This window comes from Verrucosispora sp. ts21, assembly GCF_002879555.1.
Classification (GTDB): Bacteria; Actinomycetota; Actinomycetes; order Mycobacteriales; family Micromonosporaceae; genus Micromonospora; species Micromonospora gifhornensis.
Map to the genome: position 1 here is coordinate 1 of NZ_PNOZ01000034.1, position 57671 is coordinate 57671.

General features: G+C 71.7%; 43 protein-coding genes, 1 tRNA gene and 1 pseudogene (1 of these 45 running past the window's edge). 18 read left to right on the forward strand and 27 right to left on the reverse strand.

Going from position 1 to position 57671, the window contains the following annotated elements:
* Positions 1–161: 161 nt before the first annotated feature.
* The 4 genes from C1A38_RS16300 (at position 162) to C1A38_RS16315 (ending at position 4539) form a co-directional block, all read left to right on the forward strand.
* A complete protein-coding gene (locus C1A38_RS16300) occupies positions 162–2195 on the forward strand; it encodes a putative T7SS-secreted protein (protein ID WP_233196859.1) in 2034 nt (677 codons plus the stop codon).
* 99 nt (positions 2196–2294) lie between these two features.
* Positions 2295–2834, forward strand: a complete 540-nt coding sequence (locus tag C1A38_RS16305; RefSeq protein WP_158244906.1) for a type VII secretion system-associated protein — start codon at positions 2295–2297, stop codon at positions 2832–2834.
* Positions 2831–3985 (forward strand): hypothetical protein, encoded by a 1155-nt coding sequence (locus tag C1A38_RS16310; RefSeq protein ID WP_102658680.1) that lies wholly within the window; start codon positions 2831–2833, stop codon positions 3983–3985. Before C1A38_RS16305 ends, C1A38_RS16310 begins: the two co-directional genes overlap by 4 nt.
* A gap of 41 nt (positions 3986–4026) precedes the next feature.
* Entirely contained in the window at positions 4027–4539 is a 513-nt protein-coding gene (locus tag C1A38_RS16315) for a hypothetical protein (RefSeq protein WP_102658681.1), read from the forward strand.
* A gap of 94 nt (positions 4540–4633) precedes the next feature.
* Here C1A38_RS16315 and C1A38_RS16320 read toward each other — a convergent pair whose 3' ends face one another.
* The 13 genes from C1A38_RS16320 to C1A38_RS16380 all read right to left on the reverse strand — a co-directional run bounded on the left by C1A38_RS16320 (position 4634) and on the right by C1A38_RS16380 (position 18061).
* The gene (locus C1A38_RS16320) at positions 4634–5527 is read right to left on the reverse strand and encodes a hypothetical protein (protein WP_233196860.1); all 894 of its coding nucleotides are present in this window, start codon (positions 5525–5527) and stop codon (positions 4634–4636) included.
* Between the two features lie 287 nt (positions 5528–5814).
* Positions 5815–6525, reverse strand: a complete 711-nt coding sequence (gene deoC, locus C1A38_RS16325; RefSeq protein WP_102658683.1) for a deoxyribose-phosphate aldolase — start codon at positions 6523–6525, stop codon at positions 5815–5817.
* 129 nt (positions 6526–6654) lie between these two features.
* Complete coding sequence (locus C1A38_RS16330; RefSeq protein ID WP_102658684.1) at positions 6655–7704, reverse strand: zinc-binding dehydrogenase; 1050 nt, start codon at positions 7702–7704, stop codon at positions 6655–6657.
* A gap of 26 nt (positions 7705–7730) precedes the next feature.
* Positions 7731–9212: a xylulokinase gene (locus tag C1A38_RS16335; protein ID WP_102658685.1), complete on the reverse strand. Its 1482-nt coding sequence runs from the start codon at positions 9210–9212 to the stop codon at positions 7731–7733.
* Complete coding sequence (locus C1A38_RS16340; RefSeq protein ID WP_146017561.1) at positions 9209–10033, reverse strand: carbohydrate ABC transporter permease; 825 nt, start codon at positions 10031–10033, stop codon at positions 9209–9211. The genes C1A38_RS16335 and C1A38_RS16340 overlap by 4 nt, the downstream gene beginning before the upstream one ends.
* On the reverse strand, positions 10033–11001 hold the full coding sequence (locus C1A38_RS16345; RefSeq protein ID WP_146017562.1) for a carbohydrate ABC transporter permease: 969 nt from the start codon (positions 10999–11001) through the stop codon (positions 10033–10035). The genes C1A38_RS16340 and C1A38_RS16345 overlap by 1 nt, the downstream gene beginning before the upstream one ends.
* A 55-nt stretch (positions 11002–11056) precedes the next feature.
* Positions 11057–12433 (reverse strand): ABC transporter substrate-binding protein, encoded by a 1377-nt coding sequence (locus C1A38_RS16350; RefSeq protein ID WP_102658688.1) that lies wholly within the window; start codon positions 12431–12433, stop codon positions 11057–11059.
* Positions 12434–12537: 104 nt separating this feature from the next.
* Entirely contained in the window at positions 12538–13320 is a 783-nt protein-coding gene (locus C1A38_RS16355; RefSeq protein WP_013734077.1) for a GntR family transcriptional regulator, read from the reverse strand.
* Positions 13321–13501: 181 nt separating this feature from the next.
* Entirely contained in the window at positions 13502–15778 is a 2277-nt protein-coding gene (locus C1A38_RS16360) for a hypothetical protein (RefSeq protein ID WP_102658689.1), read from the reverse strand.
* Position 15779: 1 nt separating this feature from the next.
* Positions 15780–15851 (reverse strand) — tRNA-Ala (locus tag C1A38_RS16365).
* 51 nt (positions 15852–15902) lie between these two features.
* A complete protein-coding gene (locus C1A38_RS16370; RefSeq protein WP_199180224.1) occupies positions 15903–16208 on the reverse strand; it encodes a GNAT family N-acetyltransferase in 306 nt (101 codons plus the stop codon).
* A gap of 96 nt (positions 16209–16304) precedes the next feature.
* Entirely contained in the window at positions 16305–16907 is a 603-nt protein-coding gene (locus tag C1A38_RS16375; RefSeq protein ID WP_102658691.1) for a response regulator transcription factor, read from the reverse strand.
* The gene (locus C1A38_RS16380) at positions 16904–18061 is read right to left on the reverse strand and encodes a sensor histidine kinase (RefSeq protein WP_102658692.1); all 1158 of its coding nucleotides are present in this window, start codon (positions 18059–18061) and stop codon (positions 16904–16906) included. The genes C1A38_RS16375 and C1A38_RS16380 overlap by 4 nt, the downstream gene beginning before the upstream one ends.
* 107 nt (positions 18062–18168) lie before the next feature.
* On the opposite strand from C1A38_RS16380, the gene C1A38_RS16385 reads away from it, so the two are divergent.
* From C1A38_RS16385 to C1A38_RS16395, 3 genes are all read left to right on the forward strand, one after another.
* Positions 18169–19068, forward strand: a complete 900-nt coding sequence (locus C1A38_RS16385) for an ABC transporter ATP-binding protein (protein ID WP_102658693.1) — start codon at positions 18169–18171, stop codon at positions 19066–19068.
* Positions 19069–19089: 21 nt separating this feature from the next.
* Positions 19090–19809 carry an ABC transporter permease gene (locus C1A38_RS16390; protein ID WP_102658694.1) on the forward strand — a complete coding sequence of 240 codons (720 nt, stop codon included), beginning with the start codon at positions 19090–19092 and terminating at the stop codon, positions 19807–19809.
* A 226-nt stretch (positions 19810–20035) separates the two neighbouring features.
* Positions 20036–20722, forward strand: a complete 687-nt coding sequence (locus tag C1A38_RS16395) for an extracellular catalytic domain type 1 short-chain-length polyhydroxyalkanoate depolymerase (protein WP_102658695.1) — start codon at positions 20036–20038, stop codon at positions 20720–20722.
* A gap of 338 nt (positions 20723–21060) precedes the next feature.
* Here the strand turns inward: C1A38_RS16395 and C1A38_RS16400 are convergent, their stop codons facing one another.
* The 3 genes from C1A38_RS16400 to C1A38_RS16410 all read right to left on the reverse strand — a co-directional run bounded on the left by C1A38_RS16400 (position 21061) and on the right by C1A38_RS16410 (position 23896).
* Complete coding sequence (locus C1A38_RS16400; RefSeq protein ID WP_146017563.1) at positions 21061–22188, reverse strand: hypothetical protein; 1128 nt, start codon at positions 22186–22188, stop codon at positions 21061–21063.
* Positions 22189–22325: 137 nt separating this feature from the next.
* Positions 22326–23342: a hypothetical protein gene (locus tag C1A38_RS16405; protein ID WP_102658697.1), complete on the reverse strand. Its 1017-nt coding sequence runs from the start codon at positions 23340–23342 to the stop codon at positions 22326–22328.
* Complete coding sequence (locus C1A38_RS16410; RefSeq protein WP_233196861.1) at positions 23339–23896, reverse strand: RNA polymerase sigma factor; 558 nt, start codon at positions 23894–23896, stop codon at positions 23339–23341. The genes C1A38_RS16405 and C1A38_RS16410 overlap by 4 nt, the downstream gene beginning before the upstream one ends.
* A 752-nt stretch (positions 23897–24648) precedes the next feature.
* Between C1A38_RS16410 and C1A38_RS16420 the strand changes: the two genes are divergently transcribed.
* From C1A38_RS16420 to C1A38_RS16440, 6 genes are read left to right on the forward strand one after another with little or no spacing between them, the layout of a single operon-like run.
* Positions 24649–28257, forward strand: coding sequence for a DUF6603 domain-containing protein (locus tag C1A38_RS16420; RefSeq protein WP_102658699.1), 3609 nt, complete (start codon positions 24649–24651; stop codon positions 28255–28257).
* A gap of 2 nt (positions 28258–28259) precedes the next feature.
* A complete protein-coding gene (locus tag C1A38_RS16425; protein ID WP_146017564.1) occupies positions 28260–30473 on the forward strand; it encodes a hypothetical protein in 2214 nt (737 codons plus the stop codon).
* Positions 30474–30492: 19 nt separating this feature from the next.
* Positions 30493–35472: a hypothetical protein gene (locus C1A38_RS32200; protein ID WP_102658701.1), complete on the forward strand. Its 4980-nt coding sequence runs from the start codon at positions 30493–30495 to the stop codon at positions 35470–35472.
* Positions 35473–35485: 13 nt separating this feature from the next.
* The gene (locus C1A38_RS30870; protein ID WP_146017565.1) at positions 35486–37357 is read left to right on the forward strand and encodes a hypothetical protein; all 1872 of its coding nucleotides are present in this window, start codon (positions 35486–35488) and stop codon (positions 37355–37357) included.
* A complete protein-coding gene (locus C1A38_RS16435) occupies positions 37354–40467 on the forward strand; it encodes a peptidoglycan-binding protein (protein WP_146017566.1) in 3114 nt (1037 codons plus the stop codon). The genes C1A38_RS30870 and C1A38_RS16435 overlap by 4 nt, the downstream gene beginning before the upstream one ends.
* 58 nt (positions 40468–40525) lie before the next feature.
* Positions 40526–43312 (forward strand): peptidoglycan-binding domain-containing protein, encoded by a 2787-nt coding sequence (locus C1A38_RS16440; RefSeq protein WP_102658703.1) that lies wholly within the window; start codon positions 40526–40528, stop codon positions 43310–43312.
* A 109-nt stretch (positions 43313–43421) separates the two neighbouring features.
* Here C1A38_RS16440 and C1A38_RS16445 read toward each other — a convergent pair whose 3' ends face one another.
* From C1A38_RS16445 to C1A38_RS16455, 3 genes are all read right to left on the reverse strand, one after another.
* Positions 43422–44081, reverse strand: a complete 660-nt coding sequence (locus C1A38_RS16445) for a response regulator transcription factor (RefSeq protein ID WP_102658704.1) — start codon at positions 44079–44081, stop codon at positions 43422–43424.
* Complete coding sequence (locus tag C1A38_RS16450) at positions 44078–46255, reverse strand: sensor histidine kinase (RefSeq protein ID WP_102658705.1); 2178 nt, start codon at positions 46253–46255, stop codon at positions 44078–44080. Before C1A38_RS16450 ends, C1A38_RS16445 begins: the two co-directional genes overlap by 4 nt.
* A 132-nt stretch (positions 46256–46387) precedes the next feature.
* Positions 46388–47398 (reverse strand): peptidoglycan-binding domain-containing protein, encoded by a 1011-nt coding sequence (locus tag C1A38_RS16455; protein WP_102658706.1) that lies wholly within the window; start codon positions 47396–47398, stop codon positions 46388–46390.
* A gap of 167 nt (positions 47399–47565) precedes the next feature.
* Here C1A38_RS16455 and C1A38_RS16460 point away from each other — a divergent pair, with 167 nt between their 5' ends.
* Positions 47566–48633, forward strand: a complete 1068-nt coding sequence (locus C1A38_RS16460; RefSeq protein WP_102658707.1) for a DUF2855 family protein — start codon at positions 47566–47568, stop codon at positions 48631–48633.
* 46 nt (positions 48634–48679) lie between these two features.
* The gene (locus C1A38_RS16465) at positions 48680–49171 is read left to right on the forward strand and encodes a DinB family protein (RefSeq protein WP_199180225.1); all 492 of its coding nucleotides are present in this window, start codon (positions 48680–48682) and stop codon (positions 49169–49171) included.
* Between the two features lie 15 nt (positions 49172–49186).
* Here C1A38_RS16465 and C1A38_RS16470 read toward each other — a convergent pair whose 3' ends face one another.
* The 5 genes and pseudogenes from C1A38_RS16470 to C1A38_RS16490 form a co-directional block, all read right to left on the reverse strand.
* Positions 49187–50758: a nucleotidyl transferase AbiEii/AbiGii toxin family protein gene (locus tag C1A38_RS16470; RefSeq protein ID WP_102658708.1), complete on the reverse strand. Its 1572-nt coding sequence runs from the start codon at positions 50756–50758 to the stop codon at positions 49187–49189.
* A gap of 34 nt (positions 50759–50792) precedes the next feature.
* Positions 50793–51473: a hypothetical protein gene (locus C1A38_RS16475; protein WP_102658709.1), complete on the reverse strand. Its 681-nt coding sequence runs from the start codon at positions 51471–51473 to the stop codon at positions 50793–50795.
* An 81-nt stretch (positions 51474–51554) separates the two neighbouring features.
* Positions 51555–51896: pseudogene (locus C1A38_RS16480) on the reverse strand (bleomycin resistance protein); the annotation flags it as partial.
* A 91-nt stretch (positions 51897–51987) separates the two neighbouring features.
* Entirely contained in the window at positions 51988–52665 is a 678-nt protein-coding gene (locus C1A38_RS16485) for a hypothetical protein (protein ID WP_102658711.1), read from the reverse strand.
* Between the two features lie 22 nt (positions 52666–52687).
* Complete coding sequence (locus tag C1A38_RS16490; protein WP_102658712.1) at positions 52688–53365, reverse strand: hypothetical protein; 678 nt, start codon at positions 53363–53365, stop codon at positions 52688–52690.
* 113 nt (positions 53366–53478) lie between these two features.
* On the opposite strand from C1A38_RS16490, the gene C1A38_RS16495 reads away from it, so the two are divergent.
* The 3 genes from C1A38_RS16495 to C1A38_RS16505 are packed head-to-tail and all read left to right on the forward strand — an operon-like array spanning position 53479 to position 55065.
* Positions 53479–53982: a MarR family winged helix-turn-helix transcriptional regulator gene (locus tag C1A38_RS16495; protein WP_102658713.1), complete on the forward strand. Its 504-nt coding sequence runs from the start codon at positions 53479–53481 to the stop codon at positions 53980–53982.
* Positions 53983–54031: 49 nt separating this feature from the next.
* Positions 54032–54484 carry an Rrf2 family transcriptional regulator gene (locus C1A38_RS16500; RefSeq protein ID WP_233196862.1) on the forward strand — a complete coding sequence of 151 codons (453 nt, stop codon included), beginning with the start codon at positions 54032–54034 and terminating at the stop codon, positions 54482–54484.
* Positions 54481–55065, forward strand: a complete 585-nt coding sequence (locus C1A38_RS16505; protein WP_102658715.1) for an NIPSNAP family protein — start codon at positions 54481–54483, stop codon at positions 55063–55065. The genes C1A38_RS16500 and C1A38_RS16505 overlap by 4 nt, the downstream gene beginning before the upstream one ends.
* An 11-nt stretch (positions 55066–55076) precedes the next feature.
* On the opposite strand, the gene C1A38_RS16510 is transcribed toward C1A38_RS16505, so the two are convergent.
* The 3 genes from C1A38_RS16510 to C1A38_RS16520 all read right to left on the reverse strand — a co-directional run.
* The gene (locus tag C1A38_RS16510; RefSeq protein WP_102658716.1) at positions 55077–56273 is read right to left on the reverse strand and encodes a low temperature requirement protein A; all 1197 of its coding nucleotides are present in this window, start codon (positions 56271–56273) and stop codon (positions 55077–55079) included.
* Positions 56274–56384: 111 nt separating this feature from the next.
* Entirely contained in the window at positions 56385–57419 is a 1035-nt protein-coding gene (locus C1A38_RS16515) for a methyltransferase (RefSeq protein ID WP_102658717.1), read from the reverse strand.
* A protein-coding gene (locus C1A38_RS16520; RefSeq protein WP_233196863.1) for an aminotransferase class V-fold PLP-dependent enzyme crosses the window boundary here: on the reverse strand, positions 57416–57671 show its 3' end. The gene runs 905 nt beyond the window's last position; 256 of the gene's 1161 nt are visible here — the last part of the coding sequence; the start codon falls outside the window, past its right edge; it ends in the stop codon at positions 57416–57418. Before C1A38_RS16520 ends, C1A38_RS16515 begins: the two co-directional genes overlap by 4 nt.

Below are 57671 nucleotides of genomic sequence, written 5' to 3' on the forward strand. Positions count from 1 at the left end.
AACTCGACGGGGAACAGGCGTGGCCCCCCGGCGGACAACTCGCCGTCGGCTCGTCGCGGCCGATGACGTATCGGCTGTCACCCCACCGCTTCTCGAACTCGCGGGCGGCATCCTCCAACTCGCGCTGTCCCAGCGTGTCGACGACCGCGCCCATCGACCTGATGGACGTGCTGTCCTCATGTCCTCCCGGCCGGTCAACCACTCCGCGCCTTACACGCACGGCCGGCCGGATCGGTTCAGCCCGGCTGAACCGATCCGGCGTCCGCTACGTGTGCGAGTCGGCCTCCGGCATCGACCGGAGTGCGACGCCGGTCTACGCAACGGGGAGGTTGGGCATGCCGCGTCCAGGGGACGCCGAGTGGTCGGTGTTGCAACTCGACTCCGACCCGGTGCCGGGTGATCCCGAATCCTTTGCGGAGATCACTCGGGCCTACCAGGAACTGTCCAGGGCCACCCGGGAGGCGCATGATCTGCTCGCCTCCGGCGGCCGGATCGACGTCGGCCAGGGCAAGGCGATGGAGGCCTTCCGCGACCTGATCGGAAAGCTGCCGGGGCGCCTGGACCGGATGGCGCATTCCTACTCAGCCGCCGCGGAGGCGTACCTGCGTTACCTGCCCTCGCTGGAGGAGGCGCAGACGATGTCGCTGCGGGCTCTCGACCAGGCACGGCAGGCCGCCGGCGACCAGGGCGCGACACAGGCAGCGCTCTTCTCGGCGCAGGCGACGCTCACCGCGCTCGGTCTGGACCCGGAAGCCGAGCAGGCCGCCAAGGAGCAGGTGACCGACGACGTCACCGTTGCGCAGAACCGCGCCGACGACGCCCAGCAAGCCATCGACCAGGCGAAGGCGCTGCTGGGTCAGGCGACCGCGCTGCGCGACCAGGCGGCACGGACTGCGGCCGAGACGCTGCGGCAGCTGGCGAAGGATGCCCCACAGCGGTCGCTGTGGGAGAAGATCGTCGAGGCTTTCCAAGCCTTCATCGAGTTCCTGCGCAGCACCGTCATCGAGTGGATCACCACCATTCTGGACGTGATCGCGACCATCGCGTCGTTCATCTTTCCGCCGCTCGGTGCGGCCATCGGGATGCTCTCCGCCCTGATCGACCTGGGTGCCACGGCGGCCTCCGGAGACCCCGCCGCGATCGGTCTGGCCGCCGGCGGCCTGCTCCTCGGGTTGGTGCCGGGCGGGCGGCTCGTCGGCCGGGTGGCCAAGGTTGCCGGGAAAGGCGCGATCAAGGGTGGAGTCAAGGCGAGCAGCACGCAACTCAGCAGGGTGAAAACCCCCACCGCCACGAGCTACGGTCCCGGCAAGGTCATCAAGGGCGCATTTCGGACCGCCGGGCAAAACCTGAGCGACGTGCGGGCCGTCGTGACGGCGGGGCTCAGGTCACGGAAACCAGTGGACAAGAACACCATCGTCGGCCGAAACACCTGGGGCGTCGAAACGCGTTTCAACGTGGGGGACGTTCAGGCCCGACCAATTCTCAACCACAAAGGTCAGCAGATCGGCGTGAGTTTTCCGAGGAGCGAGGCCGACAACAGGAGCCGCCAGATGTGGGCGGACGCCCGGCACAATCTCTCCACCGGCGACCACGACGGAAAGCTTTTCACCGATGGCCCTCGGTACCAGCGAGTATCGGCGGAGATGCCGGAGGAAGCAAAAGGTGTGCCGCTTGGCCAGACACGGAAAAGCTTCGATTTCAGCACACTGGAACCCGCGCCGTGGCAGAAGGACCCGCTGCTGGTGATGACGCACAGCAACCCCGAAATCGTCGCTCTCTCACTCACGAACGGCAAAGTGGTCCACGTTCCAGGCGGTGAATTCGCCAAGATTCTGCACCACGACGCGAACTTCAGGAAGGTTCTGAACGCCAAACCCGACAGCTCGATCGTCATGATCGCCTGCAGCTTCGGCGCGGACAACGGCAAGGTTGCGCCCGATTTCAGTCGGACGATGAAGCGCCTGGGCAACGATCGACAGATCTTTGCAGCAACCAGCACCGTGTGGACAACCCGAGCGAACGACTACCGCGGCAACTTCGTCAACCCAAGCACCGACTTCACCACAATCGCCGTCGCAAACAAGGGACAGTTTCGCCAGCTGCAGGACGTTCGGGACGTTCCTCCGCAGCTTCCTCCCATGCGGTCAAACAGCGACCCGTTGCCCGATTTCAACACCTGGCAGCCCTCGACGTAGGTGCAGCGCCCGGCGGATGCCCTGCACCCGACAGCGGCGGACGGCAAGACCAAGATCGGGATCGGGATTGATGCCGGTTATCAGCAAGGGAGTGGGCACGTGAGTGGATCGGACGACACAAGCGTCGACCGGAACTGGATGCTGCTGCTGGACAGTGACTGGTCGCCACCGTCGGAGACCGACGAGCAGTCCCGGGCGGTACCGCCGGTAGCGTCGATCGTCGGTGGCTGGCTCGTCGACGACGACGGGACCGTCGGCGCGTTCGAGCCCAACCCGCTCTATCTGCCCGCGGACCAGGACGCGCCGACCGGACCGGTCGACGCGGCGGCAAGGCTGGTGGCGGACGGGCGGGCCGACCCGGACCTGGTGCTGCTCGCGCTGCGGGACAGCCTGACCGAGATCGCCGTCGACGACGAGGGTCGCGTCATCGTGACGCCCGCACCCGACGGGGTGCCGTGTGTCCTCGTCGCCACCGGGGCGGCGGACCGACGTCGGGTGCAAGCAGCAGGCTGGCGGCAGGTCAGCGCCGTCGAGCTGGTGCAGCTGCTGCCCGAGGAGGTCGACGTGCTGCTCAATCCGGGCGGCACCGCGTCGATGCGGCTGTTCGCCGGCGCGCTACGTGAGACTGTCACCGGATGACCCGGCCTGGTCCGTCGTGGGCGGCGGGGTATCGGCTGCTGGCCGCCGTCGCCGCTGCGCTGCTGCTCCTGCTGTTGCCGCTGGCCGCCGGCACCGCTGGCGCGGTGCCGCCCTCGGTGCCGTACTGGGTGGTGCCGGGCGAACCCGGTACCGCGAGCGATCTCACCCTGGCCGGGGTGGCCGACCGGGTGCTCGGCGATGCCCGGCGCGCACCGGAACTGTTCGACCTCAACGAGGGGCGCACCCAGCCGGACGGGCTCGCGTTGACCGATCCGAATCAGCCGATCATGGCTGGCTGGGTCTTCGTCCTTCCCGCAGGCGCCACCTCCGGTGAGATCCGGATCGGTCCGCCGCCGTCGGCCATGCCGAACGAGGGCCAGCAGCCCGCTGACCGACCGCAGGCGAATGCTCCGGTGCCTGGGGCCCCGCCGGCAGAGGGCGGCGAGATCCTGGGGTTCCCACCGGTCACGGCGACGCTGCTCGGTGGCGGCGCGGTGCTTGCGGTCGTCGGGCCCGTACTGCTCCTGCTGGCTCGTCGCCGCGCGGCCAGGTCGGTGCACCCGGCCCCGACGCCGGGCTCACGGCAGGTCCTGGACCGCGCCCTACGGCAACTCGCCGCGCAGTCCACCCAGGCCCAGGTGTACGCGGCACTGGTCGGAGCGGAACGGGTCTCGCTGCGCCTCTCACCGGCGCTGTCGGACGCCCCGCCTCCCTGGCAGGCGCGGCAGCAGGGTGCGATCTGGGAGACGCCGACCTGGCAGCTCGACGAGAGTGCCGACAGCGGCGACGGGTTGCCGCTGCTCGCCACCGTCGGGACGGTCCAGGGCGAGTTGGCCGTCGTCAACCTGGCACGCGCGCCGGGAATCGTCGCGCTCACCGGGGACTCCCAGGCCGCCATCAGCGTCGCCCGTACCTTCCTCGACGAGATCGGTCGACACGCGGCCGCGGCATCCCTCACGGTCAGCGTGGTCGGTCCGCCGTCGCCCATCTGGCCGGCATCGGAGCAGGTCCGGATCGTCCCCGACGCGCGGGCGGTCCTGACACCTGCGGCCGGCGACATCGGCGCAAGCCACCGGCCCGACCTCGACCTCGACCTCGACCTCGACCGTCGGCCGCCACGCAGTCGAGTCGTTGCGAACTCGCGCCGCTGACCGGCTCCCCTGTCCGAACCCATCGATCGATTGGTGTGGCGATGAAGGCACTCCCCTCCCGTACCCTGCTCGGCGCCCTCGCGCTGACCGCCGCGCTCCTCGCCTCCGGATGCACCACGACGGTCACCGACCCGGTTGCCCTACCCCAGCCGGACGACCTCGGCCGGCGCAGCCCGGACGGGGGTTACTGGCCGGCGTCGGTGCAGCTCGGCGAGCATCCGCAGCTCGGCCCCGTGGTCCTCGACGGGAAGGGTTTCACGCTCTACCGGTTCGATCGGGACAACGCCTCGCCGTCCCGATCCACCTGTACGGACGACTGCCTGACGCGGTGGCTGCCGGTGTTGACCAGCGAGCGGATCAGATTCGAGAACCTCGACCCGGCCCGGCTGGGCGCAGTGTCCCGTGCGGATGGCACGCAGCAGGTGACGGTGGGCGGTTGGCCGGTCTACCGCTTCGCCGACGACACGGTGCCGGGGCGCACCACGGGTCACGGTGTCGACGGACTGTGGTTCGTGGTGGGCCCGGACGGCAGCAGGGCCGGCACGGGTGGTTGACAGCGGACCCACGGTGGGAGAGCCATGTCGCGGCCGAACCGAAGACGGGTGTGCCGGCCCGGCGAAAGAGCCGGACCGGCACACCCGTTGACGATCAGTTGAAGCGGACCGAGGCGATGGCGTTGTCGAAGCCGATCGTCGCCAGGTCGGCGACGTCACCGTTGATGACCTGCGATCGGCCGGTGCAGTCCGGGCCCGCCCACACTTTGAACGAGCCCGGGGCCGCGATGGAGGAGGTGACACCCGGACGGGCCAGGTTCTGGCACCCGTTGCCGGCCGCGCCCTGGGAGGCGCCGTTGTCGCTGAAGTTGGCGTCGTCGAAGAAGACGGCGCTGGTGGCCGGCGGGACGTTCGTCTCACCGGTGTCCGGGGTCTGCTGACCGCCCGCCGGTACGCCGGCCTTGCCGCCGGCCGGGGTCACGCCGAACCAGGTGCCGCCGACGCCCTGGCCGAGGGTGTCGCCGCGCTTGGTGTCCTGGGCGAACCGGTACACCGGCCAGCCGCCGAGGGTGACCTGGAGGGTGCCGTCGGCACGCTTGACGGTTCCGACCGCCGACGGCTTGATTCCGGCGACGAAGATCTTGCCGCGCGGCGAGATCGTGACCGGTGGCCAGGTCTGCGCGCACTCGCCGTTGCAGGTCGAGGTGGGCGGGTTGTTGCTGTCGTTGTCGAAGCGGTAGAGCGTCAGCCCGGCACCGTTGACGACCACCGGGTTGAGGTCGCCGGCCCGACTGGCGGTCAACTGCACCCACCGTTGCGCCGACTGACGGGCCGCGCCCACTGGGAGGCCGCCGTTCGGCACCGCCCAGTCACCGGTGTTGGCGGCCGAGTTGTTCGACTTCGCGGTGCCGGAGAGCAGCGCGGGATCGCCGCCGGCAGCCCCGTCCTCGGGTGCGGCGGCCTCGCCGCCGGCCGGCGCGGAGGCCCTCGCCGGCGCGGGCGCCTCGGGGGTGGTACTACACGCCGCCAACCCGACGCCTGCAGCCATGAGGGCAACAACGGGCACTAGGCGCTTGCGCATCATCTCGGGGTCTCCCAGTTCCTATCCGGCCCCGGTTCGTCCGGAAGCCGTTCGGCATCCACACGGTCCCCGACCGGAATCGGTTCAGCCGGTCAGCGGAAGCCGGGAGGCGGGAGGCGGGAGACAGGAGGCGGTCGAGCAGGCCACGGGCCTGCGCCAGGCGACGGACGCGGCAAGCAGGAGACAGCTCCCCCCAGGGTGTCGACTGACGATGCCGACGACAGCCGACATCCCCGGGGGTGGGGTCCACCCGATCAGTAGCTGATCGTCTCCTCGTTGGCCGAGTCGGTCACGATCGCGATGCCGGCGCTGGTGCCGAGCAGTTCGGCACCGGCACGCAGGAGTCCGACGGCCTGGGGGTAGGACTTGATGCTGCCCGACGCCTTGACCCTGGTCCGCCCGCCGGCACGTGCCACCAGGTAGCCGATGCTGGCCGGGTTGGCGACCTCGATCGCACCGCTGCTGGCGTTCTTCAGGTACGCGGCACCGGCCTCGATGGACAGTTCGACGGCGGTCTCACGCTCCGCCTCGGTGAGCAGCGGCAGTTCGAGCATCACCTTGATCGGGACGCCGGACGCGCGGACCACACCGGCGATGTCCTCGCGGAACTCGTCGTACATACCGCTCTTCAGCCAGCCGATCTGAACTCCGATGTCGATCTGCTGGGCACCGGCGCGCACCAGGCTCTCCGCCTCGTACGCCTTGCCGGCGCTGGTGGTGACCCCGACGGTCGGGAAGTCGAGCGCGGAGGCGACCTGGACGCCGCTGCCGCGCAGCACGTCGGCGACGACCGACACCCAGGAACCGGGCACCATCGCAGCGTTGAAGCCGTACTTCAGGGCTTCCTCGGCGTGCTTGATCATGCGGTCCCGGGTGGTGCCGACCTCGATGAGGGTGTGCTGGATGTACGGCGCGAGGGCGGCCGGAGTCAGGTCGGCGGGCAGGGCCGTGGTGGCGGAAGTCATTGCGGGATCTCCTTCTGCGGGCGTGCGGCACCCTGCGGTCGGCGTGGTACGTCGGCAACCGCACGGATGGGTCGAACCGGGAGGGTGAGGGAAAGGGAATTGCCGGAGCGGGAGGTGCGCCTGATCGGGTCAGGACCAGTCGATCAGCACCTTGCCGATGTGCCCGGCGTCAGCCGCGGCCAACGCTTCGGGGGCCCGCTGCGCGGGGAAGGGGTCGGTGATCAGGTGCTGCAGCGCGGGGAGGCTGCGGGCCGCCCGCAGGACCGCCGGGAACTCGGGCTGCGTGAAGACCCAACTGCCGATGACCCGCAGTTCCTTGCGGATCACGTCGACGCCGGGGTCGATCTCCATGCTGTTGTTGGCGCCCAGCAGCACGACGGTGCCGTGCGGCCGGGCCAGCTTCATCACCTGGGTCTGTGCGGCCGGGTTGGCGGAGCATTCGAAGATGACCTCGGGTCCGCGCCCCTCGGTCACGGCCGCGACGGCGGCCACCGGGTCCTGCGCGATCGGGTCGATGACCGTGCCGGCGCCGAGGGTCTTGGCCAGGTCCCGCCGCCCCTCGATCGGGTCGACGGCGAAGACCTCTGCTCCGGCGGCCGCCGCGAGGGCCACCACGCAGCAACCCACCGGCCCGAGGCCGAACACCGCCACCCGGTCACCCACCGCGACCCCGGACTTGCGGAATGCCGAGTACGCGGTGCCGAAGTTGCAGGCGATCAGGGCCGCCATGGCGTCGCTGACGTCGGCGGGTACGGGCAGGACTCCGGTGGCCGGCGCGGTGAGATATTCACCGTCCGCTCCGCTGCGGTGGTTGCCCAGGGTGCGCCGGTCGGCGCAGAACATCGGCTCGCCGCTGAGGCAGAAGGTGCAGTCGCCGCAGCCCGAGTGCTGGTAGACGATGACCCGGGTGCCTTCGGCCGGTCCGTCGCCGCTGGCGGCGGCCCGGGCGATCACTCCCACCGCCTCGTGGCCGGGGACGGTGTGCAGCCGGTGGCCGAGTTCCTGCGCCGACTTGCGGTAGTGCGGCAGGTCGCTGCCGCACACCGCGGACACGGTCACCCGGACCAGCACCTCGTCGTGGGCCGGCACCGGGCGCGGCACCGGGCGCACCTCCGAGTGGCGGTCACCGGTCAGCATCAACGCCCGCATCGACTCTTCGTCGGCAGGGTGGGCTTGCATTCTCGTGTTCTCCTTGCTCGTGCGCGTCACGCCGCGGCCAGGCTCGACAGGTCGAGGTACCGGTCGTACAGCGCGTCGTAAACAGGGGCGGTGGTGGGGTCGGGCCGGTGGCGTCGGGCAGCGCCGAGCGGGCCGGCGGCGTGGGCGAGGTCGTCGTAACGACCGAGGCCCACCCAGGCCGACATGGCCGCGCCGCGCAGCGGTGCCGCCTGCGGGTCACCCGCCGGCACCTCGACGGCGGTGCCGGTGACGTCGGCCAGGATCTGGCAGAACACCGCGGATCGGGCGCCGCCGCCGATCGCGGTCAGCGTCGGCCCGGCCAGTGCCGGCGGCAGGTGCTGCAGCACGTCTCGGACCTGAAGGGCGATGCCTTCCATCGCGGCGCGGACGAGAAATGCGGGTCCGTGGGCGAAGTCGAGGCCGTTCATCCGACCGTTCGCGGCCGTCCAGTGCGGGGTTCCGACGCCCGCCATCGTCGGTGCGAACAGCAGACCCCGGGCGCCGGGTTCGACCTCCTCGGCGTCGCCGGACATCCGCTCGTACGCGGCGTCGTCGTCGCCGTAGCGCAGCAGGGCTCGCAGCCAGCGGAGCACCGATCCGCAGGCGGGGATGGTCCCCTCGACCGACACGTGGTCCTCGACGACGTGCGCGGCGCGGACGAATCCCGCGACGTCGGGGGCGTCGCCGACGGCGGCCGGGAAGACCATCGTCGCCGAGGTGCCCAGGTTGACGGTGGCGGCACCGGCCCGCACACCACCGCCCCCGGCCGCCGAGCACTGCTGGTCGCCGCCGCCGACGTGCACGGGCAGCCCGCCGGGCAGGCCCGTGGCGTGGGCCACCTCGTCGAGAAGTCGACCGGCGACGTCGGTGCAGGCACGCAGCGTGGGTAGCCGGTCCTCGCCGATGTCGAACGCGTCGAGCAGGTCGGTGCTCCAGCGCCCGGCGTGCAGGTCGAGCAGCCCGAACCAGGACGCACAGCTGCGGTCGACCTGCGGCGGGCCGCCGGCCAACTTGTGCAGCAGCCACTCCTGGACCCCGACGAAGTACGCGCAGTCGGCGTACGCCTGCGGGGTGTGGTGGCGCAGCCAGACCAGGGTGGCCAGGGCCGGCATGGTGCTCAACGGCATGCCGGAGATCCGGCTGTAGGTCTGCGCGTGCACCGACCGGCCCATGGCCGCCAGTTCGCTGTCACCGCGCTGGTCCATCCAGAGCACCAGCGGGGTGACCGGTCGCAGGTCCTTGTCGAGTCCGGCGACGGAGGCCCGCTGGGTGGCCAGGGTGAGCGCGACGATGCGATGCCCGGCCTGTGCGGCGAGGGCCTGGATGTCCCGCAGCAGTCGAACGGTCACGTCCCACATCGCCGGCAGCGACTGCTCGGCGTGGCCCGGGTGGGGGTGGTCGATGACCAGTTCGTGGCTGCGCTGCGCGTGCACCTCGCCCTGGTCGTCGACCAGGGCGCAGCGGATGCCGGTGGTGCCGGCGTCCACGACGCACACGACGTCGGTCATCCCTTCACCGCCCCGAAGCTCATGCCGGTGACCAGTTGCTTCTGCGCGAGGAAGAGCACGACGGCGACGGGGAGCACGGCCAGGGTTCCGGCGGCCATCATCGGGCCGACCGCCACCGACTGGAACTGCATGAACCCCAGCATCGCCACCGAGACGGTCTTCGCTTCGCCGCTGGCCAGCGTGAGGGCGAAGACGAACTCGTTCCAGGAGAAGATGAAGTTCAGCACGGCCGCGGCGGCGACGCCGTTGCGGACCATCGGCCACGCCACGCTCATGAACTTCTTCGTCTCCGAGCAGCCGTCGAGGTCGGCGGCCTCGAAGACCGCGGCCGGCAGGTCCGCGAAGAAGCTGCGGAGCAGGAAGAAGGTCACCGCGAGGTTGACCACCGTGTGCATCACGGTCAGCGCCCACACCGTGTCGATGCCGCCGATCTGGCGGAACAGGACGAAGTACGGGATGACCACGACGACCGCCGGGAGCATCCGGGTGGACAGCACCCAGAACTCGAAGTCCGACCGGCCCTTGAACTGCATCCGGGCGCAGGCGTACGCGGCGGGTGTGGCGGCGGCGATGGCGATCGCGGAGGAGACCACCGCGACGAGAACCGACCGCCCGATCGCCCCCATGAACTCGGTGTCGCCGAACAGGTCGACGAAGTTGAACACGTACAGCGGGGCGAGCCAGTCCGGGGCACCGCCGCGGATGTCGCTGGGAGCGGCGAAGCCGACGCGGAGCATGAAGGCGAACGGCAGGATCGACCAGCAGATGAGGGCCCAGATCGCCGCGGTCCGCAGCACCCGGCCTTTTCGAGTCTCGTGCACTAGTGCTCCAACCGTTGCAGCGCGGGTGCGGCGAACCGTTTCCCGACGATGAACAGGACGACGAGCAGCAGCAGGCCCAGCGCGGACGCCTCACCGATGTGCAGGTCGTTGAAGGCGGTCCGGTAGATGCGTACGACAAGCGTCTCGGTCGCCGCGCCCGGTCCTCCCCCGGTGATGATCCAGATGGAGTCGAAGGTGCGGACCGCGTCGATCGCGCGGATCGTGACGACGAAGGCCACAAGTGGCTTGAGCATCGGCAGCGCGATGCGGACCAGCCGTTGCAGGGCGCTCGCGCCGTCGAGTGCGGCCGCTTCGAACGTCTCGTCCGGCAGCGATTTCAGGCCGGCGAGCATGACCAGGGTGATGAACGGCGCCCACTGCCAGATGTCGACCACCACGAGGGCGACCACGGCCAGCATGGGTTCCGACGTCCAGCCCGGTGTGGGGAGTCCGACGGCGGCCAGGGCGGCGTTGATCTGTCCGCCGTCCGGGTTGAGCATCAGCCGCCAGGACAGGTACGCCGCGACCGGGGTGGCGCCGAACGGCAACACGAGCAGGGCCAGGTAGAGGCGGCTGCCGCGCAGCGGTCGCCACAGCAGCGAGGCGGCGAGCGTGCCCAGGGCGAACTCGGCGACCACGGCGACCAGGACCATGCCGACGGTGAGCAGCAGCGCCCGGAGCAGGCCCGGTTCCCCAACAGTGTTGGTGAAGTTGGTCAGCCCGGCGAAGCCCTGCTCGTCGGGGCGGGTCAGGTTGTTGTGCCGCAGCGAGTTGACCAGCACCGACACGAAGGGGTAGACCGTGAACGCCAGCAGCAGCACGGTCATCGGGGCGAGCATGCCGATGAGGAACAGTCTTCTGCTGCGCCTGTCGTCCGGTCGGGGCGTACGCCCGGTGGTGCCCGGCGGTGCCGCCGGCGGGGAGCCGGCGGCCTGCCGCGACAGCACAGCTGTTCGGTCTGCGGACATCACAACCTCGTTCGGCGTGGACGACGCCGGCCGGTCGGGCCGGCGGGACGGGGACTCATCGGCCCGCTCGGGCCATCGCGGCAGCCGCGTCGGCCATGGCACGCTTCGGGTCCTTGCCGTCCACCAGCACCTTGATCAGTTCGAGGGAGAGGGCGTCGGCCTCGCTCGGGAAGGTGGGCCGGGCGTACGGGACCCGGTCCGGCTGTACGGCCTGGAGGTTGGCGACGATCTCGGTCGACATGTCTCCGGGGTAGAAGGAGAGGAAGTCCTCGTTCGACCACACCGACTCGCGGGCCGACGGGCTGCCCGACTCGGCGCTGACCGAGGTGGCGGTCTCCTTGCTCATCGCCCAGGCGTAGAAGAGGGCGGCCTGCTCCTTCTTGCGGGACGCCTTGGGGATGCCGGCCATCCAGTACCAGTAGTTCGGGGCGGCCTTGGCGGCGGCGCTGTCGGGCCACCGGGACACGGCGATCTGGTCGGTGTGCTTGCTGCTGTTCTTGTCCAGCACGACCGACAGCAGGCCGCTGGCGTCGGTGTAGAGGGCCGCCCGGCCCTCGTTGACGCTGCCGGTGGCCTCCAGCCAGCTCATGTTGGACGCGCCCTTGGGGCCGTACTTGGTGAGCAGTTGCTGCACGTACAGCTCGGTGGCGGCGACCGCCTCGGGGCTGTCCACCGTCGGGGTGTTGCCGTTGTAGAACTCGCCGCCCTGGGTGAGGAAGTAGTTCGTCCAGGTCCACACGATGTCGAGTCCGCGGCGGCCCCGGCCGGCGAAGGGGCGTTCCATGGCGGCGGAGAGTTTGGCGCTGGCGTCGACCAGGCTCTCCTGGGTGGGGAACGCGGTGACGCCGGCCTGGGCCGCGAGGTCCTTGCGGTAGATGACGACACCGGCCTCCGCGGACAGCGGCAGCGCCATCAACTCACCGTTGAGGCTGCTGGCCTTGCGGGCCGGCGCGAAGAAGTCGTCGGTGTCGAACCAGTCGGCGTTGACCAGGCCACTGCCGCCGAAGTAGCTGTCCAGCGGTTCCAGCCATCCGGCGTTCATGTACTGCCCGGCCTGCAGGTTGCCGACCATCAGCGCGTCGTACGTGGTGGCGCCGGAGGAGAGTGCCACCAGGGCCTGCTGGTAGTAGCTGTCCTCGGACAGGGTGTTGGCCTTGATCTTCATCCCGGTCAGGGCCTCGAATTCCGGGAATCGCTTGCTGACCGCGGAGGTCCACCAGTGCTCGCAGAGCAGGAGGTTGAGGGTCTCGCCCTTGAAGCGGTCCCATTGCATGTCGGACGCGCCGAGTGTCTGGGTGCCTGTGGTGGCGCTCGGGGTGCCTGTGTCGCCCTCGCGGGAGGCGCAGGCGCCGAGGGCCAGTGCGCCGCCGACGCCGAGGGCGCTGGTCAACAAGCCACGGCGGGACAGCCTGAATGAAGCCTCGTGTCGCATGATGTCTCCTGTTGACAGCACGTATCGACGGCGGTGGTCGGCCACCGTCGGTACGCGTGGGGGTGGGGGGTGTGGAGCGGGAGGGGAAGGTGGCAGGCGGGGGCCTACCGCTTGATCCAGGAGGAGATTCGTACGCGGTCTCCGCGTACCCACACGTCGGAGTATTCGACGGAGTTCCCGTTGGCCTGGTACGAGATCTGTTCGAGGTAGAGGAGGGGCACGCCGGGGCGCAGCGACATCGCGGCACTGACGTCGTCGTCGGGGAGGATGGCGGAGAAGGTCCGCCGGACGGATTCGACGGTCACGCCGTAGTCGTGTTCGAGCACGCCGAACAGCGACCGGTCCTGTAGGACCTGCGGGGACAGATCCGGGCACAGGACGGTGGGTAGGTAGTTGTCCAGCAGGTAGACCACCTCACCGGCGACCGATCGGGTCCGCCGGATGGCCAGCACGCTGAGGTCGTCAGCGGGCAGGCCGAGGTGGGCGGCGATGTGGCTCGGCGCCTGGATGACCCGGGCGGACAGCACCTGGGTCTGGTACTCCACGCCCTCCCGGTCCAGGCTCTGCGCCGTGGAGATCAGCTCCTGGGCGAACTCCTGCTCCAGCATCTGTCCGCGTACGAAGGTGCCCTTGCCGCGGGTCTGCTTGAGCAGGCCGGCTTCGATCAGGGTCCGGATCGCCCGACGGACGGTGCCCCGCGAGACGTTCAGCGCGCCCGCCAGCTCCGGCTCCGCCGGCAACTTCAGATGCTCCGGCCACTCGCCCGACTCGATGCGCTGCCGCATCAGCTGCGAGATCTGCTCGTGCAGGGCCTCGGCCTCGGCCGCGGAGACCTCTCGGGTGAGCGCCCTGATCGCGGCAGGGGTGAGTTCCTGAGCCGTGGCCACCGCCCACTCCTCGCTTGTCCAGTGATGTCTTCGTTGGTCTGTAGACATCACTGAACATAGGCGCGGGTCTGGTGATGGTCAAGGGGCTGACCTGGTGAAACTTGGCGGCGTAGCCGGTGGCGGTAGGCAAATGCGACGGATCAGGCCAATGGCCACGGACACGATCAGGCGGTGGCCGCGGCTAGCCGACCTCGGGAGACGGGTCGAGGATCCAGTGCTCCCCTGTGGTCCAGCCGAGCAGTCGTCGGCCCGTACCGGCCCGACCGTCCGAATCGAACGTCCCGCCGCCGACGATGTGCCCGAGCCCGGTCACGGCCGGCGCGAGCCGGGTCCGCACGTGGTCGGGCTGGGCGGCCAGTCGCTGCGCGGCGTGGGACAGGAAGGCCGTCTGCTCCTCACCCGTCGACAGCGCCAGGAAGAACACCATCTGCCGCCACGCGTACGCGGTGTTCTTGACGGTGCCCAGCGGACGAGGGTTGTGGTGCAGGCGTGCGGTCAGCCGCAGCACGGCGTCCAGGCACTGCTTCGCCAGCTCGATCGCGGGCAGGCCGATGCCGAGTTCGACGATCGTGGCCAGGTTGTGCGTGGTCAGGATCTGCGCCTGTTCGATGATCGTCCCGTTGGCCGCCACCGGGAACCACGACCGCTTGCCGGTCGCACCGGCCCGATCGCGGCAGAGTTCGTCGAAGGTGTTCGAGGTCCGGGTCCGCCGGATCAGCCGCCGACGGGTGTCGTCGATCGCGGCGATCGCCGGGTAGTCGATGTCGTAGTACCGCGCGTACAGGCTGCCCGCGAGCCGCCGACCGGCGAGCGTGGCGGCCTGGAGGAACTTGGCCGAGAACGTACCCATGAAGATGTCGGCAGCGAGTTCCTCGACCCACGGCAGCGGCAGGCCCGCCTGCGTCGACAGCGTCGACAGCTCCTTGACGAGCGGGTTGGGCAGCACCGCGGCCGGGAATCCGGTCACCGCCACCGACGCCAGTCGGGCCAGGGTGCGACGGGCCTGATCGCGGGTGTCGCTGGTGTCGGTCCGGGCCGACGCCACCGCCCGCACCCAGGGCAGCTCGGCCAGGCGTACCTGATGCTCCAGGTTCAGCAGCAACAGCGAACGGCGAGCGCGGAAGGCACGGTAGGTGGCGTCCATCAGGATGCGCAGGGCCGGATCGGGGTACGCCGAAGCCGCGGTCGCCGCCGCCAACCGCGGGGTGAGCCGGGCCAACTCCTCCGCCGAGGCGATCACACCACGGTCGATCAACTGCTCCAGGGTTGCGGCGGTAGCGCGGGCCACCACCCGCGCGACCGGCTCCGGTGCCGGCCAGCCCGCCACCACACCCGCCTGGTGGGCCTCGTCAGCGTCGACCGGGCGCAGCACCTGGTCGACGTCGTGGATCCCGACGTCCTGCGGCAGGGCGGCCAGTCGGGCGGCCACCAGCTGCGCGAGCTGATGGTGGCGGGGCAGCGCCGCCTCGCGGGCCTGCTGCTCCCGCAACGCCGTGTGCTCCGGGCTGCCCGGACGGCCGCGCTTGCGCAGCATCGCCTCCACCATGCTCTGGACCAGGCCACGCTCGCGCGGCGTCAGCTGGGCTCCGGCCACCCGTCGCTCCAGCGCGGTGCGCAGCACACCGATGCTGCCCCTGCGGTGGCGATGCCTGCTGCAGCGCGGATGCGCGGCGGCGAGGTGCCGGTAGCGGGCCAGCAGCTGAGCGGCGCGCGGCAGCCAGTCGTCAGGCGTCACCGCGTCGACCCGGCCGTCGACGACGGTCTCGCACCACAGCGTCAGCAACTCGTCGGCGAGCGGGTTCCACACCGTCAGCGCCTCGCGCATCGTCTCGATCTGCGCGTTCGGTTGCCGCTGCTCCAGCACCCGGCGCACCTCGCCGGCCGTCTGCCGGTAGACGACGTCCGGGTCGCCGGCAGGCTGATCGTTCGGGCCCGGGGTGAAGCGCAGCCGGTCGGCGTACGGTGCGATCTCCTCCAGCAGGTTCACGGCGGCGGCGCGCTCGCCGGCGCGCAGCAACCACGCCACCACCGGCAGCGCCGCCTCCTCCGCGTACTCGGCCCGGTAGCGGCCGCTGTCGAGCAGCTCCCCCAGTTCCACCAGGCCCGCGTCGGTCAGCCACGACCAGAACAGGGCCCGACGCTCGGCCGGCAGGCCGAGGCGCCGTGCCCGGTCGGTCTCGTCCGGGCGCAGCGCACCGCCGGCGGCCGGCGTTCCGGTCGCGAAGCCGCCGTGGGCCACCTCCGGCGTCACCCACGCCGGCAGGCCCCGCACCGGGGTACGCGAACCGATGTCCAGCGTTCCTGCGGCCATTCCGTCCACGACCTGCTGCCAGCGGCGTACCCGCCGTTCCGCCCGCTGCCGGGTGGTCGGATCCTCATGCGTCCCGGCGGTGGTCAGGGCACGTGCCAGCTGGCCCAGGGGAAAGCCCACGCCGACGCTGATGTCGTTGTCGCTCACGCCAGCGTGGCGGGCTCCGCCCCCGCGCCCTCCGGGATGCAAGCCCGGTGCTCTGCTACTGAGCTACACGCTGATGCCGCGAGACTCTACGGAGTTCACCCCCGCGCACGCACCCGAGATCTGCTCAGTCGCTGACTCTGCTGCGGGCCTGGTACAGCAGGTCCTGGTACTCGGGGTGACGGTCGATCCACCCCGCGATGAACGGGCAGGTGGCCAGAACCCGCAGGTTCGCGGCACGCGCCTCGTCCAGGGCCGCTCGGGCCAGAGCCGCCCCGACTCCTTTGCCCTCGTACTTCGGCGACACCTCGGTGTGGACGAACGCGACGAGTTCCGCGGTACGGATGTACTCCGCGACGCCCGCGACCTCGGACTCCCCATCGACCCGGGCCTCGTACCGCTTGGCCTCGGGAACGTCCGTCACTACGACCATCACGTGTCCTCCTGTTGTCTTCCGGGCGAGTTGTCCACCCGAGCGGGCCTCGGCGCGAATGTCCATGATGGTGGTCGCGACCCCTGATCGCCATGTTCACAGCCAGTCGTGTTCGCGGGCGTAGCGCGCCGCTTCGTGGCGGGTCCGGGTCTGGGTCTTGCGCATGGCGTTGGAGAGATAGTTGCGTACGGTGCCGGGGGCGAGGTGCAGCCGCGCGGCGATGTCGGTGACCGAGTAGCCCTCGCCGGTGACCCGCAGCACGTCGGCTTCGCGGTCGGTGAGCGGGTTGTCCTCGGTGACGGCGCGCGCGGACACGTCCGGGTCGATCCAGCGTCTGCCCGTGTGCAGGGCGGCGATGACCGAGGTGATGTGGGCCGGTTCGGCGGACTTGCTGACGAAGCCCTGGACGCCGAGCTTCAACGCCTTGCGCAGCACGCCCGGTCGGGCGTGCCGGGTCAGCATGAGGATCACCTGCTCCGGCAGCGTACGGCGGATCTCGGCGACCGCGCCGAGCCCGTCCACGCCGGGCATCTCCAGGTCGATGACCAGCACGTCGGGGCGGTGCCGCAGGGTGGCGGCGACGGCGCTCTGGCCGTCGGACGCCTCGGCGAGGACGGTGATGTCGCCTTCGATGGGCAGCAGCGCGGCCAGTGCCCTACGGAGCAGCACCTCGTCGTCGGCGAGCACGATCGTCGTCATCGGCGCTCCGTCTGCGCGGTCGTCGGGGCCGGGTCGGCGCGGGCGGGCGGGAAGATCGCGGCCGTCAGGAACTGCTCGTCCTGCTGTTCCACGGTCAGTTCTCCGCCGTCGGCTGCCAACCGTTGCCTCAGCGCCGACAGCCCCCTGAGCTCCGGGCTCGTGGTGGCGGTCACCCCGTCGTTGACGATGGTGATGCCTGCCCCGGAAAGGGTGATCTGCACCTGGGTGGCCTGGGCGTGCCGCAGGATGTTCGTGGTCGTCTCCCGCAGCACCTGGCCGAGCAGTTCGCTGACCCGGGCGTCTTCTTCGGCCTCCCGGGTCACCCGGACCCGGATACCGGCGGCTTCGAACAGGTTCTTCGCGTTCTCGATCTCCGCGGTCAGGTTGAGCCGCCGTTGCGCGTACGCGAGTTCCTTGGTCTGCGCGATGGTGTCGCTGACCAGCGCGTACGTCTCCCGCAACTCCTTGGCCGCCCGGTCGCTGTCGCGCAGCAGCAGCCGCTGGGCCAGTGCGATCTTCAACTTGACCACGTGCAGGGTGTGGCCCTGGATGTCGTGCAGGTCGCTGGCGAACCGGACGCGTTCCCGGACGACCGCCAGCTCCGCCTCGCGTTCCCGGGTCTGTTCGAGTTCCCGGATGAGGTCGTAGAACCGCTCACCCAGCACCGTCGTGACGGTCACCAGGACGGTGATGACGGTGGGGGTGAGCACGTAGGTGATCAGGACATCGCGGACGTCGTCGCGCTGCACCAGCAGCCGCGCCGCGCCGACCACGGCGACGTAGCCGAACAGCCCGGCCATCGCCAGCGCCCGCCGCCCCGGCCGGACCTCACGCAGCGCAAGAGAGCCCACGGCGCAGATCCCCCAGTACGCGTTCCTGCCGCCGGTCACCAGGACGCCCAGTGGCCACACCGCGCCCGCGACGATCACGCAGGGAAGCACGACCCGGGCCAGGTCGTTGGCCGTCCACCGTTCGAATGCCACCACGGCCGCCACGACGCCGGGTGCCAGGACGACGGCGTGCCACCAGGTGTGCGCGTCGACGTACAGCAGGACCACCGCGGCGATGACGATCAGCGGTAGGGACGTCGCCAGGTTGAGTCGACGCAGCCGCCCCTGCGTCGACTGCGTCAAGCGCAGCGGTCGTGGGGTCACCGCCCCAGTATTCCGCGATCATCGGCCACGACCAGTGACACTGCGTCATATCCCTTCATGACATGACGCCACTGACGGGTCGGCCGGGTCCGCGCTGTCATGGATGCATGTCCACCACACCTGTCATCGACGTCGACCGACTGAACCTCACCTACGGCGACTTCCACGCCGTGAAGGACCTCTCCTTCCAGGTACGGCACGGGGAGCTCTACGCACTGCTGGGCACCAACGGAGCGGGGAAGACCTCGACGTTGGAGATCATCGAGGGGCATCGGGCGCCGACCTCCGGCACCGTACGCGTCCTCGGGCACAGCCCTCGCGACCGGCGGGCGGTTCGCCCCCGGATGGGCGTCATGCTCCAGGAGAGCGGATTCTCCCCGGACCTCACGGTCCGTGAGTCCGTCCGCCTGATCGGCCGGCTGACCCGACGCACCGACGACGTCGACCGGGTCCTCGACCTCGTCGACCTCACCAGCCGGGCCGGACGACGCGTGTCCCAACTGTCCGGCGGGGAGAAGCGTCGACTGGACTTCGCGACCGCCGTCTACGGCACACCGCAGGTGCTCTTCCTCGACGAGCCGACCACCGGCCTGGACATCCAGTCCCGCGACGCCCTCTGGGCCACCGTGGACCGCATCCGCGAGGACGGCACCACCATCGTGCTCACCACGCATTACCTGGAGGAGGCCCAGCAGCGCGCGGACCGGATCGGGCTGATGCACCAGGGCACGCTGCACCGGGAAGGTACGGTGTCTGAACTGACCCGCGCCCTGCCGGCCGTCATCCGCTTCTCCCTTGCGCCATCAGCGCCGCGACCGCCGTTGCAGGCTGTCGTCGACGGCGACGGCAAGGCCCTGGTCGAGACGTTCCACCTGCAGAAGGACCTGCATCTCCTGCTCGGCTGGGCACAGGAGCACGCGGTGGAACTGCCGGACCTGGAAGCCGGACCGACCCGGCTCGACGACGTGTTCCGCACCCTCGGCACCGCATCCCACCGCGGCAACTGACCCGTCCTCGAAAGGAACCCCGTGTTCTCCATCGCCTCCAGCGAACTGATCCAGATCTTCCGTAACCGGTTGGTGCTGGTCACCAGCCTCATCGTCCCGGTGGCCGTCTCCGCCCTGTTCGTCCGCCAGCACGAGACCTTCGCCGACCTCGGCAGTCTCGGCTACATCGCGGCGATCGTGATGTTCACCGTGGCCGCGTTCGGGCTCTACGCCACCGCCGTCACCACCCTCGCGTCGCGGCGGCAGAACCTCTTCCTGAAACGACTGCGGTCCACCGCCGCCGCCGACTCCACCATCCTCGCCGGTCTGCTGCTGCCCCCCACCGCGATCGCGGTGGTGCAGGTGTCCGCGATCATGACCGCACTGGCCATGGTCGCCGGTGAACCGACGAACATCGCCCTGCTCGTGCTGGCGACCGTCGCCACCCTGGCGATGATGATCGGTCTGGCCCTGGCCACGGCCGGACTGACCAACTCACCCGAGCACGCCCAGGTCACCACCCTGCCCGTCACCCTCGGCGTCATCGCCGTGGCCAGCTGGGTCGGCATCACCGGCACCGAGGAACTCACCCTGCTCAAGCGGCTGCTCCCCGGCGGCGCGGCCACCGAACTGACAATGAACGCCTGGAACGGCGGTACCGCCGTGGCCGACTCCCTGCTCCTGCTCGCACCCACCCTGGGCTGGGTCGCCATCGCCGTCGCCCTGGCCACCCGACTCTTCCGCTGGGAGCCCCGCCGATGACCACCGCATCGCACAGCCGACCGAACACCCCGACCCTCGCCGACCTCACCCTCGGCGAACACCTGAGCACGGCAGGCCAGGGCCGGGTGAGAAGCGTGGCGGATCATCCACCGACGGACAGCCTCCTGCACTCATCGGACGCGGCGACGTCGACCAGGAGCGGCGCAAGTGCTCGGCCTGTTCCCCACCACGGCCCTGCGGGACGGAACGACCGGGCGACGAGCCCATGAAGTCCACCACCCGGTTCAACAACCTGGCCGACCGGGAAGGCTTCATCGTCGTCTACCCCACGCAGCTGATCTCCCGCAACATGATCGCCTGCTGGAACTCCGTCGACCCGCGGCATCAGCAACGAGACGCCGGAGAACCCGCGCGGCTCGCGGGCGTCGCCCGCCAGGTGGTCGAGACGTACCACGCGGATCCCGACCAGGTGCACGTGGCCGGCGCCTCGTCGGGCGCGGGAACCGCCGTCATCCTCGCCGCGACCTACCCCGACATCTTCGCCACGGCCACCTCGGTCGCCGGCGGCGAGTACGGACTCAACCAGGTCGACCCGGACGACCCGGCCGCGACGCCACCGCTGTACACGGCACGTCAGGCCTGGGCCACGATGGGCGACCGCGCCCGGCAGGTGCCCCTGCTGGTCATCCAGGGTGAGCGCGACGAGGTGGTGCCGCCCCTGGTCGCCACCCGACTCGTCGAACAGTGGACCACGGTCGGCGACCTCGTCGACGACGGGCTGCCCAACGACAGCCTCGACCTGACCGAGGAGACCGTGTTCGTGCCAGCCGCCACCGGCCGGCACCCCTACACGCACACGACGATCAAGGCATCGGACGGCAGGTCGATCGTCGAGGCGTACCGCGTCCAGGACATGGGGCACGCCTGGCCGGGCCCCGACGGCGACGGCTGATACACCGATCAGGCGGGCCCCGACGCCAGCGAGATCGTCTGGGAGTTCGCCGCGCGTCACCCGATGAACAGCGGCTCATGAGGATCCGACAGGTGCTGCGGCCTGTCGTCGGCTGCGCCGCGATGCCCAGCACGCCGAAGCCGCCAGGACCCGTCCGGGTTGGCACAGCAACGGTCCTGATGGCTCCCCCACGAGCGGCGATCCGCAGGTTACAGCCAAGGTAACGGGGGTGACCGCGACCGCATCGTCCACGGCGGACGCGTCCTAGGCGGCTGAGCGGGCGGCCTCGCGGTCGCCAGCATTGTTCAGTCGCCCCGACGGCGGTGGGCCGGCGGTCATCAGCGGGGACCGAAGACCGAGCCCAGCTTGGACAGCCGAGCGTTGTCCAGCTCCCACTGCAGCACGGTATCGAGCGTGTCGAGTGCCCGCCCCTCGACCGTGGCCTTCATGCTCTGCACGCCGTCGACCACCTCGGGCAGGGCCGCCACCACCGCTGCGGTGGCGGCCCGGATGGGCTCGTCGGCCCCGTCTGCCACGGCCCGGATCAGGTCCACCACCGCGCTGCGGGCGGTGCCCGCGTACCGCCCAGCGATCCGCTCCAGGCCGGCCGGCATTGCGGCCCCCGCCTCCCGCGTGGCCGCGGACAGCCCGGCGAGGAGGAACTCGACCAGCTCGCTGCGGCCCACGGCGAGACCGGGCAGCACCGCCGCGACCGCAGCCCGGGTCGCTGTCTCCACAGACGTCTCGGCACCGCCGTCTTCCGGGGCGTCCGCCTGGTAGGCCAACCGCCGCCGACCCGCGGTACTCATCTGGAACAGCACCATGAGCGTCATCGCCCGATAGAAGTCGCTCACCCCGCCGGCACCCGCCAGCGCAGCCAGCAGCGGCACCGCGCCCGGGGTGGCGGGCACCACCGAGCCCTGCGGGAACGCATCGTCCGCGATCGCCTCGATCAGATCACCCACACCGTCGAAGGTCCGCCCCTCGAAAGGCACCACCTCGGCGGCCGCACGAAGATCGGCGGCAGGACGACGGAAACCACCACACTTGAGTCCAGCAGGCGCGGGCAGAGACGGCGCGGCGGCCGTCTGTCCGCCGACGAGCTTCGCGCGGATCCGGTCGGCCTCGGCCCGGTCGAGCTCGTGCGCGAGGCCCTCCCGGGAGAAGCGCTCGATCGCCTTGTCCGGAAACTGGCCGCACGCCGAGTTGACCTGCCCGCCGTACTTCCGGGCAATGGCCGCGACGGCCTTCTTCTCGGCCGGTGAGACCTCCAACGGCCCCTCGTAGGGCGGGTCCACCGCCAGCGAATGGGCTCGCCACCAGCCGGCGAAGCGACCCTCCAGCGGGTCGGTCGGCACCTCCCGTACCGCAACCAGCAGGTGGCCGCGCTCGGCCAGCTTCTCGGCAACGGCATAGGCCGAAACCTCATCCGGCACCGACACGACGAAGCGCATCTCACGAATCACGGCGGCATGCTATCGACGATGGGTCGGGCTGCCCGGCCTGCCCTTGCCCAGTCCGAGCGGCACCAACCCGCGGCTCAGCGGCGATCAGGTCAGGTGCAGAAAGGCGGGGGCGTGGCCTCGGCCACGGCCCCGCCGCTTCAACGAGCGTGCGATGTGACGACAACTTGGGCGCCAACGGCCACGACCTGTTCGCCAGTCAACATCGCCGGTGCCTGAAGGTGGAAGGCGGTCCCGTCGGGCAGCGGAACCTGCAGGAACCACCCGTCGATCGTCTGCACTAGGTGGCTTTCCCTGCCGTTGACCTGCACCGTGCTAACCCGCTTCGCGCCACTTACCCAGCCCATCAAATCTCTCTCGGGTGCCTTGACGAGATTGACAATGAGCTCCTCGACGGAGTCGGGGGCGCGCAGGGTCACGATCTTGTTGTCCTTGAAGGCCACCAACCGCCAGCCCGCTGGAGCGAGACGTACCTGCAACGGCACCGGCTGGGCATCATCTGCCACGGTCGCGGCCAGCGCCCGCACCGCCGCTTCATTGCCGAAGCGCCCATGGCCGGTGAGCGTGACCCACTGGCCAGGCCGGCGCTGCCAACTCAGCACCACCGACGTGCCGGACTGCGCATCATGTTCGACCACGAAGCCGGGCACGCCCTGCAACGAGACGGACCGGACCCGCTCAGGCGCGTCCTGGGGCACATACCGATCGCTGACACCGAGGTAGACATCGCTGACGCCATCAGCAGCCCGGAAGACCGCCGTCATCACCGGCCGGTCGTTGCCCTGCTCGTCGCGGGCAACACCGCCACTGAAAGTCGGTGCCGCCAGGCCAGCGGGACGAGGACGCAACCCGATGGGATACACCGGCGAGTCGAACGCCACGAGCTGCACGCCCGTCGATCGGCCCGTCGACGCACGATGCTCCGACAACATGAATGTACCGCCAGCCGCCGCGGCGACCACGACAGCAACGGCGAAGCCGAGGCCCACCCGCCGATGTTGAGGCGCCCAGCTCACGCGACTCCAGCCCCACCTGCGGCGAGCCGGCGCAGCCGGGGCCATCTCGGCCATCAGTCGTTGACGAGCACTGGATAGGGCCGCAAGAGACACCGGCGGCGCGTCCGGGCCGTGCTCGCGCAGCAATTCAAGATCGTTCATATCAATTCCTCGTTGATCATCGCCGAGCTGAGGGATTCACGAGTCAGGCGTCGGGCTCGGTTCAGCCGGGACCGGACCGTGCCAACAGGTATGGCGAGCACCGCAGCGATCTCGGCGTAGGACAACCCGGCCCACGCCGTCAGCAACAACACGTCCCGGTCCCCGCGCTTCAACCGCGCCAGAGCCACAGCCAACTGCTGACGCAGGGCCTGCGCGTCCGCCCGCTCGACGGCATCATCGTCGCTCGACATCACATCGCTCGTGCTGGTGGCCAACCGGGCCAACATGCGGTAGCGGCGCTCCTCCTGCCGCGCCTGTCGGCGCAACACGTTCGTGGCGATGCCGTACAGCCAGGCCCGCGGATCAACGCCCTGCGATCGATAAGTCGACCTCCGCCTAAACGCAATCAGAAACGTCTCAGCCAGCAGGTCGTCAGCCGCGTTACCGACCCGGCGCGCCAGGTACCGGTGAACGGCCACAGCATGCCGATCGAACAGCGTCGCGAACCGCTCCGGACACTCGACCGACTCGCGCAACAACACGTCATCGCCCACCAACTGCGACGGTGCCACGAACTGCGCAGGGGGAGGCCGCTCCGATCGGGGGCCGGCCGGCTCACTCAAAGAAACGTTCCTTGCTTCGTATGTTGCGCTCACACCTGCTTATGCCCGCAGAGCGCGAGCGGGTTCACGACGCCGCCTACCAGAAACCGCCTGGCCCCCAACGGTGTCGGCCCAGGTCACGACGGCTACCGCGCCGACCGTCCGTGCCTCGCCAGCAGCACCAGGCACACGGTTACCCCCTCCCCGCCGACATTCGGCGAAGCGTCGAACACCCGTCCGCTCACGACGCCGCGCACTCCCACTTCTTCAACTTGATCATGAGGGCAGAAATCGATCGCGAAAGAAGGAACTTCCCCCGCACTTCCCATCCCGCGCTGGTGCAGATAAGCACGTCCGAGTACCAGATCAAGCCGATCACATACGTCACCCGTGTCGACGGCCGCCGGATCTAACGATGCGCCGAAGCTCCCGGGTGGTTGTCGTCCGACAGGTCGGATCCCTCCATCCCTTCGGATGGCCCGGTCGTGTCCCGAGTAGACGGGACAACGGTCCCTGGTGTCTGGGTCCGCTGCACGAACAGACTCGCCCAGCGCCGTCCGGCCAGCCACCGACAGGAGTTCCACCATGCCGCAGAGGTGTGCCGTCGTCATGCCCGACAGCACCCGCCCACCGGGCCGGTGTCCCACCGCAGCCACAAGGTCCATCTCGGACGTCCGGCCGCGCCGCGCCGGTCGGTGCCACCCATGACCCGACCGGTACAGGCGATCCTCATCCAACACGCGGTCACACTGCTGCGTCCCCTCACCGACGCGGCCGGCGACACCCAGGCTCGCGACCGGCTGTTGCGCGGCATGGGCTGGGACCTCTCCGCCCTCGCCGGCTTCGACCTTCCCGCGTTCGTTGACGCCCTGGTCCGCTGCCGCGACACCGTGGCCCGGGTCGCCGCCCGGATCGACACGGGCCTCGACGACCTCGGCGACGCGGCGTGGTGTCTCACCGAGATCCGCACCGCCGTCACGGCCGTCGTGGACCTGCTCGACGGCTGGCGGCCCCCACCCGTCCCGGGTGCGCCGGGCCGACCCGCTCCCCCACATCAGGACGCCGACCCGTACCGGCTCTTCCTCACCGACCTGTTCGGTTATCTGCTCGACGCGCACCTGGCGCTCTACGCGCCGAACCTGCGGGTCGCGCTCGACGTGCTCGGTGTGCGCCGGCTGGTCACCGCCACGGCGCCCGTCACTATCGGCGGCAGGCAGGTCCGGGACCGACGGGAACGGCCCTTCTTCACCGTCGATCCGGTGGGCCGGCTGCTGGTCGACCCGGTGGGTGTGCTCCGGGACCGGCTGTTCGGACCCGAGGGTCCGCCCACGCTGCCCGCCGAGATCGCCGACGCCCTCGGCGAACCGCTGGTTCGGTGGCTGACCGGCGTCGGCGTGCCTGCCTCGTACGGCACGCCGGGCGTCGACGCGGCCGAGTCCGGGCTCAGCCCGGCGCAGCGCGACGCCGCCCGGCGCCTGCTGCACCTGTCCTGGTCGGCGCCGGTCGGCGCACCCGACGAGACGGGCACCGACCCGGTCGGTGATCCGCTGGGACAGGCCACCCTGCACCTGGCCGCCGGACTGGCCCGGGACACCGCGCAGGATGCGCTCGACCCGCCGCTGGCCCTCGTGCTCGCACCCCAGGGAACCCTCGACGCCACGGTCGAGTACGGCCAGTGGACCCTGCAGAGTCGACTCACCGGCCTGGTCACCCCGGTCGTGGTCACCCGGGACGGCGCGCGGTTCCGGCCCGCCGACGGGTCCACCCCGCCCGCCGGGGCCGAGCTGACCGGCTCGGTCGAGCTGCGGTACGCCAGCCCCACCCCCGGCGAGCCGGCCCTGCGCCTCGGTGCCCCGGACGCGACCCGACTGGAGATCGACCAGCTTCGGTTCACCGCGCAGGGCCGGCTCACCGCCGACGGACCCACCGGTGACCTCGTCCTCAGCCTGGACGGCGCCCGCCTGCTGATCGCACCCGGCGACGACGGGTTCCTCGCCGCGGTCCTGCCGCCCTACCCGATCCGGATCGACCTGGACGCCGGGCTGCGCTGGTCACCGGAGCACGGCCTGACCCTCACCGCCGGCGGTGGGCTGGAGCTGACCCTGCCGGTCGGTACCAGCTTCGGCCCGCTGCACGTGGAGCACCTCACCGCCGCGGTGCGGGCCGGCAGCACCGGGCTGCCCGGCGGCGGCGCCACCGGCCCCGTCTCCACCGCCGGGGCCGAGGTGCGGGTGACCACCGACCTCACCGTACGCCTCGGGCCGGTCACCGCCTCGGCCACCGGTCTCGGGATGCGGGCCGCGCTGACCCCCGCCGACGGTGCCGGCAGCCTCGGCCCGATCGACGTGGACCTGGCGTTCCTGCGGCCCTCCGGGATCGGGGTCGCGGTCGACGCCGGAATCGTCACCGGCGGCGGGTTCCTGCTCGCCCAGGACGACGGCCGGTACGGCGGCGTCGTCCAGCTCAACTTCCTCGACCAGGCGCTGTCCGCGGTCGGTCTGCTCGACACCCGGATGCCGGACGGCTCCCCCGGCTTCTCCCTGCTCGTCCTCATCTCGGTGCGGTTTCCCCCGGTCCAGCTCGGGTTCGGTTTCACGCTCACCGGGGTCGGCGGTCTGATCGGGGTCAACCGGGCGGTCCGGGCACAGGCGATGCGTGACGGGCTCGCCGACGGCGGGCTGGACGGCCTGCTCTTCCCCGCCGACCCGATCGGCAACGCCCCCCGCCTGATCCGGGACCTCGACCGGTTCTTCCCCACCACCGTCGGCCAGCACGTGGTCGGGCCGACGGTCGAACTCACCTGGGGCGCGCAGGGCCTGCTCACCGCCCGGCTGGGCCTCTTCGTGCAGTTCCCGACGCCGGTGCGGGTGGTGCTCGCCGGTCAACTACGGATCGCGCTGCCGCCCGGGCGCACCGAACCGGTGGCGCTGATCCAGGTGGATCTGGTGGGTACGCTCGACTTCGGCCAGCGGACGGTGGCGATCGACGGGGTGCTGCGCGACTCCCGGCTGGCCGGGTTCACCCTCACCGGGCGGATGGCCGTCCGCGCCAACTGGGGAGACCGACCGTCCTTCCTGGTCTCGATCGGCGGGTTCCACCCGCGTTACCCGCAGCCGGACACCGTGCCGGTGCTGCCCCGGCTGACCCTGTCGCTGGGCGACGGCAACCCCCGGCTACGGCTGGCGGCGTACCTGGCGATCACCTCGAACACCGTCCAGTTCGGGGCCCGCCTCGACCTGTACGCCGGGATCTCGGTCCCGCTCATCGGGACCTTCGCCATCGCCGCGGTGCTCAGCATCGACGCGCTGATCGTGCTCGAACCGCTCTCCTTCGCCATCGACATCTACGCGATGGTCGCCCTCACCTGGAACGGTGACCCGGTCCTCGCGGTGGAACTCGCCGGCAGCCTCACCGGGCCCCGCCCCTGGCGGGCGGTGGGACGGGCCAGTTTCACCTTCCTCGGCCGGCATTCCATCCGCTTCGACGTCACGGTCGGCAGACGCGCCGTCAACCCCCCGCCGCTGCGGGTGAACCTCGCGGACCGGGTCCGCGCGGCCCTGGCCGATCCGGCGAACTGGACGGCCGAGCCCCCCACCGGGACCGGGCCGCTTGTCACCCTCGCCGAGTCGGCCACCGCCGCCACCGAGGTCCTGGTACACCCGCTCGGGTCGCTGACGGTCCGGCAGAAGGTGGCCCCGCTGGAGGTGACCGTCGACCGGTACGGCACAGCGGCCCTCACCGGAGACGTACGGCGGTTCACTGTCGGCGCCGTCACCCTCGACGGTGTTTCGGCCCGGTCGACGCCGGTCGACGACCTGTTCCCCCCGGCGGAGTACCTCGACCTGGATGACATGGAGAAGCTCTCCGCGCCCTCGTTCGAGCGGTGGCCGTCCGGCTTCCGCGTCGACGACTCGGCGCTGACCCTGCCCCCGGAGCGGGCCTGGCGCCTGGTCGCCGCCCGGACCGAGGACGAGGTGGTGACCCGTACCCCCGACGGCGGCAGCACCGAGCAGCCCGTGACCCGGCCGATCCCGGACGACCGGATGAAGGTGCAGGCCGAGGCCGGCGCGGCGGCGGTCAACGGGGCCGGCGCGCAGGGCGCCCGAGCGTTCGCCGGACCCGCCTTCGACATCAGCCTGGCCGAGCCGCTGTACGCGGTGGTCACCGCCACCCCGCCCACCGACGGCGCGCTGGCGGTGCTCACCCCGGCCCGACCACCGGCCCGGTTCGCCCAGGCCCGGGAGGCGCTCGCCGCCCACGGGGCCGGCGGGGTCCGCAAGCTCATCGAAAACGACGACGTCCCCCGGGAGTGACCGTGTCCTCGACCTACCATTTCCTGCCCTGGGCCAGGGAGGGCCTGGCCAACCGGCTCCGCGCGCCGGGCCCCGGTGAGGACCCGCGCCGCGGCCACGTCACCGTCACCGCGACCCTGAACGAGGAGTCCCTCGGCGACATCGCCGTCGCCACCCTCGGCCCCGGCGACGTGACAGGGCTCGCCCCGCACCAGGTGCTCCGCACCGACCCGCCGCCCGACACCCTCGGCTTCGAGCCGGACCACTACCCCACCCTGGACCTCGACTCGCCGACCCTGCCCTGGCTGTTCACCCCGCTGCCCCCGACCGGCGACCGGCTCCCGCCGTGGCTCTGCCTGGTGGCGGTCCGCCAACAGCCCGGGGTCCGGCTGCGTACGGACGGGGTGCGCAACACCACCGTGCTGGAGATCCGTACGCCCGCCGACGCCCGGCGGGAACTACCCGACCTCACCCACTCCTGGGCCTGGGCGCACGTGCAACTGGTCGGTGCCCTCGCCACCGGCGAGTCCGCTGCCCAGGTGCTGCGCCAGGCGCCGGAGCGGACCGTCTCCCGGCTGATCTGCCCCACCCCGCTACGACCCGACGCCCGCTACCACGCCTGCCTCGTACCGACCTTCGCCATCGGCCGGGCGGCCGGGCTGAACCTGCCGCTGCCCGAGGGGACCGGACCGGCCTGGCACGACACCGACCAGGAGGTGACCCTGCCGGTCTACCACCACTGGGAGTTCAGCACCGGCGTCGGCCACAGCTTCGCCGACCTGGTCCGGGCGCTGCGGTTCCGGTCGGCTCCCGACGGTGCCGGCCGGCGCCCCTTCGACCTGGCCGGCAGCGGGCTCACCGCCCCGACCGGGGCGGCGCCGCTGCCCCCGTTCGACGGCGCGCTGGTACGCCCCGGCAGCGGCCACACCGCCCCACCGGACTGGGTACGGCAGGCCCTCGCCCCGCTCGTCGGCACCGGCTCGGGCAGCGCCGCTCCCCTGTACGGCGGCGAGCACGTCGACCGGCGGACGGTATCGGCCGGCGACACCGGCTGGCTGGCCGAGCTGAACCTCGACCCCCGGTACCGGGGCGTCGCGGGGCTGGCCGCCGCGGTCGTCCGGGACCGTCAGGAGGACCTGGTCGCGGCGGCCTGGCAGCAGGCCGGCGACGTCCGACCGGTCAACCAACTGCTGGCCACCAGCGACGTCGCGAAAACCGTCAACGGCAGCCTGCACGCCCGCCGGCTCACCGGCCTGCCGGCCGACGGGCTGACCCTGACCCAACTGGCGGCGCCGCTGGGACGCACCGCCGGGGCACCGCTGGTGACCACGACCGCGTACCGGCGGGTCAGCCGGCGGCGCGGCCCCATCGCCCGACGGGTCGCCGCACCGGCCCCGGTCACCGTCGCGCCGGCCGACGTGGCAGCCCTGACCCGCGCCCTCGAACCGGCCCGGACCGTCAAGCAGCGGGTGGACAGCCGCCTCAACGGGGCCACCGGCGCCGACCAGCCGGACCGGATCCGGGTGGCACCGACCTTCCCGACCCCGATGGTCGGCGAACTGGCCCGGCTCGCACCGCAGTTCCTGCTGCCCGGCGCGGACCGCATCCCGCCGGACAGCGTGGTCGCGTTGGAGACCAACCCCCGCTTCGTCGCCGCCTTCCTCGCCGGGCTGACCACCGAACTCGCCAGCGAGCTGCGCTGGCGGGACTTTCCCCTGGCCGAACGGGCCACCCTGTTCCGGCATTTCTGGGACCAGCGCGGCCAGGGCGGCGACGGCGCCGCCGACGTGCCGCCGATCGACAAGTGGCCGGCCGACCGGCGGCTCGACCAGGTGGTCACCGGCGACACCGCGCGCCTGGTCCTGGCGGTCCGTGGTGAACTGCTGCGCCGCCACCCGCGCACGGCCGTCTACGCGGTCCGCGCCGCGTCACGGACCGCCCCGGCGGACGAGGGCGGCACCGGCAACGTGGCGTACCCGATCTTCGGCGGCACCCTCGGCGCGGACCTGCGCTACTTCGGCTTCGACCTGACCGAGGAGCAGGCGACCGGGCGGACCGACCCCCCGGGCTGGTTCTTCGTCTTCGCCGAACAACCCACCGAGACCCGGTTCGGCCCGCCCCCCACCGGCGACCCCCTCGCCGGCACCGGGGTGACCGCCGCCGAGGTCGCCCGCCGCACCCTGCGGCTGCCACTGCGGGTGCTGATCCACGCCGCCGACCTGCTCACCGCCGACTGAGGCCGGAGAACGAGACACCATGCCCGACATCACCACCGTGCCCACCGGTACGCCGATCGCCCTGCTGCCGTACCGGATCGAGACCCGGTACCTACCCCGCTCCGGCGGCCAGCCCGGCGCCGACCTGCTGGTCCGGGTCTACCCCGACCAGATCCACTTCGACTCCCACGAGCCGGGCCTGACCCCGGTCGAGACGCAGGCCCGCAAGGAATTCCTCGCCGCCGGTGGGCGCGATCCCGACCCGGACGCACCCGAGGTGATCTCCGCGTGGGCCCGGCTCGTCGAACAGTTCGGCGAGACCCGCGCCGCCTGGCTCGCCCGGCTAGTCGCGGACGGGGAGCCTTTGGGCGACCGTCCGGCCATGTGGTCGCAGCCGGTACGCGCCCGCGCCCTGCCGGACCGCTTCGTGGTGCTCGGGTACCGCGCCGGCCAGGTGGTGTTCCAGCGGGAGACCGCACCGATCCCCCGCGACCTCGCGGTCAGCCCGCCGCCGGGCGAGGCCGTCACGCCCGCGCCGCCGTCGGCACCGGATGCCTCCGGGCACCGGCCGGACCCCCTCGACGTGCCGCCGGGCATGGCCTGGATGATCGACCCCGCCGAGGGCGAGGCGGCGGGCATGCTGCTGCGGGTCCCGCTCAGCCCCACCCAACTGGTCCTGGACCGGCTCGTCGTCCTCGGGGTCCGGGTCGAGGCCCGCCCGGGTGACCCCGACGGCACCGCCGGGGTGCGTGGCGCCGCCGACCTCGCCGCGCTGCTCACCTCGCACCGCTACACCGACGGACTCGCCCTGGTCGCCCAGGGCACCCCGACGAACAACACCGAACGCGGCCCCTCCGGCCTCAACGAGGCGGGCCTCGCCGCCCACACCAGCCGCCGGGAACTCCTCCCCGATGCCGCCGACGACGGCTCCGACGGGGCCCGGCTGGCCGCCGCGCTCGGCGTACCCCGCAAGGTGTTCGGCCGGGTCGAGGGGGCCGAGGGACGGGAGTCGCGCGACGCCCAGGCGATGAACGCCGCCCTCTGGCCCGCCACCTGGGGGTACCTGCTGGAACGGTTCCTGACCACCGTCGGTCCCACCCGGCTGGAGCCGTACCGGCGGCACTTCGTGGACTGGGTCCGGGCCCGGGGCCCCCTGGCCACACTGCGGATCGGCAACCAGCCGTACGGCGTGCTCCCGGTCGTCTCCCTGGACCGCTACCAGGCCGACCCGGCCGACCCGACCGGCGCCCGGGTGGCCGACCTCGTCCGCCGCCTGCGCCCGACCTGGCTGACCGCCCTCACCACCAGCCGACCGGAGACGAAACCGGTGCTGGAGATCCTCAAGCGCCGCCCGGTCTCCGACGGCTACGCCATGCGGGGTGTCTTCGGCGCGCACGAGTGGTTCGACCGGGCCCTCGGCTTCGAGGGGGGACCGGAAGGGCTCGACCGGTCCCAGCTGGCCGGGCGGGTCGTCGGGGCCCAGCTCATGCACCAGCGGATCAGCGCGGCGTTGGGGGTGCCGCCGTTCACGGCGTTCGACGCCGTGAAGGCGTTCACCGGCGCGACCCTCCACGACGGGCACCTGCCGACGGTCGCGGCCGACCTGACGGCGCCGACCGTGCCGTGGCTCGCCGCCCTGCGGGCCCGGCTGCTGGCCACCCTGCCCGCCGACGTCGAGGCCGGTGGCTGGCCGGGCAAGCCGGCCGACTCGGTGCTGTACCTGCTGCTGCGGCACGCGGCCCGGCTGGTCGCCACCGGTCCGGCACCGGACGTGCGGGGCTACCCGGCCCGGGGCCACTTCGGCGACCCCGCCGCCGAACCGCCGCCGCTGAACCGGTACGAGGAACTGCTGGCCGCCCTCGACGACCTGGCCACCCGGCCCGCCCGGGTGGTCGATCTGGCCACCCGGGAGTCGCTGGACCTGGCCGGGTTCCGGTTCGACGCCTGGGCCACCTCGGTGGCCACCCGGCGGCTCGCCCGGCTGCGCGCCGACCCGCACGCCGGGCTCGCCCTCGGCGGGTACGGCTTCGTCGAGAACCTGACCCCCGGCAGCCAGGACCTCGCCGTACCGGCCGACCAGATCCCGCCGGGTGAGGCGCCCGGCCTGCTGCGCCGCGCCAGCGACGCCGGCTACCTGCACGCGCCGAGCGTGGCCCAGGCGGCGACCGCCGCCGTGCTGCGGGCCGGTCACCTCAACCACGCCGAGGAGGCCGGCGCCACCGGGACCAGCCCCTTCGCCCTCGACCTCTCCTCCCGCCGGGTCCGGCTCGGCACCGCCGTCATCGAGGGGCTGCGCCAGGGGCAGACCCTGGCGGCGCTGATCGGGTACCGCATCGAGCGGGCCCTGCACGACACCGGGCAGGCGGCGGGCATCCCCGCACTGCGTCGGGCGGTCGCCGCGCTGGCCGGTCAGACCGGTGAGCAGGAGGTGGTCGACGGGGTCGCGCTGCTCACCGCACACACCGCCGGGCAGCTGCGCTGGGGGGTCGGCGGGCTGCCCTCGCTGGCCGCCGTCGGACCGGCGATCGAGGTGGCCCGGGAAGCCCTCGACGCGGTCGGTGACCTCTCCGTCGCCGAAGGGCTGCACCACACGTTGCAGGGCAACTACCCGCGGGCCAGCGCGGCGCTGGCGATCGGCAAGGTCGACGGGGTCGCCCCGCCGGAGCTGGAGGTGGTCCGTACCCCCCGCACCGGCGCCGGGATCACCCACCGGCTCCTGCTGATGCTGGACGCGCCCCCGCCCGGCGCCGGTGCGGGCGGGTGGCAGGCCGGCCCCCGGGAGACCGCCGAGCCCGCCCTCGCCGCCTGGGTGGCGGCGGTGCTGGGCCCCGCCGATCGGGTGGTCGCCGACCTCACCTTCGTCGACCCGGCGACCGGCGCGGCCCTGGCCCCGACCCGCCGGGTCACCCTCGACGACGCGCTGCCGTACCCGCTGGACCTGCTCGGGTACGCCGACGACCCGGCCGGGATCGAGAGCCGGCTCGCCTGGCACCACCTGGACCCCGCGCGCCGCCCGACCGGCGTCGGACCGGATGCCGCCGTGCGGCTCCTGCCGGACCCGGCCGGTCCGCTCAGCGTCGGCCAGGTCTACCTCACCGACCTGCTGGAGGTGGTGCGCTCGATCGCGGCGGTGCTCTCCACCGCCCGTCCGCTGACCCGCACCGACCTGGCCGCCGGTGGCACGGCGGGCGACGAGGACGAGCCGGACGGGGTGCTCCTGGACGAGTTGCGGCAGCGGGCGACGGTGGCCCACCTGGGCCTGACCACCCTGCGGGCGGCGCTGCGCGACGCCGTCGGGGACATCGAGGACCACGGGCACCCTGAGGCCGTCGCCGACCTGAGCACGGCGGCGGCGCACCTGCTCACCGCCACCGCCTTCGGGGTGCCGAACGTGGTGCCGGTGGCCCGGCACATCCTCGACGCCACCGCAGCGGACGGTGGGCCCGCGGCCGAGGTGACCGCCGCCGCCGTGGCCACCCTCACCACCCAGGTCCTCGCCGGCTACGCCGAGGTGCGGCGCCGCAGCATGGCGGCGGACGAGATCGCGGCGCGGGCCAGCCGGGCACCGGACTGGGTCGACCTGCTCCGGGCCGTCTTCGGGCCGGATTTCCTGGTGGTACCCCGGTTCACCCCGGCCGATGCGGGCCAGGTCGCCCGCGCGTTCGCCGGCACCTCGGTCAGCGGCGCGCCGGCCGGTCAGGAGCCGCTGGCCTGGTTCGCCCGGACGGCCCGGATCCGGCCGGCGGTCGCGGCGGTCGAGACCGTCTGCCGGTTCGGTCAGGCGCTGGCGACCGGGTGGGGTCTGGACCTGAGTATCGGTCAGGTGCCCGCGCCGGCCGCCGGGGAACCGGCCCGGCGCTGGGTCGGTCTGCCGCCGCTGGACCCGGCCGACACCGTGCCGACCGGGGTGACCTCGCTCGTCGCGGTCGGTGCCGGCCCGGCCGCCACCGGCTCGCTGGCCGGGCTGCTGCTCGACGAGTGGGGCGAGGTGGTGCCGGCCCGCCGGGAGACGACGGCGGTCGCGTACCACTACGACGCGCCCGGGGCGCAGGCACCGCAGGCCGTGCTGCTGGCCGTCTCGCCCCGGCCGGCCGGCAGCAGCTGGACCCTCGACGACCTGGCCGCGACCGTCAACGAGACCATCGACCTGGTCAAGCTCCGATCCGTGGACCGCACCGACCTCATCCCCGAGCACCTGCTCAGCTCGCTGGCGTACCTGCCGCTGTGGCCGACGACCGCCCCCGGCGCGGTGGAGGTGAGCCGGCTGGCGTCGGTGCCGGCGACCTTCGGGGTGCCGAAGGTCGCCGGGCAGCCCCGGATCGGCTCCGTCGTCCTGAAGGGAACGCAGACAGCGCTCGCCGGAATCCGGCAGGGGCGCACCGTGCAGGTCATCGTCACCGGCGAGAACCTGCACATCCCGCAGGAGACCAGCACGTGGAGCGTCGACAAGCCGGGGCTGCGGCTCCAGGTGCTCGCCCAGTCGCCGGACCGGACCGAGCTGGAACTGAGCGCGGCCCGCACCGGCACCGGCTACCCCGCGGTCGGCAGGTACGACCTGCGACTGGTCACCCGGGGTGGCGTCGCCGCCTGGTCCGTCCACGTCACCCCCCGGGTCACCATCACCGCCGTCACCCCCGCCGTCGTGCGCCAGGACCAGTACGACGCCACCGTGGTGCTCGAGGTCGACGGCCACCTGCTGCCGACAGTGCCGATCCCGCACAGGGATCCACCGATCACCTTCCGGGTGCTCGGACTCGACCTGCCCGTGACCGGGGTGGTACCGGCCGCCGTGCCGGGCAGGGCGGCGGTGACCCTGCGGGTGCCCGGTCGCCCGAAACCGCCGGTCGAATACAACGACCGCGGCAAACCGATCATCAAGACCAAGCACTGGACGCCGGTGCCCGCGACCCTGGCCGTGCAGGGGGCGTGGGAGCACGACGAGCCGTCGACCGAGGCGTACCACGAGCTCGTCGGGGCCTTCACGTACGAGGTCATGTCCTGGACCAACGCCGACCTGTGAGCGGGGAGAAGTCATGAGCATGCAGAACGGTTGGGCCCGGCTGGAGCCGACGGTCCGGGAACGGACCGGGGAGGAGGGCCTCCAGGCGGGCATCGCCGATCCCCTGTGGCTGCTGACCCGGCAGTGGCAGCTCGGTGAGTTCGCCGCTACGGACGCCGGTACCCCGGTCTGGGCCCGGTTGCGCGGCACGGTCACCGGGCTGACCCGGCTACATCCCGGGCCACCCCCCACCGGCCCGGGCGGTGCCACAGGGCTGCGGTACGACGTCGGTACCGTGCCCCTGGAGGCCCTGGTCGAGTCGGAACCGGCGGTGGTCGGCACCGAGGGCACCCGGGACCTGGCCCTGCGGGCCGGTGGGTACTTCCTGACCCTGCTGGCCGAGGAATGGGAGGGCACCATGCTGCCCGCCGAGAGCCAGGTTGGCTACGTCGCCGGGCTGCTGGCCACGCATCCCGTCCCCACCGAGGGCCTGCCGGCCGGGGACCGGCTGCTCGCAGCCCGGGTGCCGGACGGGGTGGCGCTCTTCGCCGCCCTCGACTCGGGGCTGCGCCCGCCCGACGGGGGGCGTCCGACGCTGCCCGCGCAGCCGCCCCTGACCAGCGCGGCCGCGCGGCCCGTCCGGGTCGCGGCGTTGCGCTTCCTCGCCTGGTACGACGGGGTGACCGGGCGAGCCCTGCCGGAACTGCCCACCTGGTCGCCGCAGCGGCTGGAGTACCAGGTGTCGCTGGCCGCCCCCGCCGTCGGCGGCGAACCGGAGTTCGTCCTCACCACCGACGAGTACGCCTCCGGCAGCCTGGACTGGTACGCCTTCGACCACGTGCCCGGCGGGTCGCTGGGGGCCGTCGCCAGCGACCCCGGTGGGACGGGCCGCCCGTTCCTCGCCTCGGGCATCCCGACCCCTGTCACCTTCCGGGGCATGCCCGCCGCCCGGTGGTGGGAGTTCGAGAACGCGGCGGTCGACTTCGGCAGCGTCCGGGCCGCCGGGGACAGCATCGCCACCATGCTGCTGGTGGAGTACGCCACTGTCTACAGCAACGACTTCTTCCTGTTCCCGGTGGCGATGGAGGTCGGCTCGGTGTGCCGGGTCTCCTCGCTCGTCGTGCACGACACCTTCGGGCAGCGGATGCTGGTGCCGCCCACCCGGTCGGCGGTGCGGGGCGCCGAGTTCGCGATCTACGAGCACAGCGCGTACGACCCGCTCAGTGGCGGCACCGGACCCCTCTCGCTGCGGGACAGCACCTTCACCCTGCTGCCCACTCTGGACGACAGCCACGACTCGGCCCCCGTCGAGGAGGTCTGGCTGCTGCGCGACGAGAGCGCCAACCAGGTGTGGGCGGTGGAGGCGACCGCCTGCGGTCCCGACGGGCGACCGGTGGACCGGGCGGAACACCACGCCGCCGGCCGCGCCGCCAGCACTGTCACCCCCTCCGCCGACCCGGACCTGCCGCTGCGCTACCGGCTACGGACCGACACCCCGGGCCACTGGTTCCCGTTGGACCCGTCGCCGCAGGCCGCCCAGATGCTCGACCTCGGGGCGGTCCCACCGCTGGACGGCACGCCCGCCCCGCTGCCCTGGGGCCGGTTGCTGGCCGAGCTCCGCCAGCACCGGCTGCACCGGGAGGAGGTGACCCGGGCCGGCACCCACCTCACCCGCGCCTGGCAGTACGCCCGCTGGACCGACGGCCGCCAACACCTGTGGCTGGGCCGACGCACCCGGGTCGGCCGCGGCGGCGGTGCCAGCGGCCGGTACCACGACGTGCTCTGGCCCGGACCGGTCACCGCGCCGGGTCTGCCCGGCCCGCCCGAGCCGGGCGGGCCGCCGGCCGCACCGCGACCCGCAGGGCCCGGCCTCCCGCCGAAGCGACCCCCGGCGGAGCAGTCATGACCGCCCCCGTCGTCGAGGCGGTCGAGGCGCTGCGCGCGCGCCCCGACGAACGCTGGCCCTTCGGCCCCACCGCCCTGGCCGGCGAGCAACGCGCCCACCTGGCCGGCTGGCGCAGCTACCGGTCCTGGCTGGCCGCCGTCGAGGCGGGCCCGCACCAGCCGCCGTGGCAGCCGCGGGAGGTGGTCCGCCGGATCCGGCTGCTCATCTGCGGCGCAGAACCACCGGAGACCTGGCAGCCGGACGAGCTGATCGCCCACCCGCACCCGTGGGCACGCACCCCGCTGACCGTCGCCGACGCCCCCCGGGCGGCCCTGAACGGGCTGTACCGCACCGGGCGGCTCCAGATCGGAGTCGGGCCGACCGGCGCGCCCCGGCTGGTCGACACGTACCCGATCTGGTGTCTGCTGGACCAGCGCCTCGGCGAGCCGACCCCGGTGGGGGCCCTGTACGACGGGGCTGCACTGCTCGGCTGGCCGGGGCTGCTGGCCGAGGCGTGGCTCGGCTACGAGCTGCGCCGCCGCGCCGCCGAGCAGGCGGTCCGCGAGGCCGGTGACGTGTGGGTCGAGGACCCGGCCGATCTGGCCCGTCCCCGGCAGTGGTTGGCCGAGGCGATCGCCGAACGGGCCGGGATCGAGCGGCTCCTCGCGGTGGTCGACGGGCTGAACCTCGCTGCGGCCTGGGATCCGGCTACCCCGGTCAGCGCGATGCTGGCCCGCTACTACGACCCGGCGGGTCCGGCCACCACGGACCCGACCGAGCAGCACGCACACAACCGGTTCCGTCTGCTGTACGACGCGGCCACCCCACCGGTCCCCCGCGAGTCCGATCCGGCCCGGCTCGCCGCCGCCCTGCGCCCGGCGGTGACGAGCGCGGCGATGTTCCTGGTGATCCGGCAGCACCTGGGGCGGCACCGGCACGCCTGGACGGTGCCGGACGCCCTTGAGGCGCTGCACGGGACCTGGGGCATGTCCATGCTCACCGAACTCGTCGACAGGTTCGCCGGGGCGCTGCTGGCCGGCGCCGCCGGCGACGGCTGGAGCGCCGGTGACTGGCCGGCCGCACCGACCGCCCTGGGCCGGTACGGCGGCTGGCACCTGCGCCACGGCGACAGCGACGCCGAACGCCGCTTCGGCGGGCAGGTGCGGGCCGCCGGCCCACCGCAGGCCCCGGTGGCCCTGCTCCAACGGGACCTCACCGAACTCGGGTTCACCGTCGCCGAGACCGGACGGTTCGACGCGTCCACCGAAAGTGCCCTGCGGGAGCTGCAACTCGTCGCCTCCCACCGGGAGGTCACGGCGACCCGCGCCGGGGTCGCCGGCCAATCCCGGCGTCCCGCGCACCGGCGGCACCTGGGCCTGCCGCACGGCCGGCTGGACGAGGAGACCGCGGGCACCATCGACCTGTGGCGGCGACCCGGCCACCACGGGATGCCCGACGCGACGCGGATCGTCCGGCCCGCGCTGGCCGGGCTGCCGGCCGCCACCGTGCTGTCCCGGACCACCAGGGAGCTGTACCCGTGGGCCACCCTGACGGCGGCCCGGGACACCACCCCGCTGACGCCGGCGCAGTGGCGGCAGGTCGGCGACGCGCAGAAGGACCTGTGGCGGCGGCGGCTGATGGTGCGGGCCGGGTTCGCCGTCGACGAGGGGGGTGACCCCCCGTACGTGCTGGACGTGGCCGACGGGAACCTGTTCCACCTGGAGGCGGTCACCGAGTTCTACCTGAACCTGAACGACCCCTGGCTGCCCCGCACCACCGGGGATCTGGTGGGACGCAACGTGCCCCTCCCGCCGGAGGACCCGGGGTACCACCGGGTGGACCTGCTCGACCCGACCGGGGTCGCCGCGACCCCCCTGCCGCCGCATCCGCCGAACCAGTTCCGGCTGCGCCTCGACGGCGACGCCGATCTGACCGAGGTGTGGCGGACGGACGGCCACACCCCCGCCACCTCCCACCGGGACCTGCTCTTCCTGGCCGGCACCGCGCCGGCCGCGCAGCGGTGGTTCCGGGTCGCGGCCGTCGAGGCGGCCACCCGGACCGTCACCGTCCACGGCAGCCCGCAGCTGGTCGGCCCGGACCAGTCCTGGCTGCTGCGCCGCCGCCCGCAGATCGTGGTGGTGGACCCGGTCGGCGAACGACCGCACCTGGTCGGCACCGGCGCCCGGCCCGGTGCGGCGGCGAACCAGGTGGTCCTCGACGGCGACGCCGGGCTCACCCTGCTCGTGCTCAACTTCGACACCATCCACCTGCCCGCCGACGTGGCCCGCCCCTCGGGGACGTACCGGATCGTCGGGTGTGACCTGGCGACCCGGACCCTGACCCTCGACGGCGCGCCGGCCCTCGACGGCGAGTCCTCGTCCTGGCAGATCCCGGCCGGCGTCGGCGGACGGTTCGACCCGATCCCGACCGGGTTCCGGCCCGACCGCCGGGGCACCGACCACTACGGTGGGGTGGCCATCGTCGTGCACGGCGGCCGACAGCACGCGGCGTACTCATTCACCAGCTTCTCGGCGTGGCGGTACCAGGGCGGCAACCGGTCGGCGATCCGGGGCAACACCCACTACGAGTGCCGGTCCTTCCGGTCCGGTGACGCCTTCAAGAACTACTCGTTGAAGGTGGTCACCGCCGGGGAGGACGACCACGTCGCCCACGGCCGCTACTACCTGGACGACATCAGCAACCCCCGGCCGTTGCCCGGTGCCCCCCAGACCTGGCAGCCGTTCCCGCCGCTGCTGCACGTGGCCGACGACCTCGACGGCAAGGTCTACATCCGGTTCCACGACGGGCACACCAACACCGGGGACGACGTGGCGGCCAGCACCGGGTCGGCGGGGTGCCTCGTCTCCCCCGCCTACTTCGAATTCCGAGGGACCCTGATCGGGCTGCACCAGCAGGAGCGGGCCCTGCTGGGGCTGGCCCCTGACCCGCCGCTGGCCGACCTGACCCCACTCGGACGCGCGGAATCCCGGGCCCTGTGGACGCGCAGCAGCACCAACCCGGTGACCCCGCCGCCGCCGCATCTCTCCGCAGCCGAGTGGGAGAACAAGATCGCCGCCCGGCTGTGGCTGGTCCGCCCGGACGAACGCCCCGCCGGACCGGGCGCGCCGTGAGCCGCCAACCCTTTCCCCGACGTCCACCACCAGGGCCGGTACCGGCCGAGGGAGCACCATGAGCACCGAAACGGCCGACCCGGTCGCCGTCGTCCTCGCCACGGCGGTGCGGACGCTGCCGGAGCAGGGCCGCCGCTGGCCGGGTGGCCCGGTCACCCTCCGCGGCGAGTACAAGGCCTTCAGCCCCGACCTGGAGCAGTACCTGGACTGGGTGGCCGAGGTCGAGTCGAGGATCGGCGACAGCGGCGAGACGGCGCAGCGCATCCGCATGCTGCACTACGGTCGGCACGGCAGCTTCCCGGCCTTCGACAAAGTCCTCAACTCCGACCCGCTGCGGATGCACGCACCACTGTCCTGGGAGCACGCGTCGCAGGAGACCCTCGACGGTCTGGTCGGCGCCGGCTCGGTGAGTACCTGGCACGGCCAACTCGGCACCCGACCCCGCCCCGCGGTGGAGTTGTCCCACGTCTGGGTCTGCGCCGACGCGGCCCTCAACGAGCTGGCGACAGCCGCAATGGCCCTCTCCGTCCAGACCGATCCGTACGGCGCGATGAGCTGGACCGGCGACCTCGCCTCCTGGTGGCAGGGGTACAACCGGGCCCGGAAGAAGGCGAAGGACGAGGCCACGAGGGCAGGGCGGGAGTGGACCGAACCGATGGATCCGGCCTCCCTGGCGGTACCGATGGGCTGGCTGGACGCCGCCGCCGGCAACTGCGCCGCCGACGACCTGCTCGGCGACATGGACGGCATCCTGCTCATGCCCGAGTTCGAGGCGCTCGACCCGAGCCTTTCCACCCCACTGACCGACCTGCTGCGCGGCTACTACGGCCCCAGCCCGGCCGCCACCGGCACCGCACCCGACCGGCGGGTGCTGCACTCCGACAACCGCTTCCACCTCTTCGTCCGGCGGGCCCGCCCAGCGATCCCGCACACCTACGACGAGACCACCGGCGTGGTCACCCTGGCGGTGCAGGCCGAGAGCACGATCGCCGCGCACGTACGCAGTGCTGCCAAGGTCCTGCAGCGGGCCAGCAAGCAGTTTTTCGACGACGGCCTCGACAGCCCCTGGGGCGAGGCGATGATGTACTGGATCGCCAGCCGTTTCACCCAGTTCCTGCGCAGCGGGCTCGCCGCCGACGGCTGGACTATCGGCTCGTGGCCGGTGGCCCCCCGAGCGCTCGACACCTACGGCGCGCATCCGCTGCGGCTCGGCGACAGCGACGCAGACGGCCGATACGGCGGCGTCGCCCACGGCGAACCCGGGACCCACGTGCGCCTCCTCCAGCAGCACCTCGCCCAGCTCGGCTTCCCGACCTCGCCGGACCCGGTCGGCAGCTTCGGTCCGCGCACCGCGTCGGCGCTGCGCGAGTTCCAGATCTCGGCCCGGTTCGCGCGGGTCCACAAGTTCCGGCTCGACGAGGCCGGCAACCCGGTGGACCCCGCCGTGGTACCGGCGGTCCGCCGCTACCACGGTCGGATCAACGGATGCCTGAACCCGGACACCGCCACCCTGCTGAAGACCTGGCTCACCCCCGACGCGAAGGGCCTCCAGACCCGCAACGCCGCCACCGTCGACGCGTACCGGATGCAGGCAGACGTGCCCGGCGAGGTCGTCACAGCGAACCTCTGGCACCCGGCCGACGAAACCGACCCGACCCTCGGCGTGTACGCCACCGACCACCTGGAACGTCATCCGATCCCAGCGGCCCGGCGGCTGCCGGGCGGGCCCGGCCGGGTTGCGCTCGGGCGGTACGCCGCACCAGATCCGGGCACCGACACACCCGGCGGTCCCGTGGTGGCCGGCGCCGCGCTCTGGCCGGAGGCGGCGCTCACCCCGGAATCACTGATCCCGCCGGAGGACAACGACACACCGCCGCTGCCGCGGGCCGATCTGAGCACGTACCGGGTGATCCGGGCGGTGGCCGAGGCCGGCGGGGGGACACACTTCGACGCAGTCGACGCCAGCGGCGCCGACCGGTTACGGCTGGGCCCGCTGCGCTGGTCGCTCGGTGCCGACGGCTTCGGCGACCTGGCCGCCCTGCTGGCCTACTACCAGTTCGTCGACCCCACGAGCTACCGACGCGACTTCGGCCGGTACGGGATCTGGCCGGCGCAGCCGTGGTGGGCCCGCGATGTCTGGTCGGCCGGTGCGGCCGGCCACCACGCCCGTGAGTCGGGCCGACTCGCCCTGTACGGGCTGCGGGACGCCGAGGGCCGGGTGCACCCGCACGACCTGCTGCCGCTGGGGCCCACCGACGGCGAAGGGTTCGACCACCTGCGGGGCTGGCACGCGGTGCACCGCCTGGTGATGACGCTGCGCACCACCGACGGGCTGCGCCGGGCGATGTGGCGGTTCGCCGTCCGACGGATCAACCGGCTGCGGCAGCGGAGCTGGCGCTACCCGGGCAGCAGCACACCGACCGGCCCGGTGGTGCGCCACGGGACGGACTCGTCCCGGGACGCCACCCTCGGCGAGGTCTTCACCAGCGAGCAGGCCGTGGCGGCGCTGCTGCGGTGGCACACCGTGCTACCGCAGCAGGTGCTGGGCGAGCACGGGGCCGCAGACGGGCTCCGGGCGGTCTTCCACACGGTGTACGGCCCCGGGCCGCGCCTGCTGGACCCACGCACCGGCCCCGAGGCGGACTGGGCCCAGGCGGCCCTCACGGCCGCCCTGGTGGACCTCGCTCCGGCGGACCCACCCGGGTTCGGTGCCAGCGTGGCCGTGGCGGCGGGCTACGCCGGTCTCTCGCCGGTCGCCGGCTCCTTTCAGCTCGCGCTCCTCTGCCCTCCGGACACCGACGAGTACACGCCCGACGCCGCTGCGGGCGGGGCGACCCGGCACTGACCCGGACCTGGCCGCCCGTCCGGCATCCGGACGGGCGGTCGGGGCGGTGCCGTCCGTGATCCGCAGAGCGGCCGGGCGGGCCGCCCACGCCACGCCGGAGCCGTCCGTCTCAGCGCCGGCCGAGGCCCTGTTCCCGGGCCCGCACGATGGCCTGCGCCCGGTCGCCGACACCGAGCTTGACCAGGATGTTGGACAGGTGGTTGCGCACGGTCTTCGGGCTGAGCGCGAGCCGGTGCGCGATTGTGGCGTTGTCCAGCCCCTGCGCCACATGGTCGAGGATCTCCCGTTCCCGGTCGGTGAGCTGCGGGAAGGGCACCGGGTCGGCGCCCCGGACGAAGAAGCCGACCGCTCGGGCGCCGATCTCCGGGCCGAGCAGCAACTCGCCGTTGGCCACCGCCCGGACACCCCGCTCCACCTGCTGCGGGGCCGCGCCCTTGAGCAGGTACCCCGACGCGCCGGCCCGCAGCGCACCGAACAGCGAGTCGTCGTCGTCGAACATCGTGACCACCAGCACGGCGACCTCGGGATGCCGGGCCCGGATCAACCGGGTGGCCTCCACCCCGGAGCGATCTCCCAAATGCAGGTCCATCAGGACGACGTCCGGGAGGTGACCGGCGACGAGGTCCAGCGCCGAGTCCACGTCGACCGCCTCACCGACACACTCGATGCCGGTCAGGGTGCCGAGCAGCGCGGTCATGCCGAGCCGGAACACCGGATGGTCGTCCACGACGACGACCCGGATCGGTCGCTCCGGCTGCTCCCGGCTCACCGGAGCCTCCCGGGCAGCAGCAGCCGCACACGGGTACCCGGACGGACCGGCCGGGTGTGCAGGGGACCGATGCTCAGCTCGGCGTTGATCCCCTCCGCCCGCTCCCGCATGGAGCGGGTGCCGACCCCCACCGCCGTCCCGGGCGCAATGCCCCTGCCCTCGTCCACCACAGACACCTCCAACCCCTCCGGCCCGTTCGTCACCTCGACCGTGCAGGAGTCCACATCGGCGTGCCGGTGTACGTTGCGGACCGCCTCGGCCACGATGCCGTACACCGCCGTCGCCACCGGCTCGGGAAGGTTCACCTCCGGTGCGCGGACCCGCAGCAACAGCCCCGCGTCGGCGTAGCGCTGCCGTAACCGCTCCAGCGCCGGCCGCAACGCGCCGTCGTCGAGCAACGGAGGCAGCAGGTCCCGGGCGTTGTCGCGCACCGCCACCGTCTGCCGGTCGACCTCGGTGACCAGTTGTTCCAGCAGGTCGTCGGCCGCCGCGACCGCCGGCAGGTGCCGGTGCGGACGCAGCATGTTGCGTCCGGCGGCGAGCCCCAGGGACACCCCGCTCAGCACCGGACCCAGGTCGTCGTGCAGGTCCCGACGTAGCTTGCGGCGCTCCTCGTCGCGCCCCCGGGCCAGTTGCAGCCGCGACCGTTGCAGGGCCTGCTGGGCGACCGCCAGTTCGGCGAGCGCGGCCAGCACCGGGGCCAGGTCGGCCAGGACCGAAGCCGCCCGGCCGGCCACCCGCTCACCGGTACGTGGCCACGCCCGCAGCACCCCCACCGACCGGTCGCCGGCGACCAGGCGCATCGTCAGCGGCGACACCGTGCCCGACGTCGTCGACCCGTGGGCCCGGCCCGGCCCGGTGACCGAGGCCGACGCGATCGACCCGGTGGCCGGCACGGCCGGTCCGGGTCCGGTGGACGGCGGGGACGAGGACGCACCGCTCAGCCACTGCGCAGGAACCCACCCACCCGGGTTCCCGGTCACCGTGATCGTCACGGTTGCCAGCCCCAACGAGTCCGCGATCCCATCGGCAACCGCGTCGAGCATCTGCATCCCCGCCTCGACGTCACGCAGCCGCTCGGCGACCTGGCGGATCAACGGTTGCCCGCCGTCACCGTGCACCAGCCGGTCAACCCGGCGCTGCACCCACTGGCGAACCGGGTGGAACACCGCCGCCAACGCTGCGGTCGTCAGCACCTCGGGCAGCACCGAGGTGGCCGGCAGCAGGCTGCCGAGCGTCACCACCCCGAGGGCGTACCCGCCGATCAGCAGGCCGGTGGTCAGCGCCCACACCAGGGTCCGCCGGACGATGTGCGCAAGCCCCCACAGCCGCTGGCGCAGCACCAACACCAACACCGACGCGGGGAGGAACGCCAGCGCGGCGAGCATCAGCAGCGGCGCGACCGGAACCCCGCGCGGCAGGACCGGGTCGAGGGTGGACCCCAGCAGGGCCAGCGCGTGCAGCAGGGTGCCGACGGCGAGCCACCCCAGGCCGTACCGCTGCCACGGGAGAAGGGCACGGCGGCGGGCCAGCACCCCGGCGGTGGCGGCGAATCCGAGCACCGCGAGAACGGCCGGCAGCCCGGGTCCGAGCACCACTGCCAGCGTGTCGCGGACCGGCCCGACGAGTTGGTCCGGTACCCACCCGTACCGCACGGTCGACAGGAACGCCTGCGCCGCGACGGCGACTCCCACGGCGATCCGGACCGACCGACCCACCGGCCGCACCGGGAGCAGCCACGGCAGCACCACGACCAGGGCCGACCAGGCCGGTACGACCCCGACCCCGGCGGGGGGTATCTCCGGTGCCCAGAGGGACGGCCAGTGGTGGGCCGAGGCCGCCCACGCGGCGGCCGCCGCCGAAGCCGCTGCGCCCACCCCGATCAGCGCGGCGAGCCCAGCCGCCGGGTGCGACCGGCGCAGCAGGGTCAGCCAGGCGACCAGCCCGAAGCCGGCGCCGGCGGTCAGGTCGACCAGCCACCAGAGCAGGCCCGATCCCCAGGGGGGTACGGCGATCGTCCCGGCTACCGCCGCGCCAAGGGTGAGCCCGCCGGTGACGGCGAGTACCAGCCACGCCACGACCGGACGGCCCCGTTCGGGGTCGGCCATCGCCATCGCGTCCTCCACAGCCGGGCCGCCGGCCGGGTCCGGTCCGGATCCGGTCGGGTCGGTCACGCCGCACGCATCATGCCTCACCGTCCGACCTCCCCGGCACCGACGATCCACCGTTGCGACACCATCGCGCCCATTCGGTCCCACCGCCGCCCTGCAGCGTCCGGTCACCGTCGGCCCGGCCGGGGGCGAGGGTCAGTAGGTCACTCGCACACCCATCTGTCGCCACGTCACGGGGCCGACCACACCGTCCACGGTGATCCCACGCATTCCCTGGTACCACCGCACGCCCGATTCGGTCTTCGCGTCGAACGAGCCGGTCGCCGGCCCACACCGCCGCTCGCCGACGAATCGCTGCACGAAGGCCACGTCCTCGCCGGTGCTGCCCCGACGTACGGTCCGCGAACCGGGCTGGCGACCGGCCGAGGGCGGGGCGGGTGCGGTCGCCGCCCGCAGTGCGGCGAGGGTCTGGGCACCGACCACACCGTCGACGGTGAGCCGCTGCGCCTTCTGGAAGTCGCGGACCCAGGATTCGGTCCGGGGCCCGAAGTCACCGTCGACGACGAGGTCACCGCCGAGCCGGCCCGCGAGGGTCTGTAGTTCCCGCACGTCGCTGCCGGTACTGCCGCGGCGCAGCACCCGGTCGCCGAGTTTCGGGACGACCGCGTCGGCGATCCCCCAGCTCCGGGTGCTGGCCTCCAACGCCCGGTCGTGGCTGACACTGACGTGCAGATGCCGGTCGTGGGGGTTGCTGCCGGTGTACCGGGCGGCGGCGAAGTTGCGGGTCCGGCTCCAGATGGTCCGGTCGAAGATGACGTACTGGGTCGAGGGGTGGACGATGCACCGGCGGACCACCAGCATCGGGTCGATGCCGTCCCGGTCGATGTCCAGGGCGTTGACCGACCCGTTGTCCGCGTCGGGGTTGTGGTCGGACCGGGTGCCCTGATGCGCGGCGTCACCGATCCAGCCGTCCGAGGTCCGGTCCCGCTTCGGCCAGCGCCGGTCCACCTCGTCGCGCAGTACCTTGAGCGTCGGCGCGAGGTGGTACGCCGCCCGCAACCCTGCCGGGTCCTCCGCAGCGGGCTCCGGCTCCGCCTGGTCCTCGTGGTCGAAGAGGTCGAAGTCGACCGCCTCCCCGACATGACTTTCCGGGTCCTCGTCCTCCAGCAGCGTGCCTGCGACGGGTTCGTGACGTGCGCTCTCCACCGGTTCCTCCTGTCGGCTCCGGCTGGCGAGTCTGTGCGGGCCACAGACCCAGGCACCAGGGACGACTGTCCCAGGCGACCGGGACCGGGCCGGCGAAAGGCGGGTGAGTGGGATTTTGCACTCCCAGTGCACTTGTCTCCGGGTCGGCGGCTGCCTAACGTCACAGCATGGCTGACTCGTGGACCTTCGCCGTGGCCCGTGACGACCGCACTCACACCACACTCGTCGACAGCCCGATGCCTGCCATCGCCGACGGGGAGGCGCTGCTGCGGGTGGACCGCGTCGGTCTGACCGCCAACAACGTGACGTACGCGGTGCTCGGCGACGCGATGCGCTACTGGGAGTTCTTCCCACCCGAGGCCCGAGGGCTCGACCGGCAGTGGGGGCTTCCGCCGCTGTGGGGCTTCGCCGAGGTGATCGCGTCCACCGTGGCCGGCGTCGAGCCGGGTCAGCGGGTCTACGGCTACCTGCCGCCCGCAGGCCATCTGGTGGTACGCCCCGAACGGGTGGACGCCACCGGCTTCCGCGACGCCAGCGCGCACCGGGTCGATCTGCCCTCGCCGTACAACGCCTACCGGTCGACCACCGGCGACCCCGCCTACCGGGCGGAACAGGAGGACCTGCTGATCCTGTTCCGGCCGTTGTTCTTCACCTCGTTCATGCTCGCCGACCAGATCATCGACAACGACCACTACGGCGCGCAGTCGCTGGTGCTGTCGTCGGCGTCGAGCAAGACGGCGTACGCTGCCGCCTTTGAACTGCACGGCCGCGGACCGCGCCTGATCGGGCTCACCTCCCCCGGCAATCTGGCGTTCACCCGGTCACTCGGCTGCTACGACACGGTCCTCACCTACGACGACATCAGCGCCCTCGACGCGGTCCCGACCGTCTACCTCGACCTGGCCGGAGCACCCGCCACCCGACGCGCCCTGCGCGACCATCTCGGCGACCGACTCGTCCGGGACATCGCCGTCGGGCTCACCCAACAGACCCCCAACGCCGACGCTGCCGGGCAGGTCTTCTTCGCGCCGGTGCAGATGCGCAAGCGCAGCCGCGACTGGGGCCGCGACGGCCTCGACGAACGGTTCACCGCTGCCTGGCAGCGATTCGTGCCGGTGCTGGACAAGTGGCTCGACGTGCAGATCGGCAACGGTCCCGAGGCGCTGCGGCACGCCTGGCTCGACGTCCTCGCGGGCCGCACGCCGCCACGGGTGGGCCACGTCGTCCAGCTGTGAGCCCGGCGTCGGCGAAAGTGTCGGGGGCGGACGCTAGCCTGCCGGCGTGGTGACCATCGATGTGGAGAAAGCTGCGCTCTACGAGTTCCTCACGCATCAGCGTGCCGTAATCCGAGCCATCCTGGCGGATCTGGACGAGACCTCGCTGCGAACGCCCGTCCTGCCCTCCGGATGGTCGCCGCTCGGCCTGGTGGAGCATCTCGGGCATGCCGAGCGCCACTGGTTCCAGGAGGTCTTTCGTGGCTCGGCAGAGCCGCTGCCCTGGCCCGACGAGAACACCCCGCTCCTCACGACTCGCTCGCCGGCCCAGGTCTTCGGCTTCTACCGCGACCAGTGCGACATCTCCGATTCGATCATCGCCGCGGCCCCGTTGACGGCGACACCTGCCGGCCGACATCCGGAGGAGCCGCTGGCGTCGCAGACCACCGACCTGCGACGGATCGTTCTCCACGTCATCGAGGAGACCGCGCGGCACGCCGGTCACCTGGATGTCGTACGCGAGCTGATCGACGGGCGCACCGGGCTGGGGCCACGCTGACCTGTTCCGGCTCGGTCAGGTCCACGCCTGGTCGAGGGCCAGGGCCAGCCGGGTGGTCCACTGTTCGGCGGTGCCCGAGATACCGGAGTACTCGTCGGTGAAGTTGTGCCAGTCGACCCGCCAGGACAGCACGGTCTCGGCGGTGAAGGTGTCGGCTTCGGCGCCGAGTTCCGGTCGCATGAGTTCGCGGACGAGGGCCTGGTCGACGCTCGTGTGTTCGGCGAGCAGGACCGCATCGTAGAGGTCCTTGCCCTGCGGGTACCTGTCGGTGGCCAGCCACAGCAGCTTCCATGCCAGAGCTAGCGGAGCGGGCGCGGCCAGCAGCGGCTCGTCGACACCGGGCAGGATCAGCACCTCCGCGGAAAGAGGCAGGTGTTCGCCGAAGACGATGTCGATCTGTACGTGACCGTCCGGCGCCTCCGGGACGCTGAAGGGGACGAGCAGGCGACGTCCGTCAGCGCGTTCGTACGTCCAGATGGCGGATTCGGTGATGCGGTCGGGTTGCAGGCCGCCGCCGGTCGCGGTACGGATGGCGGTCTTGATGTCATCGAGCAGCGTGCGGGCGTCGATGCTGTCGCTGGTGATGGTGTGCGGCGTGACGACGAAGTCGAGGTCGCCCGGGTCGCGGGCGGCGTCGCCGGCCCAGGCCGCCATGGTGACGCTGCCGCGCAGGACCAGATGTTGACCCCAGGTCGTTGCGGCGATGGCCGCCAGCATGTGATTCATCGCGGTACGACGGGCGTCGGTCCACAGTTTGCCAGTGGCCGGCACCACAAAGTCGGGTTCGCCGGCGCGGTAGGCGTTCGGGTACTGCTTGACGGCGGGGTCGAAGGCCGCCCGCTGGCGTACGGTCGGGCCGCCGGGTAGTGGCCGGTAGGTCGGTGGGTAGTCCGGGGAGTCGGCCGGCGCGGACCTCATCCTGTGCTCGCGCTTCCACTGGTAACCGCTCGTGGCCGGCGCCGGCGAGTCCAGCCAGCCACGGTCGTGGTGGAGGGCGCTGTCGAAGACGACGTACTCCTGCTCCACCGCAATGGGCTCATGGCCCGCGGCCCGGAGGGTGTCGACGAGCTTGTCCAGCTGATGCCGGGCCGTGACGAGCCCGACACCGTGACAGCGCTGGTTGACGAAGCGTTCCTGCGCGCCGTCCGCCAACTCCCGGCGGGCGTTGCGGGACAGCCGCGCCCCGTGCGGCGCGACAAGTTCGGTGAGAGCCAGCAGATCGGCAACCGCCGTGGTGGGTAGCAGCAGTTTGACGTGATGCTCGAAGTACCGGCCACTCGGCTCGGCTGCCGCCTGCTTGTTCGACTGCGGTACGCCGACGCACCATGGTGCCGCCTCGATCTTCGAGCGGCATGGGTATATCCCCACCTCGCGCAGTTCGTGTTCCCAACGCTGCACCGTGGCCCGCTGCTCGGTCAGCGTGCCTCGCCCGCTCAGGGTGAGCATCGGTTGAGAGACGCACGCGCCACGGTCGAGCACGATGTGGACGAACTTCAGGCCACGCTCGCTAGCGAACGTCCGCAGCATCTCGACCTGATGAACGTGAGCCGTAATGTGGATCTCGAAGTCCCCCGACACCTCAGGCACCGGCGGAGTCTATGGCACGTTCCTCAGGTTTCCTCTATTTCCCGGCGATGGGGTAGCCGGTCGCCGCGATGTCGTCGCGCAGGTCGGTGAGCGCGGATCGCGGGTTCAGGCTCCGGATCATGTCGTCGGTGAGTGGCCGGTGGGCGGCGATGTGGTCGACTGCCGCGCCGTCCACCTCGATTTGGTAGTAGTCGGTGGCGAACTCGACGAACCGGCCGACGATGTCGTCGCACAGGATGTCGAGCATCCCGGACCCGTCCGGCCCGAAGTCGTCGGACGACCCTGTCCCGGGTGGAAAGTCGATCCCTTCACCGGCCTGCCAGCGGTCGTCGCCGGTCAACCGCCACAGCACCGCGGTGGCGATGAACTGCCCGGTCTCGTCGCCGAAGGCCGGCTCTTCCAGCTGCGGCTGCAACGACGCGGGAAGCCCGTCGAGCAGACCCGGCCACAGTTCCAGGTCCGGATCGCGGTACGGCGACATCGCCGACTCGTGGTGGAACACGCGGATGAATACGCCGTCGGCGGCGAACACGATCGCCCATTCGTCGCCGCTGCCGTTGCTCATCAGCGCCGCCTCGTCGTCGCCCCACGTCACGGTGTAGTCGTAGTAGGGCTCGCCGCCGTCGATGATGCGCTCCAGGACAGCCAACGCCCTGCAACGCTGCCGCAGCAGGTCGACGCTGGGCAGTCGGGCGGCAACGTCATACACGGTCACCGCACGACCCTACGTCCGAGCTGTCGCCGGCCACCGACCCCGTCTCCGCGCAGCAGGCCCGCTGCCTCCGTCGTCATCTGCTCACGAGTCTTTGGGCGTGCCGATCCGCAGCCGGTTGCCATCCGGGTCCATCACCATGAAGTCACGCCCCCAGTCCTTGTCGCCGATCTCGGTGACACCGCAGGCGGCAGCCATCGCATCGACGTCACTGACGTAGAGGTAGACCAGGGTGCCCGGGCGAGCATCACCGACGTGCTCGGACAGGTGCAGGTGCATGTCCGCTCGGGCGATTCCCACATAGAGGGGCAGGTGGGGCGCGAACCGATGTTCCCATTGCTTGACGAAGCCGAGCCGCTCGTACCAGCGGACGGAGGCCTCGGCATCGGCGACCCGCAGGACCGGCGCGAGATGTTCGACCATCGATTCAGTATGGGTGCCCGCCGACCGGGGACGCTGCCTTCCCGGTGAGCCGGGCTGTCAGCGAGTCGCCGACGGAACATCGGTGGCGGGAACGTCAGGTGACGGCGAACGGCTCGGGCGCACGTCGGATCAGGACGATGCTGTACGCCACGATCCACACCAGCCACAGGAGCCAGCCGACGAGGCCGAACAGCGCCAGCGGATTGACGCCGCCCACGCCGTACGGGCTCGTCGTCGCGGTGACGAACAGCAGCGCGGCGGCGACGAACCCGATGCCGGCGTGCCACCGGGCGATGACTGCGGTACGAATGCCGGAGACCGAGAACCCGACAAGTGCGGTGGCGAGGAAGACCTGGTTGAAACCGAACAGGGCGGTGTGCAGACCCCACAGGCCAGCAACGCCGCTGGGCTCGTGCTGGGCGGCGGACATCAGGGCGAGGCGGGTGGCCTCGACACTTGTGAACACCACCGATTGCATGAGAACGCCGGCCAGACCGACCAGGGACCACGGGTCCGTGCGGCCTCGCTCGTCGCGTCCGAGGCAGACGCACACCCCGACGGCGAAGAGCGTGGCCAGCAACCAGGCGGCCGGCAGGAGCGCCGAGGCCAGTCGCAGTGACCCGGCACCGGCAGCGAGGACCGTGGTGATCTCGTCGACGGATGCCGCTTCGGACGGGGTGGGAAGACCCGCTGCGGCCAGCAGGACGTTGGCCGCGACCAGGATGACGACGAAACCTGTCCCCGCAACCCCGGCAAGACGAGGGAAGCTCATGAGGGTCGATCTCCGTTCGACGTTACGCCGACGTGTGCACGAGCCGGTGGAAGGCGGGTAGGGCCCGCATCCCGTGGGCGTCGAGGCGGGCCCGCACGAAACGGTGGAAGCTCGGACGCGTGAGTTGCCCGACCAGGAAACGGATCTGCCCGGCCGGCAGTCGCGCATAGTTCACCAGGGCGAACGGCGAAGGCTCGGTGGGCCGTATGGCGGTGGAGTTGTCCACTGCGGTCTTGGTGGTGTACCAGCCGGTGACTGATCGCCAGACGGCTTCGGCGTCGGTGCCGGGCGCGGCGGTGAAGTGGTTGAGCAGGAAGACTCCGTCGGTGCGGGCGTCGGTGTCGCCTATCCGGGCCACGTTGACGCCGGTCAGGATCTGCTCGCCGTCGAGGGCCGAGATCTCGCCGCAGGTGCGCACCGCTTCCAGGTCTTCCACGTGCTTCGTCCGGATGAGCATCGCGAGGTCGTAGCGGGGCGCGCCGGGCAGCGGCGGGATGAACACCGCACGGAAGACGCGCACGGACGCCACGTCCGAGCGGCGCAGGAGTACGGGGACGGCCTGGACGAGTCGCGCCGCCGCCTGTTGCCGGCGCGGGGTGTGGGTGTAGACGGGTGCCCGTCGCGGGGGCTCGGCCTGGAAGCCCAGATAGATGAATCCGTGTGACTCCGGCTCGACGAACTGGGGCAGCGGGTAGGACATCCGGCATCCTTCGGCGTAGACGGGACAGTGCGGTGAGCCTGATCCGATCCCCAACTGCGGAGCAGGGGTAACTGTTACCTTACCCGACAGTCAGGAAGCCGTACAATAATGGGGTGGCTGATGATCTCGCACCCGGCACGGACCGGCCGCTGGCCGGCCGAGCCAACTTCCTGCTCTCCCAGCTGGGGTTCCACACCGCGCAGACCTTCGCAACGCGACTGGCACCGTTGGGCATCGCACCGAATCACTTCGGGCTGCTCATGCACCTTGAGCGCGGTGAAGGAAGCACCCAGCAACAGCTCGCCGACGTGCTCGGCATCCACCGCAAGGTCATGGTCGGGCTTCTCGACGACCTTCAGCATCGCGGGCTGGTCGAACGTCGGCGACACCCTACCGACCGCCGCGCCCACGCCATCCACCTGACCGACGCAGCACGCGCCCTGCTCCCCCGCGCCCGCAGGATCGCCGACCAGCACGAGGACGAGATCCTCACTCCGCTCGACGCCGACGAACGCGGACATCTCATCGCCGTCCTGCAACGGCTCGCCGCGCACACCGGACACCCGGCGGGCGTCCACCCGGGTCTACAGAGCAGCGCGAGATCAGCGACGCGATAACCCCGGCGGCAGAAACCAACGCCGGGCGTAACAATGATGGTTGCTTTTGGTGTCATCGACAGACGAGACTGTCGGGGTGGCGGCCAACAGCAGGGTGACGATCGCGGCCCACGCGTTGGCGTGGCTGGAACTGGCCAGGCAGCGCGGTCGTGAGGTGCTCACCTCTGACGAGGTGGCGGCCAGCGTCAACACGAACGCGGTCATCATCCGACGCAGCCTCGGTGACCTGCAGCGGGCCGGCCTGGTGACGGCACGCCGCGGCAACGGCGCCGGCTTCTCCCTCGGACGGCCGGCAGCAGAGATCACGTTGCTGGACATCTGGCTCGCCGTCTCGCCGGAGCCACTACTCGCCCTGCACCACTCCGAACCGAACCTGGAGTGCCCGGTCGGACGCGGCATCCGCCCGGTGCTCACCGACCTGTACGACGAAGCGACCGACACGTTCCGGGCGACGCTGGCGCGCTGGACCGTCGCCGACGTCCTGGAAAGGATCCTGGCATGATCGTCGAATTACGCCGTTACACCCTGCGGGCGGGACGCCGCGACGAACTGATCGACCTCTTCGACCGCGAGTTCGTCGAAAGCCAGGAAGAACTGGGGATGGCAGTGCTGGGCCAGTTCCGCGACCTCGACCGGCCCGACCAGTTCGTGTGGCTGCGCGGATTCGCCGACATGCCATCGCGCCGGACCGCCCTGACGGCCTTCTACACAGGACTGGTGTGGGCGAAACACGGACCAGCGGCGAACGCGACAATGCTCGACTTCGACAACGTACTGCTGCTCCGCGAGATCGTCGCGGTGCCGGTACTGGACCGCGGCACCGCCAATCCCGACTCGGTCCTGCACGCGACGATCTGGTACGGCAACGGCCCTTTCCTCGATCCCACGCACAGCTCGACGGAAACCCTGGCCGTGTTGAAGACCGAGTACAGCGCGAACAACTTCCCTCGGCTGCCGGTCCGCGAACAGGAGCACGCCCTGGTCTGGCTCACCCGGTCACCCCTACCGGCAGAGCCTCCCGCAGCGGTGGTCACGACCGAACACCTCCGCCTCAGCCCCACCCACCGCTCCACCCTTCACTGACATACGCTGACTCAGATGGATGGTGCGGGCTTCTTTGGTGGTCTTCGATGGCCACGCGCCGTCTCGTACGCGACGAGTGCGATGAGGACGAAAGTCGTCGCCGCCAACGTGACCTCCGGCAGCAGGTGTGGCGCTATGACGGAGAGACCGGCGAGGCCGAGGATTCCCATCAGTCGGGGCCAGGTCGCTCTCCCGAAGATCACGTACTCGAAGGCGGAGCGCCCCGCCAGGAACAGTGCTGGGCCGCCGGTTATGGCGGCGACCCAGGATGTCGGCGTCCGCTCGAACGGATGCTCGATGGCCAGAGTGAACCCGACAGCCGTCAAAAGAATCCCGGCGACCATCGCCATATGGGCATAGGCAGACCATTGGCTGAGGCGGTGCGGGTTGCCGGAGACCGCGATCGCCGGGGCAAGTTGGGATCCGGCTTGGTATATGTAGAGCCGCCACATGAGGGCGGCGCTGGCGAACGACAGCGCGAGCACCACCGTACGCCTGGGCGTGAACGCGTCATAACCCGTGTTGGTGAAGGTCAGACCCATGATCAGGACGATCTCCCCCAGGGCGATGAGGAAGACCTGTCGGTAGCGCTCGGCGAGGTGAGTCGCGGCGAGTTCCAGCGCCGGCCCTAACGCCCGGCGCGATCGCCACGGGGTTGGCCAGCGCAGCAACGCCGAGACATAGTCCACGGCCAGGGCCGCCAACCACAGGCCACCCCTGGCCCAGCCTTCGACGAATGCCCCGGGAATCCAGAACAGCGTCGAGATGACGGACCAGAATCGGGCGCGCAACACATGGCGCAGCAGAGTGGTCCCGCGCGCGGCTCCTGCACAAAACAGAAAGCGTCCAAGGTTGATCGCGCTGAACGTGATGGCGAAGAACAGACCATTTCCATCGAAACCCTTCGGCACCTGGATAGCCATCAGCAGAATGCCGAACATGACCAGGATCACGTACCACTGGACGGACGCGCGCTGTGGGTCGAACTGATCCGTCATCCACGCCGTCAGTACCCAGACCCACCACAGCGCCAAGAACAGCACGAGCGCTTCGAACCCACCCTCCAGGGTGAGGTTGTCGATCATCAGGTGGGTGAGCTGGGTCAGCGCGAAGACGTACACCAGGTCGAAGAAGAGTTCGATGAACGCCGGCTGCTTCGGGGCTTCTCGCGTGCGCAACAGCGGGCCGGCTGTTGTTTTCTCGTCCATTGTTGACAAAGCCCTCGCATCAAGAACATTTCCTGCGTCCGTTATATCGGAAGTCCGGATTTCCCGACCCTGAACGAGGAACTCAGCTCTGATGCGTCAGATCGCTCGGATTCACACCCGGCCGGGCTGCAAGGGCTTGTACGCGATGACGAGTTCCCAGGTGCCCGGCAGCACTGCCACGTCCTGAAGGCCGACCTCGGTGAGCAGCTTGGTGTAGAAGTCCGCCTCGCGGAGTCGGCTGACGCTGCTGTCGACGCCGATCAGGAAGTAGCTCCAGAAGAACTGCATGGCCAGCCGGTCCGGGGTGCGGAACTCCTCGCAGATCAGGATCAGCCCGCCCGGCTCCAACGCCGCGTACGCCTGCTGGACCAGTTCGCGGGCCACCGCGTTCGGCCAGTCGTGCAGGACCCGGACGAAGGACAGCGCGTCGTAGCCGCCCGGTAGGGGTTCGACGAAGAAGTCGCCACCGACGAAACCGAGCCGATCGGCGTGGCCGCGGGCGTCGCGGGTGGCGGCCACCAGTGGTGCCACCGCCGGCAGGTTGTACACGTCGGCACGCAGGTTCGGCGCGGTGTCGAGGATGTGTGCGGCGAGGGTTCCGTCTCCACCGCCGACGTCCAGCAGCCGGTGCCGGTCCGACCAGAGTCGATCCGAGTGCCGGCGTACCGTCTCGATCGCCGGTCCCAGGCCGAGGGCCATGCTGCGCTCGAACTCGGCGGTCTGTTCGGCCGTCTTCGGTGGCCAGGCGAACCCGTCGTCGATGCTGACCTCACCCCGCAGGCTCTCGGCCAGTCGGCCGTACAACTGCCGCCACGGGTAGCGGTCTCTGTCCCGCTCGGTGGCGTCGGGACCGACCACCGCGTTGACCGCGTCGCGCAGTCCCGCCACGGCGCGGTAGCTGGTCGCGCCGATGTCGTCGTCGGGCTCGTCGCGGGTCAGCAGGCCGAGGCTCTCGATGCAGTCGAGGAACTTGTACAGCCGCAGCGGAAGCACCCCGAACCGGGTGGCCAACGCGTCGAGGCGGACCGGTCCGGCCTCCAGTGCGTCGAGCAGTCCCAGGTCGAGTGCCGTGTGCAGCACGTCCGTGGCCTTTGGGCCGTTGACGAGCAGGCTCATCAACGCCCGCGGCGAGAGGGTGACGGTCACCGGTGCAGCTCCTCTTCCAGCGCATCCATGAACAGGTCGATCTCGTCGAGGGTGTTGTAGACATGCGGGCCGACCCGCAGGTAGCCGCGCCAGCTGCAGATCACGTCCCGGGCGGCCAGCCGCTGCTTGACGGCCTCACCGTCGGGGACATCCAGGCACACCACGCCCCCTCGGGCGCTGTCGGTGGGGCTGACCGCCGTGATGTCGGCGGCTTCGGCCCGGTCCAGCAGCCGCCGGGTGAGCGCCAGTGAA

Excerpts from the sequence above, each read along its gene's own strand:
- C1A38_RS16300 (WP_233196859.1), top strand. The coding sequence starts at position 162 with ATGGACGTGCTGTCCTCATGTCCTCCCGGCCGGTCAACCACTCCGCGC.
- C1A38_RS16310 (WP_102658680.1), top strand. The coding sequence starts at position 2,831 with ATGACCCGGCCTGGTCCGTCGTGGGCGGCGGGGTATCGGCTGCTGGCC.
- C1A38_RS16315 (WP_102658681.1), top strand. The coding sequence starts at position 4,027 with ATGAAGGCACTCCCCTCCCGTACCCTGCTCGGCGCCCTCGCGCTGACC.
- C1A38_RS16320 (WP_233196860.1), bottom strand. The coding sequence starts at position 5,527 with ATGGCTGCAGGCGTCGGGTTGGCGGCGTGTAGTACCACCCCCGAGGCG.
- deoC (WP_102658683.1), bottom strand. The coding sequence starts at position 6,525 with ATGACTTCCGCCACCACGGCCCTGCCCGCCGACCTGACTCCGGCCGCC.
- C1A38_RS16330 (WP_102658684.1), bottom strand. The coding sequence starts at position 7,704 with ATGCAAGCCCACCCTGCCGACGAAGAGTCGATGCGGGCGTTGATGCTG.
- C1A38_RS16335 (WP_102658685.1), bottom strand. The coding sequence starts at position 9,212 with ATGACCGACGTCGTGTGCGTCGTGGACGCCGGCACCACCGGCATCCGC.
- C1A38_RS16345 (WP_146017562.1), bottom strand. The coding sequence starts at position 11,001 with ATGTCCGCAGACCGAACAGCTGTGCTGTCGCGGCAGGCCGCCGGCTCC.
- C1A38_RS16350 (WP_102658688.1), bottom strand. The coding sequence starts at position 12,433 with ATGCGACACGAGGCTTCATTCAGGCTGTCCCGCCGTGGCTTGTTGACC.
- C1A38_RS16370 (WP_199180224.1), bottom strand. The coding sequence starts at position 16,208 with ATGGTCGTAGTGACGGACGTTCCCGAGGCCAAGCGGTACGAGGCCCGG.
- C1A38_RS16375 (WP_102658691.1), bottom strand. The coding sequence starts at position 16,907 with ATGACGACGATCGTGCTCGCCGACGACGAGGTGCTGCTCCGTAGGGCA.
- C1A38_RS16385 (WP_102658693.1), top strand. The coding sequence starts at position 18,169 with ATGTCCACCACACCTGTCATCGACGTCGACCGACTGAACCTCACCTAC.
- C1A38_RS16395 (WP_102658695.1), top strand. The coding sequence starts at position 20,036 with ATGAAGTCCACCACCCGGTTCAACAACCTGGCCGACCGGGAAGGCTTC.
- C1A38_RS16405 (WP_102658697.1), bottom strand. The coding sequence starts at position 23,342 with ATGAACGATCTTGAATTGCTGCGCGAGCACGGCCCGGACGCGCCGCCG.
- C1A38_RS16420 (WP_102658699.1), top strand. The coding sequence starts at position 24,649 with ATGACCCGACCGGTACAGGCGATCCTCATCCAACACGCGGTCACACTG.
- C1A38_RS32200 (WP_102658701.1), top strand. The coding sequence starts at position 30,493 with ATGCCCGACATCACCACCGTGCCCACCGGTACGCCGATCGCCCTGCTG.
- C1A38_RS30870 (WP_146017565.1), top strand. The coding sequence starts at position 35,486 with ATGAGCATGCAGAACGGTTGGGCCCGGCTGGAGCCGACGGTCCGGGAA.
- C1A38_RS16435 (WP_146017566.1), top strand. The coding sequence starts at position 37,354 with ATGACCGCCCCCGTCGTCGAGGCGGTCGAGGCGCTGCGCGCGCGCCCC.
- C1A38_RS16440 (WP_102658703.1), top strand. The coding sequence starts at position 40,526 with ATGAGCACCGAAACGGCCGACCCGGTCGCCGTCGTCCTCGCCACGGCG.
- C1A38_RS16460 (WP_102658707.1), top strand. The coding sequence starts at position 47,566 with ATGGCTGACTCGTGGACCTTCGCCGTGGCCCGTGACGACCGCACTCAC.
- C1A38_RS16485 (WP_102658711.1), bottom strand. The coding sequence starts at position 52,665 with ATGAGCTTCCCTCGTCTTGCCGGGGTTGCGGGGACAGGTTTCGTCGTC.
- C1A38_RS16490 (WP_102658712.1), bottom strand. The coding sequence starts at position 53,365 with ATGTCCTACCCGCTGCCCCAGTTCGTCGAGCCGGAGTCACACGGATTC.
- C1A38_RS16505 (WP_102658715.1), top strand. The coding sequence starts at position 54,481 with ATGATCGTCGAATTACGCCGTTACACCCTGCGGGCGGGACGCCGCGAC.
- C1A38_RS16510 (WP_102658716.1), bottom strand. The coding sequence starts at position 56,273 with ATGGACGAGAAAACAACAGCCGGCCCGCTGTTGCGCACGCGAGAAGCC.